Origin of the sequence: Streptomyces sp. NPDC048295 (assembly GCF_040652135.1) — a bacterium.
GTDB lineage: Bacteria > Actinomycetota > Actinomycetes > Streptomycetales > Streptomycetaceae > Streptomyces.
The window spans coordinates 1-56475 of record NZ_JBEZLL010000014.1; the positions used below are offsets into that span (position 1 = coordinate 1).

Annotated in this window: 50 protein-coding genes and 8 pseudogenes (1 of these 58 only partly in view); 23 read left to right on the plus strand and 35 right to left on the minus strand. The window is 68.2% G+C overall.

Annotated features, from left to right (window positions below; translation table 11 throughout):
• The first annotated feature begins 130 nt into the window (after window positions 1-130).
• Window positions 131-679, plus strand: a complete 549-nt coding sequence (locus tag AB0D53_RS21180) for an alpha/beta hydrolase (protein ID WP_362449174.1) — start codon at window positions 131-133, stop codon at window positions 677-679.
• A gap of 90 nt (window positions 680-769) precedes the next feature.
• On the opposite strand, the pseudogene AB0D53_RS21185 reads toward AB0D53_RS21180, so the two are convergent.
• From AB0D53_RS21185 to AB0D53_RS21245, 13 genes and pseudogenes are all read right to left on the minus strand, one after another.
• Window positions 770-1516 (minus strand): annotated as a pseudogene (locus tag AB0D53_RS21185) (IS3 family transposase); the annotation flags it as partial.
• A gap of 5 nt (window positions 1517-1521) precedes the next feature.
• Complete coding sequence (locus AB0D53_RS21190; RefSeq protein WP_362448809.1) at window positions 1522-1848, minus strand: transposase; 327 nt, start codon at window positions 1846-1848, stop codon at window positions 1522-1524.
• 51 nt (window positions 1849-1899) lie between these two features.
• The gene (locus AB0D53_RS21195) at window positions 1900-2970 is read right to left on the minus strand and encodes a terpene synthase (RefSeq protein ID WP_362448812.1); all 1071 of its coding nucleotides are present in this window, start codon (window positions 2968-2970) and stop codon (window positions 1900-1902) included.
• A 210-nt stretch (window positions 2971-3180) separates the two neighbouring features.
• Entirely contained in the window at window positions 3181-3951 is a 771-nt protein-coding gene (locus AB0D53_RS21200) for an ABC transporter permease (RefSeq protein WP_362448816.1), read from the minus strand.
• The gene (locus AB0D53_RS21205; RefSeq protein WP_362448819.1) at window positions 3938-4954 is read right to left on the minus strand and encodes an ATP-binding cassette domain-containing protein; all 1017 of its coding nucleotides are present in this window, start codon (window positions 4952-4954) and stop codon (window positions 3938-3940) included. Before AB0D53_RS21205 ends, AB0D53_RS21200 begins: the two co-directional genes overlap by 14 nt.
• 67 nt (window positions 4955-5021) lie before the next feature.
• Window positions 5022-5942 (minus strand): DUF2332 domain-containing protein, encoded by a 921-nt coding sequence (locus AB0D53_RS21210; protein WP_362448821.1) that lies wholly within the window; start codon window positions 5940-5942, stop codon window positions 5022-5024.
• Between the two features lie 32 nt (window positions 5943-5974).
• Window positions 5975-6964 (minus strand): polyprenyl synthetase family protein, encoded by a 990-nt coding sequence (locus AB0D53_RS21215; RefSeq protein ID WP_362448823.1) that lies wholly within the window; start codon window positions 6962-6964, stop codon window positions 5975-5977.
• A gap of 51 nt (window positions 6965-7015) precedes the next feature.
• Complete coding sequence (locus AB0D53_RS21220; protein WP_362448825.1) at window positions 7016-7369, minus strand: polyprenyl synthetase family protein; 354 nt, start codon at window positions 7367-7369, stop codon at window positions 7016-7018.
• Window positions 7370-7765: 396 nt separating this feature from the next.
• The gene (locus tag AB0D53_RS21225) at window positions 7766-7903 is read right to left on the minus strand and encodes a hypothetical protein (RefSeq protein WP_362448827.1); all 138 of its coding nucleotides are present in this window, start codon (window positions 7901-7903) and stop codon (window positions 7766-7768) included.
• A gap of 562 nt (window positions 7904-8465) precedes the next feature.
• The gene (locus AB0D53_RS21230) at window positions 8466-11369 is read right to left on the minus strand and encodes an AAA family ATPase (protein ID WP_362448829.1); all 2904 of its coding nucleotides are present in this window, start codon (window positions 11367-11369) and stop codon (window positions 8466-8468) included.
• Window positions 11370-11514: 145 nt separating this feature from the next.
• Window positions 11515-11958: pseudogene (locus tag AB0D53_RS21235) on the minus strand (molybdopterin-dependent oxidoreductase); the annotation flags it as partial.
• Window positions 11959-11983: 25 nt separating this feature from the next.
• Window positions 11984-12403: a PaaI family thioesterase gene (locus AB0D53_RS21240; protein ID WP_362448831.1), complete on the minus strand. Its 420-nt coding sequence runs from the start codon at window positions 12401-12403 to the stop codon at window positions 11984-11986.
• Window positions 12404-12477: 74 nt separating this feature from the next.
• Window positions 12478-13104 (minus strand): TetR family transcriptional regulator C-terminal domain-containing protein, encoded by a 627-nt coding sequence (locus tag AB0D53_RS21245; protein ID WP_362448833.1) that lies wholly within the window; start codon window positions 13102-13104, stop codon window positions 12478-12480.
• A gap of 304 nt (window positions 13105-13408) precedes the next feature.
• Here AB0D53_RS21245 and AB0D53_RS21250 point away from each other — a divergent pair, with 304 nt between their 5' ends.
• The 3 genes and pseudogenes from AB0D53_RS21250 to AB0D53_RS21260 all read left to right on the plus strand — a co-directional run.
• Window positions 13409-13837 (plus strand): OsmC family peroxiredoxin, encoded by a 429-nt coding sequence (locus AB0D53_RS21250; protein WP_362448835.1) that lies wholly within the window; start codon window positions 13409-13411, stop codon window positions 13835-13837.
• 444 nt (window positions 13838-14281) lie between these two features.
• Window positions 14282-14704 carry a hypothetical protein gene (locus tag AB0D53_RS21255; RefSeq protein ID WP_362448837.1) on the plus strand — a complete coding sequence of 141 codons (423 nt, stop codon included), beginning with the start codon at window positions 14282-14284 and terminating at the stop codon, window positions 14702-14704.
• Between the two features lie 248 nt (window positions 14705-14952).
• Window positions 14953-15117: pseudogene (locus AB0D53_RS21260) on the plus strand (ISL3 family transposase); the annotation flags it as partial.
• A 414-nt stretch (window positions 15118-15531) separates the two neighbouring features.
• Here the strand turns inward: AB0D53_RS21260 and AB0D53_RS21265 are convergent.
• Together AB0D53_RS21265 and AB0D53_RS21270 are read right to left on the minus strand one after the other, a co-directional pair.
• Window positions 15532-15693 (minus strand): annotated as a pseudogene (locus AB0D53_RS21265) (AraC family transcriptional regulator); the annotation flags it as partial.
• A gap of 40 nt (window positions 15694-15733) precedes the next feature.
• Window positions 15734-16771 (minus strand): alcohol dehydrogenase catalytic domain-containing protein, encoded by a 1038-nt coding sequence (locus AB0D53_RS21270; protein WP_362448839.1) that lies wholly within the window; start codon window positions 16769-16771, stop codon window positions 15734-15736.
• A 394-nt stretch (window positions 16772-17165) separates the two neighbouring features.
• Between AB0D53_RS21270 and AB0D53_RS21275 the strand changes: the two are divergent.
• The 5 genes and pseudogenes from AB0D53_RS21275 to AB0D53_RS21295 all read left to right on the plus strand — a co-directional run bounded on the left by AB0D53_RS21275 (window position 17166) and on the right by AB0D53_RS21295 (window position 21795).
• Window positions 17166-18604, plus strand: a pseudogene (locus AB0D53_RS21275) (NAD(P)/FAD-dependent oxidoreductase).
• A 79-nt stretch (window positions 18605-18683) separates the two neighbouring features.
• Complete coding sequence (locus AB0D53_RS21280; protein ID WP_362448841.1) at window positions 18684-19289, plus strand: VOC family protein; 606 nt, start codon at window positions 18684-18686, stop codon at window positions 19287-19289.
• 328 nt (window positions 19290-19617) lie between these two features.
• Complete coding sequence (locus tag AB0D53_RS21285; RefSeq protein WP_362448843.1) at window positions 19618-20148, plus strand: hypothetical protein; 531 nt, start codon at window positions 19618-19620, stop codon at window positions 20146-20148.
• A 95-nt stretch (window positions 20149-20243) separates the two neighbouring features.
• Window positions 20244-20843 (plus strand): Rieske (2Fe-2S) protein, encoded by a 600-nt coding sequence (locus tag AB0D53_RS21290; protein ID WP_362448845.1) that lies wholly within the window; start codon window positions 20244-20246, stop codon window positions 20841-20843.
• Window positions 20844-21648: 805 nt separating this feature from the next.
• Window positions 21649-21795, plus strand: a complete 147-nt coding sequence (locus AB0D53_RS21295) for a hypothetical protein (protein ID WP_362448847.1) — start codon at window positions 21649-21651, stop codon at window positions 21793-21795.
• 435 nt (window positions 21796-22230) lie between these two features.
• Here the strand turns inward: AB0D53_RS21295 and AB0D53_RS21300 are convergent, their stop codons facing one another.
• The gene (locus tag AB0D53_RS21300; protein WP_362448849.1) at window positions 22231-23160 is read right to left on the minus strand and encodes a hypothetical protein; all 930 of its coding nucleotides are present in this window, start codon (window positions 23158-23160) and stop codon (window positions 22231-22233) included.
• Window positions 23161-23673: 513 nt separating this feature from the next.
• On the opposite strand from AB0D53_RS21300, the gene AB0D53_RS21305 reads away from it, so the two are divergent.
• The 3 genes from AB0D53_RS21305 to AB0D53_RS21315 all read left to right on the plus strand — a co-directional run bounded on the left by AB0D53_RS21305 (window position 23674) and on the right by AB0D53_RS21315 (window position 26776).
• Complete coding sequence (locus AB0D53_RS21305; protein ID WP_362448851.1) at window positions 23674-24510, plus strand: alpha/beta hydrolase; 837 nt, start codon at window positions 23674-23676, stop codon at window positions 24508-24510.
• A gap of 72 nt (window positions 24511-24582) precedes the next feature.
• Window positions 24583-25398 (plus strand): alpha/beta hydrolase, encoded by an 816-nt coding sequence (locus AB0D53_RS21310; protein ID WP_362448853.1) that lies wholly within the window; start codon window positions 24583-24585, stop codon window positions 25396-25398.
• A 124-nt stretch (window positions 25399-25522) separates the two neighbouring features.
• Window positions 25523-26776 carry a cysteine desulfurase gene (locus AB0D53_RS21315; RefSeq protein ID WP_362449176.1) on the plus strand — a complete coding sequence of 418 codons (1254 nt, stop codon included), beginning with the start codon at window positions 25523-25525 and terminating at the stop codon, window positions 26774-26776.
• A 300-nt stretch (window positions 26777-27076) separates the two neighbouring features.
• On the opposite strand, the gene AB0D53_RS21320 is transcribed toward AB0D53_RS21315, so the two are convergent.
• Together AB0D53_RS21320 and AB0D53_RS21325 are read right to left on the minus strand one after the other, a co-directional pair.
• Complete coding sequence (locus tag AB0D53_RS21320; protein WP_362448855.1) at window positions 27077-27658, minus strand: TetR family transcriptional regulator C-terminal domain-containing protein; 582 nt, start codon at window positions 27656-27658, stop codon at window positions 27077-27079.
• A 202-nt stretch (window positions 27659-27860) separates the two neighbouring features.
• On the minus strand, window positions 27861-28412 hold the full coding sequence (locus AB0D53_RS21325) for a hypothetical protein (RefSeq protein ID WP_362448857.1): 552 nt from the start codon (window positions 28410-28412) through the stop codon (window positions 27861-27863).
• A 147-nt stretch (window positions 28413-28559) separates the two neighbouring features.
• Between AB0D53_RS21325 and AB0D53_RS21330 the strand changes: the two genes are divergently transcribed.
• From AB0D53_RS21330 to AB0D53_RS21340, 3 genes are all read left to right on the plus strand, one after another.
• The gene (locus tag AB0D53_RS21330) at window positions 28560-29279 is read left to right on the plus strand and encodes a hypothetical protein (RefSeq protein WP_362448859.1); all 720 of its coding nucleotides are present in this window, start codon (window positions 28560-28562) and stop codon (window positions 29277-29279) included.
• 22 nt (window positions 29280-29301) lie between these two features.
• Window positions 29302-30081 (plus strand): alpha/beta hydrolase, encoded by a 780-nt coding sequence (locus tag AB0D53_RS21335; RefSeq protein WP_362448861.1) that lies wholly within the window; start codon window positions 29302-29304, stop codon window positions 30079-30081.
• A 78-nt stretch (window positions 30082-30159) separates the two neighbouring features.
• Entirely contained in the window at window positions 30160-31068 is a 909-nt protein-coding gene (locus tag AB0D53_RS21340; RefSeq protein WP_362448863.1) for an alpha/beta fold hydrolase, read from the plus strand.
• Between the two features lie 652 nt (window positions 31069-31720).
• Here AB0D53_RS21340 and AB0D53_RS21345 read toward each other — a convergent pair.
• The 4 genes from AB0D53_RS21345 to AB0D53_RS21360 all read right to left on the minus strand — a co-directional run bounded on the left by AB0D53_RS21345 (window position 31721) and on the right by AB0D53_RS21360 (window position 35698).
• Window positions 31721-33058: an aldehyde dehydrogenase family protein gene (locus AB0D53_RS21345; protein WP_362448865.1), complete on the minus strand. Its 1338-nt coding sequence runs from the start codon at window positions 33056-33058 to the stop codon at window positions 31721-31723.
• A 212-nt stretch (window positions 33059-33270) separates the two neighbouring features.
• Entirely contained in the window at window positions 33271-33912 is a 642-nt protein-coding gene (locus tag AB0D53_RS21350; RefSeq protein WP_362448867.1) for a CGNR zinc finger domain-containing protein, read from the minus strand.
• 159 nt (window positions 33913-34071) lie between these two features.
• Complete coding sequence (locus tag AB0D53_RS21355; protein ID WP_362448869.1) at window positions 34072-34782, minus strand: flavin reductase family protein; 711 nt, start codon at window positions 34780-34782, stop codon at window positions 34072-34074.
• A gap of 73 nt (window positions 34783-34855) precedes the next feature.
• Window positions 34856-35698 (minus strand): MBL fold metallo-hydrolase, encoded by an 843-nt coding sequence (locus tag AB0D53_RS21360; RefSeq protein WP_362448871.1) that lies wholly within the window; start codon window positions 35696-35698, stop codon window positions 34856-34858.
• 192 nt (window positions 35699-35890) lie between these two features.
• On the opposite strand from AB0D53_RS21360, the gene AB0D53_RS21365 reads away from it, so the two are divergent.
• The 4 genes and pseudogenes from AB0D53_RS21365 (at window position 35891) to AB0D53_RS21380 (ending at window position 38179) form a co-directional block, all read left to right on the plus strand.
• Entirely contained in the window at window positions 35891-36343 is a 453-nt protein-coding gene (locus AB0D53_RS21365) for a nuclear transport factor 2 family protein (protein ID WP_362448873.1), read from the plus strand.
• A gap of 241 nt (window positions 36344-36584) precedes the next feature.
• A pseudogene (locus AB0D53_RS21370) lies at window positions 36585-36674 on the plus strand (MBL fold metallo-hydrolase); the annotation flags it as partial.
• Between the two features lie 228 nt (window positions 36675-36902).
• Window positions 36903-37154: pseudogene (locus AB0D53_RS21375) on the plus strand (S-adenosylmethionine-dependent methyltransferase); the annotation flags it as partial.
• Window positions 37133-38179 carry an IS630 family transposase gene (locus tag AB0D53_RS21380; protein ID WP_362449178.1) on the plus strand — a complete coding sequence of 349 codons (1047 nt, stop codon included), beginning with the start codon at window positions 37133-37135 and terminating at the stop codon, window positions 38177-38179. The pseudogene AB0D53_RS21375 and the gene AB0D53_RS21380, both read left to right, overlap by 22 nt.
• Window positions 38180-38397: 218 nt before the next feature.
• Here the strand turns inward: AB0D53_RS21380 and AB0D53_RS21385 are convergent, their stop codons facing one another.
• The 3 genes from AB0D53_RS21385 to AB0D53_RS21395 are packed head-to-tail and all read right to left on the minus strand — an operon-like array spanning window position 38398 to window position 40473.
• On the minus strand, window positions 38398-38622 hold the full coding sequence (locus AB0D53_RS21385; protein ID WP_362448875.1) for a hypothetical protein: 225 nt from the start codon (window positions 38620-38622) through the stop codon (window positions 38398-38400).
• A 38-nt stretch (window positions 38623-38660) separates the two neighbouring features.
• A complete protein-coding gene (locus AB0D53_RS21390) occupies window positions 38661-39584 on the minus strand; it encodes an SDR family NAD(P)-dependent oxidoreductase (RefSeq protein ID WP_362448877.1) in 924 nt (307 codons plus the stop codon).
• Between the two features lie 31 nt (window positions 39585-39615).
• Entirely contained in the window at window positions 39616-40473 is an 858-nt protein-coding gene (locus AB0D53_RS21395) for an oxidoreductase (RefSeq protein WP_362448879.1), read from the minus strand.
• Between the two features lie 127 nt (window positions 40474-40600).
• Here AB0D53_RS21395 and AB0D53_RS21400 point away from each other — a divergent pair, with 127 nt between their 5' ends.
• The 4 genes from AB0D53_RS21400 (at window position 40601) to AB0D53_RS21415 (ending at window position 42410) form a co-directional block, all read left to right on the plus strand.
• Window positions 40601-41155 carry a TetR/AcrR family transcriptional regulator gene (locus tag AB0D53_RS21400; RefSeq protein ID WP_362448881.1) on the plus strand — a complete coding sequence of 185 codons (555 nt, stop codon included), beginning with the start codon at window positions 40601-40603 and terminating at the stop codon, window positions 41153-41155.
• A 397-nt stretch (window positions 41156-41552) separates the two neighbouring features.
• The gene (locus AB0D53_RS21405; protein ID WP_362448883.1) at window positions 41553-41894 is read left to right on the plus strand and encodes a hypothetical protein; all 342 of its coding nucleotides are present in this window, start codon (window positions 41553-41555) and stop codon (window positions 41892-41894) included.
• Between the two features lie 53 nt (window positions 41895-41947).
• A complete protein-coding gene (locus AB0D53_RS21410) occupies window positions 41948-42091 on the plus strand; it encodes a hypothetical protein (RefSeq protein ID WP_362448885.1) in 144 nt (47 codons plus the stop codon).
• 1 nt (window position 42092) lies between these two features.
• On the plus strand, window positions 42093-42410 hold the full coding sequence (locus AB0D53_RS21415) for an adenylyltransferase/cytidyltransferase family protein (protein ID WP_362448887.1): 318 nt from the start codon (window positions 42093-42095) through the stop codon (window positions 42408-42410).
• Window positions 42411-42610: 200 nt separating this feature from the next.
• Here AB0D53_RS21415 and AB0D53_RS21420 read toward each other — a convergent pair whose 3' ends face one another.
• The 10 genes and pseudogenes from AB0D53_RS21420 to AB0D53_RS21465 form a co-directional block, all read right to left on the minus strand.
• A complete protein-coding gene (locus tag AB0D53_RS21420; protein WP_362448889.1) occupies window positions 42611-43534 on the minus strand; it encodes a transposase family protein in 924 nt (307 codons plus the stop codon).
• 156 nt (window positions 43535-43690) lie between these two features.
• Window positions 43691-44849: pseudogene (locus AB0D53_RS21425) on the minus strand (IS701 family transposase).
• 124 nt (window positions 44850-44973) lie between these two features.
• Window positions 44974-46497: an aldehyde dehydrogenase family protein gene (locus AB0D53_RS21430; protein ID WP_362448891.1), complete on the minus strand. Its 1524-nt coding sequence runs from the start codon at window positions 46495-46497 to the stop codon at window positions 44974-44976.
• Complete coding sequence (locus AB0D53_RS21435; RefSeq protein ID WP_362448893.1) at window positions 46494-47846, minus strand: GAF domain-containing protein; 1353 nt, start codon at window positions 47844-47846, stop codon at window positions 46494-46496. The genes AB0D53_RS21430 and AB0D53_RS21435 overlap by 4 nt, the downstream gene beginning before the upstream one ends.
• Window positions 47847-47952: 106 nt before the next feature.
• A complete protein-coding gene (locus AB0D53_RS21440) occupies window positions 47953-48546 on the minus strand; it encodes a peptidoglycan recognition family protein (protein WP_362448895.1) in 594 nt (197 codons plus the stop codon).
• 41 nt (window positions 48547-48587) lie between these two features.
• The gene (locus tag AB0D53_RS21445; protein ID WP_362448897.1) at window positions 48588-49604 is read right to left on the minus strand and encodes an acetamidase/formamidase family protein; all 1017 of its coding nucleotides are present in this window, start codon (window positions 49602-49604) and stop codon (window positions 48588-48590) included.
• On the minus strand, window positions 49601-51088 hold the full coding sequence (locus tag AB0D53_RS21450; RefSeq protein ID WP_362448899.1) for an APC family permease: 1488 nt from the start codon (window positions 51086-51088) through the stop codon (window positions 49601-49603). Before AB0D53_RS21450 ends, AB0D53_RS21445 begins: the two co-directional genes overlap by 4 nt.
• Window positions 51089-51306: 218 nt before the next feature.
• Window positions 51307-52656 carry an esterase-like activity of phytase family protein gene (locus AB0D53_RS21455; protein ID WP_362448901.1) on the minus strand — a complete coding sequence of 450 codons (1350 nt, stop codon included), beginning with the start codon at window positions 52654-52656 and terminating at the stop codon, window positions 51307-51309.
• A gap of 164 nt (window positions 52657-52820) precedes the next feature.
• Complete coding sequence (locus AB0D53_RS21460) at window positions 52821-54176, minus strand: SWF or SNF family helicase (RefSeq protein ID WP_362448903.1); 1356 nt, start codon at window positions 54174-54176, stop codon at window positions 52821-52823.
• On the minus strand, window positions 54173-56475 hold the 3' portion of the coding sequence (locus tag AB0D53_RS21465) for a DEAD/DEAH box helicase (RefSeq protein ID WP_362448905.1). Its footprint extends 592 nt past the window's final position; only the last 2303 of its 2895 coding nucleotides appear in the window; its start codon lies off the right edge, out of view — the gene reads right to left on this strand; its stop codon occupies window positions 54173-54175. The genes AB0D53_RS21460 and AB0D53_RS21465 overlap by 4 nt, the downstream gene beginning before the upstream one ends.

Sequence of the window (56475 nt, forward strand, 5' to 3'; positions counted from 1 at the left end):
GGGGTCGCCCGCGTGGGGGGGCTGGGGGTGCGGGCGCCTGCGGCGGGCGGTCTAAAGGCCGGCTCGGCCCCCAAATCCGCTGCGCGGGCTGGCCGGCGACGCGGCCTACCTCCGCAGCTTCCTCGACACCATTCACGGGCCGGTCGTGCTCGCCGGCCACTCCTACGGCGGCGCCGTGATGACCGAGGCCGCCGTCGGCGACCCGCAGGTCAAGGCGCTGGTCTGCATCGCCGCGTTCGCCCTCGCCAAGGGTGAGAGCGTGAACTCGCTGGGCGCCAAGTTCCCGGCGACCGCGCTCAGTACGGCGCTGACGCCGGCCTCATACCCGCTGGCCGACGGCGGCACCGGTGTGGAGCTGTACGTCCAGCCCGCCAAGTTCCACGAGGTGGTCGCCGCCGACGCGCCGACGGCGATCACCGATGTGGCGGCGGCCGCCCAGCGTCCCGTGGCGGCGAGCGTCTTCGCCGAGAAGACCACCGCGGCAGCCTGGAAGGCCATCCCTTCCTGGGATCTGACCACTACCCAGGACCAGGCCATCGACCCTGCCGAGCAGGAGTTCATGGCCAAGCGCGCCCATGCGCACATCGAGAAGGTCGCGTCCTCCCACGCGGTTCCGCAGACGCACCCGGATGCGGTGACCGACATCATCGAGCAGGCGGCCAGAGCCATCTCGCGCTGAGGAGAGAACGGAGTGCGGTCCACCCGGACCGACGTACTCGGCGGTGGCGAGCTCGACGTCGGACAGCGTCTTCCACGGCCGTCGGGGCTTGATCAGCTCGGTCTTGAACAGGCCGATCGTGCTTTCCATCAGGGCATTGTCGTAGGCGTCGCCGACCGATCCGATCGAGGCGGCGATGCCGGCAGCGTCCAGGTGCTCGGCGAGCCGGAAACTCGTGTACTGCGACCCAGCGTCCGAATGGTGGATCAACTCGCCTGGCTGTACAGGGCGTTGGTCATGGTCGCGTTGCCAGAGCGCCATCTCCAGGGCGTCCAGCACGAAGACCGTTTCCTTCACGGTGGCTGCGGACCCGCCGACGATCCGGCGGGAGAAGGTGTCCACGACGAAGGCGACGTAGACGACACCTGCCCAGGTTTTCACGTGGGTGAAGTCCGCGACCCAGCAGCGGTTCGGGGCGCCGGCAACGAAGTCGCGGTCCAGTAGGTCAGGGGCCCGCTCGACCTGCCCGCCGGGCAGCGTGGTGATCACGCGTTTGCCGCGGACCGCTCCGGCGATGCCCAGCTCGCGCATCAGACGTTCGACGGTGCAGCGGGCCACACGGTGGCCCTGCCGGTTCAGCTCACGCCAGATCTTCCTCGTCCCGTAGACACGGTAGTTGGCCTCGAAGGCCTCGCTGATCCGCTCCTTCAACTCGGCGTCCCGCACGGTCCTGGCCGATGGCGCCATCCGGCGTTTGTGGTGGGCGTAGTACGTGGACAGGGCGATCTTGCAGTCGTGTGCGGTCAGCACGCGGCAGATCGGCTCGACACCGCCGAAGCGGCCCTTGTGCTCGTCGATGAAGGCTACGAGCGCGTGTGTGGCCGGTCGAGCTCGGCCGGGAAGAAAGACGCCGCGGCTTTGAGGATCTCGTTCGCCCGCTTCAGCTCGGCGTTCTCCTTCTTCAGCCGCTTCAGCTCGGCAGATTCCTCCGTCGTGGTGCCCGGACGGGTACCAGCGTCGATCTGGTCCTGCCGGACCCACTTTCGCAGGGTCTCGGTCGTGCTGATGCCCAGCTTCTGGGCGACCGCTTTCATCGCGGCCCACTCGGTGTCGTACTCCGGCCGCACCTCGGCGACCATCCGCACCGCACGACGGCGCAGCTCAAGCGGGTACTGGGAAGGACGTGCCATGACTCGATCCTCTCAAATGATCGAGTCCCTACCGAACCCGGAACGGTTCAGTCAGGGGTTGAGCTGCTGCCACCACCAGGCGACTGCGGGGACATCGATGGGGGTGTCGCTGCCGCGCGTGGGTGCGGTGGCCCATGTGTTCGGCAGACGGGCGGGGTTGTCGGGGTTGAGATAGCGCTCGGAGGTCGTGGCCCACTCGACGTTCGCGCGGATCCAGTGACCGAGCGATGTCACGTAGCGATGGAGCTCAGCCGAGGCTGTGGCGTACACCTGCGTGCTCAGCTCGTTGAAGAGGACCATGATGCGGTCGCGCAGGAACATCGCCTCCGGAACCATGCTCTGCACGGGTTTGTCCGTGGCGTTGGCGAGGACATCGAGCAGGTTCTGGTGGTCGCCGTCGCGTATGTGTTCCTTGTGGTAGGAGAGGATGTCGTTGTCCCATCCGACCAGTAGGCACGTCGCCTCAGTGAGGGCCCGCACATCGGGGCGGTCGAGGTCCATGGGCGAGACCTCGTAGCCGTCGGCGATGTCCAGCAGCATCACGCTGACCTTCATGGCCCCGTTGTGAATGCGCAGCAGCGCGTAGTCCTCGAGGTCGGGTGTGATCGCCTCGACGCGGTTCGCCGCCTCCCAGACCTGGCACAGGAAGTACATGCGCATCGCGTCGGTCCAGCGCTCGATCTGGACGGGCGACGCGACCTCGCCCAGACGCAGCCGCAGGTCGCGGAAGGCTGCCTCGTAGGCGAAGCATGAGCTGTCCGGTGACGGCATCGTCTCGGGTGCTTCGAGGATGCGTAGCAGTCGTGTCAGTACGCGGCTGAGTTCGCCGGGGCGGTGTCCCAGGTGGCCCTCGTCGCAGTGGGCGTCGTCGAAGGCGAACAGCCACATGAGTGCGTCCGAGGAGATCTGCGTTGCTTCCGGATTACCGTTGGGCGACGTGAGAGCGGCGAGCCTGCCCACACCGACGCGTTCCAGGCGCATCCGCTGGGACTCGTCGTCGTAGAGACCGAACCTGCGTACCCACTCGGTGGTGGAACGGTCGAAGGATGCCGCCATGGGGTGCTGGGCCGGTGGGATGGGGCAGTAGAAGGGTGCCAGGTCGAGAGCAGCCGCAGTGGTCATGTGGTGTGCTCCAAATACTTGCATTGTCACGTTGGGCAGGCGCAGCGGGCATCGGGACGACACCCTCGCGCCCTGGGCTCGTGCAGGGGGCTTGAGCATGGTCGGAGGGCGAGGAATGACTCCGCCTGGCCGGCGTTGAGTCGCGGATTCTCTTCCTGGGCGAGCTTCTGGCTGCCTGCAGGCAGGCGTGGCGCTCGGCTCCCGTTCTCCTCAGGTGTTGTGCCTGCTGAAGGTGTGCAGGGCCCATCCAATGGAGACGAGGGTGAGCGCTGCCAGGGCGAGTGCGCCGGGGAGAAGCGTGTGTGCGGTGTAGTCACCGCGGAAGGCGGCTCGGCTCGCGTCCATGACGTGGGCGACGGGATTGATCCTGGACAGCTCCCACAGCCAGGTGGGGGCGAGTTCCGGGGTGATGGGCAGCAGCGTTCCCGAGAGCAGGAACAGTGGCATGAGCAGGGCGTTGAGGACGGCCGGGAGGGCCTCCTCGCTCCGGATCCGCAGTGCGAGGCCGTAAGAGCAGGACGCGATGGCCGCCGACAGGAGCGCGGCCATGAGCAGGCACAGGGCCAGTCCGGCGACGGGCGGGGTGACGTGGAAAGCGAAGTGGCAGACGAGCACGATGACGCCGGCCTGGATCAGGACGTTGACCGCTACCGTGCAGACTTTGCCGAGCAGCAGGGCGGCGGGACGCATCGGGGTGACCCGGAAGCGGTCCAGGACCCCGGAGCGATACTCGGCGAGGAGACTGAGGCCGCAGAAGGAACTGCCGATGATGACCATTTGGTACATGAGGGCGGGCGCGAAGACGTTCCAGGTACCGCCGGGGGGAAACCCGGGAGTGTAGGCGACGTACTTCTTGAGTAGCGGGCCGAAGAAGAACATGTACAGGACCGGTTGAGCCAGTCCCAGTACCAGCCAGGTCGGCTGGCGGTAGCGGTGGGTCATCTCCCGGGACCACACCAGCCATGTGTCACGCGGCAGCATCAGAGGGTGTTTCCTTGTCAGGGGCCGATGGGGTGGACGGGCTACGCTCGGACTCCCGCAGGGTGCGGCCGGTGAGGATGAAGAACACGTCATCGAGGGTCGGCCGGGTGACCTGGAGCGAGTGCGCCGGGATGTGTGCCGCGTCCAGGGCCCGTAGCAGGTCGGGCAGCATCGTGTGGGCGCGGGGTATCCGGAAGCGCACCAGATCGGCAGTCGTCGAGACGTCCTGGACTCCGGCGATCCTGCGCACGATTGCGGCGGTGCCGGCGATGTGGTCGGCGGTCACGCCGACGCTCACACCGTCACCAGAGACCTGTGCCTTGAGGGCATCCGGTGTCCCCTCGGCGATGATCCGGCCCTGGTCCATCACCAGGATGCGGTCGCACAGGGCGTCCGCCTCGTCGAGGTAGTGGGTGGTGAGGAACAGCGTCATGCCGCTCTCGGCCCGCAGACGGCGGATGTGGTCCCACAGGTTGGCCCGGCTCTGGGGATCCAGGCCGGTGGTGGGCTCGTCGAGGAAGAGCAGGTCGGGGGAGTGGATCAGACCGAGTGCGAGGTCGAGACGGCGCCGTTGGCCACCCGAGAGCGTGCGGGCCGGGCGCCGCTGCAGAGCGGTGAGCTCCAACTGCTCGGCGAGTTCGACGGCGCGGCGACGCACATCGGATCTGGTCAGGCCGTACAGCCTGCCCTGGATGTGCATCTCCTCCGCGACCGAACTCTCGGGGGAGGTGCCGAAGCCCTGCGCGACGGAGCCGATGCGCCGGCGTACCCCTCGCGGGTCCTTGAGCAGGTCGCAGCCGGCCACGGTCGCCGCTCCCGCCGTGGGTACCAGCAGGGTCGTCAGCATCCGCAAAGTCGTTGTCTTCCCCGCGCCGTTCGGTCCGAGAAAGCCGACGAGTTCACCGGCCGCGACGGTGATGTCGACGCCCGCCACCGCCTGGACGGCGGCCCCCCTGCGGCCCTTGGCCCGGAACTGGCGGGCCAGTCCGCGTGCCATGATCATGAGATCCAGGGCACGTCCTTCCACAGTCACCACATCCTTCGGCCGGTGCGCGAGGCGGTCGGAAGTGTCATGAGTAGACCGTCATCTGAAGTCGTGGGACTTCGGCCCAGGCCCTGGGCTCGTAGCAGACCCGGGCCAGCCGGGTACGCCGGGCCGAGGCGGTCATGATGTCCTCGATCTCCGCCTGTGCCGACGGACTCAGGTACGACCAGAAGAGGCTGTGCCAGACCACCGTGCACACCCCGCGGCCGACGGGCTTGGCCAATTCCTTTCTCAGCCACCGAACCGCGTCCGCCTTCTCGACGCGCACGCCTCCGCTCGCTGCGAGCGTGATCGCGTCATCAAGTTCCAGCTGCGCGACCTCCCACTCGGGGGGGACGAAGGATCGCAGGATGTTCGCGTCGTCGTGATCGGCGGGGTCGCGTGGCGCGAGGTCGCATCCCGCCCTCTCCACGATCTCGAAGTCGCCCGGCCAGGGTCCGTCCGCCGCCAGCCGCACGGGCGAAGCGCTGTCGCCCCACTCCCAGCCGACACCGAACCACCGGTAGCGGTCCAGGATGAGGTTCAGACCCGCGCACGCACCGATCTCCAACAGCCGTATCTTCGGCGCTCCCAGCATGCCCAGGCCGCGCAGGAGGACTCCGGCGCGGCTGGGCAGATGCTGCTGTACAGGCCGGTCAAGCGCGGCGAGGATCTCGTCCGGGTGGCCGAGCAACACCTCGCGGAACAGTTCCCGTGTACGTTCCGTGTAGGCGGGGTCGTCGATGTCGGCCGTGAAGCGCTCGAGGTGGGCCGCCAGATCGGGCCCATGTCCGGCCGACAGCAGGAGCTTCACTCCGGCCAGCACGCGCACGCCGAAGAGGGGGACGGCGGCGTCCCGGTGGCTGGCGGCCAGCACTTGGACGGGGCCACCGCTTTCGATGTCGTCCGTCAGCAGCGTCAGCAGGTGCCTCGACATCGGCATCTGCCCTGCCATCGACGCAGCCATCGCCCGCAGGCTGAGAACGCTCTCCTTAGGGATCACGCTGCACCCGCCATCTCGGGCACGCGCGCTTCCAGGGCTGATGCGTTGACCATCCATTGGATCAGATCCCGGTGCTCGCAAGGCTCAGTCAGTTCGGTCAGGAGCTCCGACAGAGTCAGGCGGATCGCGCCGACACGCTGGTTGTAGACCTCGGCGAGGTCCTGTCGGACCAGACGTTCGCGCAGCAGCCGGCGGGCCGAGACGTCTTCCACGGCCCGGGAGTGGAGCATCTGCAGCTCCTCGGATCCCCGGGAGCCGGCCTGCTCCAACGCGAGGGCCAGCAGCAGGGTTCGCGTGCCGTTGGCCAGGTCCTCGTCCCTGGTCGACGTTGCCGAGGCGCGGTCGTTCGCCAACTGCCTCAGGACGCCGAAGAGCCGGCCGAACACCCGCCAACCACGAATCGCATCGTCAGTGGCGTCGGACAGCATGGCAGCCATCGCGGCATCCCGCCCGTAGGGTGCGCCCGTCTTTCCCGCGTAGATCCGCATGACGGTCGCCCAGGAGGATGCTCCCGCGTCGGCGGACACATCGCCGAGCTGACCCTGGGCCGCATCGAATTGACAGGCGGTGAACTCCTGCAGCCATCGCGACCTGAGCACGGCAGGGAGCGCCAGTTGTTCGATGGACGCCTCGGGTATCAAGGTCATGCACGCCACACTGGCGATGCTGGCCTGCGTACCGGACAGCCCGACACTTGCAGGATCGAAGTCACCATCGGCGACATCGTCGAAGACTTCGGCTCCGGTCCACCAGATGCGGGAGAACGCCGTCAACGGCACCGCCAGTTCCTCGTCCGCGCCGAGTGCGCCGAGGATCGGGAAAGGCAGCAGGCGGAAGGTGTTGCCCACGGTGCCGTCGCTGTCGAGCAGGCGGCGGACTGCCGCGATCAACGACTGGTGGCTTCCGGCCAGCAGATCGAGTGCCGACCGTACGGCCGCTGCCACGGAGTCCTGTCTTTCCAGAAGCCGTTCGTAGGTTTGAGTCACGTTTCTCGTAGCCATGGTTTCTCTTACTCGCCGATCGGTTCTTGGGCCCAGTCAGAAGCCCCGGTCAGCCGCGAGCGCCGCGACCTCCCGAAGGACCGCTGCCGCCGTCGTGGAGATGGGGGCCTTGGAGAGGGCCTCGAGGGCTTGCTGGTACCGAGTGGCGATCACGTCCTCGACCAAGGCGCGGGCACCGCTGGAGTCCGTGATCGCTTGGGCGCGGGCCGCGCCGTCCTCATTCAGGTCCGGCTGACCGACCAAGCCCTGCAGAATGCTCCGGGAGTGGGCATCCGCAAGGCGCAGGGCGGCGGCCAGCAGTACGGTGTGCTTGCCCTTGCGAAGGTCATCGACGGCGGTCTTGCCGGTAACCGCCGGATCACCGAAGACGCCGAGGAGGTCGTCGCGCATGTGGAACGCCTCGCCCAGGGGCATGGCGAAGCGTGTCAGCGCCGCCCGAAGGGCGCCCACAGGTGCAAGGGACGCTCGATGGTGTACTTGGCGGCTCCACCTGCCCGAACGCTGGCCCTGGGCCGACGACTTCACCCGGCCCCTCGACCTGGTGCACGCACCGCCACCCACCGCCTGAGAAGTCCTGACCACCCGCCCGCAAGGGCCCGAGAGCACCGAACACGTGGAAGAGCTGGACAGACCAGCAGGTACTCCCTGCCCGAACGGCCAGATCATCCCGCCGACCGCCAGGACAACCCCCGAAACGCTCACTCCGAAAACAAGCCGGTGGATCCGGGTTCAGCAGGGGCGCGGGAACAACCCACGCCCCTGCCAAACACTCAAGGGACGAGCGGGTCAGCAGCCGCCGCCACCGTTGTGGCCAGGGTTGGTCTCGTTCACAACGTCGAGGTTGTCGAACTCACCCTCGGCGTCGGCGTTGGCCGACTCCCACTCACCGGCCAGCAACTGCTCAACTTCGACAACGGTGTTCATCGTTACTCCTGTTCAATACAGTCGGTAAGAAACTCGAAGTGCCTTTCTGACAATTGAAAACCTACGAGCGCCACTCAGGAGAGACATCCCCCACCTGGGGGAGCAATTCGTGATTCCCGACTGCGTGCACGGGCTCACCCAAAGAGGTCGCGTCGCCGGCAGCGCGTCGGGAGCGACGACGACGACCACGATCTCGACACACAAGGTCGGGCCGAGCTGACTCGTTTCCGATGGCTGCCTGCCCAGGTTCCTCAAGTTGCCGACCAACCCGCGGAGTCGCCGCCCGTGCGGTCAGCTGCGCAGTAAGGGGACAGCGGCGCACCCGTTCGTCTGGAAGCCGTTGAACTCAAGGGTTGACCGATGGCCTGTGGCGGGCGCATTCACGCTCAGCCAGACGGGGTTGGCGTTGCTCAGGATGCCAAGGCTGCCGAACCCACCCTCGACACCGGCCCAAACCGCTCCCCCCTCACCAGCAGTCGCGCACCTGCGAGCGCCGCGCAACAGCTGCGATCCCCCCGGTAGCGGGCGCCGCAGAACCTCCGGCGGCTACCTCTCGTGGCGGTCACCGGTCGCGCGCAGTATCCTCAGCGTGCTGCTGCGAGGCAATGACCGCGACCTCGACGCGGGAGTTCAGGCCGAGCTTCGCCAGAATGCTCGAAACATGCGTCTGGACGGTGTGGCGCGACAAGCGCATGCGGCCGGCGATGCCCGGATTGGACAGTCCTTCGGTAACCAGCGCTGCCACCGTGCGTTCGGTCTCGGTCAGCGCCTGCCAGCCCGTCTTGGGCCGCCGGCGGGGACCGGTGACGCCGCGCCGCACCCCGAGTTGACGCAGACGGGAGGTCACCCGGGACAGGTCCCATTGCGCCTCCAGCCCGGTATAGAGCTCCTGAGCTGCTTGCAGTTCGGCACGCGCCTGTGGGTGGTTTCCGGCCGCGGCGAGCAGCACGGCTGTGCACTCATGGGCATAGCCCTGGTGGAGCGGTCGACACGCGCGGCCGTAGGCGTGAGCGGCCTCTTGGGACAGGTGGGGGTCGCCAGCGACTACCGCGCTGCACAATGCGGCACCACCGAGGATGCCCGGCACTCGGGGGTGGTCGTCCGCGATGTGCTTCATCTCATCGGCTACGCCCCCGACGCGGCCTCGATCCTCGAGCAGGTGAGCGAGGCGGGCGATATCCGGTACGAGTTGCAGCCGAAGCGGCTTGGAGCGGCCTTGATCGGGGTACTGCTCCCAGGTCTCGACCAGCAGGTCCAGTGCCAGATCGGGGCGGCCGTCGGCCTCGTGGACGAGCGCCGCAGCCCACGGCAGGATGAGTGTCCCGGACAGTGTGGCACTGTTGGTGTGCGACTGGCCGACGAGTGCAGCCTGCGCCTTTGCGCGGTCGTCGCGGTGGAGGGCGATCAATGCGGCGTGGCCGCGGAGCGCCGGGGCTATCCCAAGAGGGTCGCCGGTGTGCAGGCCAGCCTGAACACTGGCCACAGCGTCGTCCCAGCGGCCACTCAAGTACCGCAACCACGCCTGCACTTGGTAATGCATGGCGAGCAGAGACGGAGCATTGCGTTCACTCTGCCGCAACCCGACCTCGATTTCCTCGTCCGCCTCGTCCAGCCGGTCCAGTTCCATGAGGACGGCGCCGCGGAGCAGGTGGGGGCTCATGGGCTGATCCGGGCGGATGTCGTGGTCGCCCATCGCCGCGAGGGCGCGGTCGACCAAGTCAAGCGCTTCGGGCAGCTCCTGCCGCCGGTAATGGATGTTTGCCTGATTCTTCAGTGCGTAGGAGACACCGTAGAAGTCCTTGGCCCTCCGCCCTGCGGCAAGTGCGCGAGATGTGGCGGCCTGGGCGGCGTCAAGTCGGCCCAGCATCACGGAACAATGAGCACTGGCGTTGTACAGGCGAGCCGCCTCTGCGGGCTGGAGCTCTGGCGACTCCAAGACTCGGCCGGCCTCGATGACGGCCTGAGCCAGCCTGCCCTGCCGAAGGCAGGCTTGGGTGAGCAGCCAGCCCAACATCGTGACGATGTGGGAGTCCGGCTCTTCCGCAAGCACGGCGCGACACACCCGTTCCCCGTCGACCGCACGGCCAGCGCACAGCAGTGCCTGGGCCAGTTGGACACGGAGGGCGAGCCTCTCGGAATTGCTGGTGTAGGTCACCTTCAGGGCTCGTTGCAATAGATCGACCGCCATGTCGGGCGCTCGCGCTGTCAATGCTTCCGGACCGGAAGCGAGCCACGCGACCGCGGGGGCGTCGAGGGAGCCCGCAGCCCGCAGGTGCGTGGCCACCCGCTCCGCCGGTGCCCTCAGGTCCACCAGGGCATGCGCGACCTGCAGATGCAGGGCGGAACGCAGTGCGGGAGTGGTTTCCTCCAGCAGCACCTGATGGATGAGGTCGTGCCGGAACGAGATCAGCCCTTGGCTTTCGAACAGTGCCCCGTGTTCGAAGCCCTCGCGGACGGCCGCGGTCAGCGCCGTGACGGACAGACCGAGGACTGTGGACAGTTCGGTTGCCGAGAAGGTTCGCCCTAGGAGCGCAGCGAACCGCAGAACCTCCCGGCTACCCGCAGACATCGAGGACAAGTGCCGCCCGATCACGTCGTCCAGTGAGGCCACCTCGGCTTTCACGTCGGCCTGGACCACTTCTGCGCGGCCGTCACCCAAGGCCAGACACCCCTCCTCACGGAGCGCGATGAGCAACTCCGTCACGTACAACGGATTGCCCGCGGCACGTGCGACCAACTCGAGCAGGCCTGGCCCTGCGGCCATTCCCACGACGTGCTCCGTCAGCATCGCCGTCTGCGCCTCGTCCAATAGCTTGAGCCGTAAGGTGGACGCGCCGCGGACTTGGAGACTGCGCAACAGCCCGTCAAGCTCCGCGCCGCACGGCATCGGCCTGCGCGTGGCCACAAGCAGCAGTGGGAGCTGAGGGACGACACGGCCCAGCCGGTGCAGCACCAACAGGCTGCACCTGTCGGCCCACTGGAGGTCGTCCAGTAGCAACACCACCGGACCGGCCGAACACCACCGCTCGACCGCCTCCACGACGGCCTGCGCGACCCGTTTGATGTAACAGGCAGCGCCGCCGTGTATGCCGGCACCGTCGCCCAGCAACTGCGCCACCCATATCTCGTCGGCCTGGGCCCTGTCTTCCTGCTTGGGGAAAAGAGCGCCGATCATGGCGAACGGCAGTTGCGCCTCCATCTCTTCGGCCGAAGCGCGCACTACGCGCATGCCCCTGCTGACGCAGTCGGAGGCGAGCGCGTCGAGCAGGGCGGTCTTGCCGATTCCCGGATCGCCGTCGATCACCACAGCTCCGCCACGGCCTGCCCGAGCCCGTTCAGCCAACCGTCGCAGCCGGTGCAATTCATCGTCCCGCCCCACCAGTGGGCTGGAGCTGGATCGCGTATGTCCCGCGCACTTACTGGCCATCATGCCGGCCGAACGCCGTGACCCGACGCGTTGACGCATCGGCTCCGACCCACCGTCAGGCCCGCCTGGAGGATCGCCCACTCGCCGGCTGACTGGTCAGCATTCAGGGCTGTTGACTGGTGTGAACGCACAGGAATCACTCCCACTCGCGTTGCGCGTATCGCTGGAGAAGCCACTCAGGGTCTTGCAGCGCCTTGCCCTCAGGGCGGACACCGGCGGCGGTGAGGAGCTCGGGGGGCCGCACCCCCTCGAAGGGCGTGTCCGGCACGCCCCAGCCGTCCGTGCCCTGCACATCGCGCACGAGGCGGGTTTGGGGCATGGCCTGAAGTTCGGCGAGCCGGGACGAGCGCGGGCGGTCGACCAGCCCGTCCACGGTGAGCGTGTAGGTGGAAGCGTCCTTGCGGGGAACGCTCGAGGTGACCGAGTAGTAGCGAAAACCCCCAGGATTCGGGAGCAGGTTGCTGAGGCCCGTGGGGGCGTGGTCGCTGACGGTGCTGAGAACGTGGTCCCAGTTGCGACGCAGGAAGGGTGCGGCGACCAGGCTTGCCGCGCCGACGGCAAGGGTCGACAAGAACACTCGACGGCCTATCGGTGCGCTTTGACCCCGTTGGCTATGTTCGGAAGCCATCGTGAATCTCCGGTGCTTGGTGGGCTCAGTTCGCGGGCAGGTGGTTGAAGAGACGAACCTGTCCTCGGGCGATCAGCCTGCGGTCGGTGTCGGTGATCTCAGCCGTCCACAGTTGCAGCGTCCTGCCCTGGCGAACTGGACGCGCCAGCACGTCGAGTCGTCCTTCGCGATGCGGCCGCAGGAAGTCGGTCTGGTTGTTCACCCCGACCGCGTACCCGCCGTGTTCGGCGGCGGCGGCGGATGCGCCGAGCGATGTCACGCTTTCGAGGACCGTGGCGTATACGCCGCCGTGAGTGATCCCCCAAGGCGTGTGGTGCTCGCTCGTCACATCCAGGTGGGCGCGAACCTCGTGGGGTGAGACCGTATCCAGGTGCAGGCCGAGTGCCCGCAGGAACGCGCCTGCGGGCACGGAGGTGGGATCCACCTGTAGGGCTTGGTCGTTCATGGTGTACTCCTTCTGTCTGTCGGGTGGGCGAGGCCGGCCGGTGTCCCTCGCGATGGCCGCGGGGGACACCCGAGTCAGTTCGCGGTCGTGGCTGCCGCGTGCTCGCGAACGGCGCTGTGCGTGGCCCCGGCGTCGGCTGCCAGTGATTCGAACACCGCGGTGAAATCGTCCACAGGGGCCCGATTCCTGGAGATCTTCGCCCGAATGGCGGCGCCCTCCCAGGCGTTGACCAGGAACCGCGCGAGTGTGACGCCGTCCACATCACTGGTGAGCGATCCGGTGGTGCGGGCCTCCTCCAGGGCGGAGGCCAGGCGGACCACCCAGCAGTTGAGACTGCTGTCCACCGCGTCGCGGATCGTGGAGTTCTCTGAGGACAGCTCGGCTCCGAGGTTCCCGATCAGGCAACCTCGCGCGTACTCGTAGCGTTCCAACCTCGCGGCCACGTAGGCGAAGTGGGCGCGGATCCGGTCCAAGGGCGCCATCGACCGGTCCATGAGGATCTCGGTGCCCTGGTCCGCGGAGTAGCGGCGCATGACCTCGGTGGCCATGGCTTCCTTGCTGTCGAAGTGGTTGTAGAAGGACCCCTTGGGTACTCCGGCGGCGTAGGTGATGTCCTTGACTGCACTGCCTGCGAACCCGTGTTCGTGGAGGTGGTCGTAGGCGGCGTCGATCAACTGCTCTCGCACGCTGAGCCTGGGCATAGTGCCTCCTTTGCTGCTCCATTCAATATGGCCGGTCGTCTACAAAAAGGCAAGGGGATGGTGGGTGCCGGCGGCGATCATGTGCTATCGCTCACGGCATGGGTGGGCGGTACCTTGCTCGGCTGACAATGCGACCGGTCATATTCAAGCTGGGAGAAGGTTCACCTGGCCGGTTGTCATATGGGGAGGTCCCAGGTCGAACTGAGGCTGCCCGGCGGGGAAGGCTAGGGACGTGCACACCTCCGCCGGGCAGTCGACCCAGTCACCGCGCCTCGCGGCGCGACCAACAGGAGGTGCATCGGCCGTGGCTTTCATCCGTCAAGCGCACACCGTGTGGGAGGGCGACCTGCTCTCTGGGAGCGGCGTGACCGGCTTCGACTCCTCGGGCATTGCGGACCAGGCGGTGACCTGGGCGTCCCGTTCGCAGGAGTCCAATGGCAAGACCAGCCCCGAGGAGCTGATTGCCGCCGCGCACACCAGTTGCTTCTCCATGGCGCTTTCCAGCGGTCTGAGCCAGGCCGGCACCCCGCCGACTCGGCTGCGAACCAGTGCCCAGGTCAGCTTCGTGCCGGGGACCGGGATCACCGCCATCGCGCTGACGGTCGTCGGCACCGTTTCAGGGCTGAACGAGGCCGAGTTCATCAAGGCGGCCGAGGATGCCAAGGCGAACTGTCCCGTGAGCCAGGCTCTCGCAGCTGTTCCGATCACCATCCAGGCGACGCTCAGGGGTTGAGCGCGGGCGGCTTCCAGCGGCGCTGTCGGCTCCTGGGTCTGCATGTTTGCGGCCCAGGGGCCGTCGGCGTTGACAGCTGGTCAAGATCGCTCCATGTCCGCCAGGACCAGCACCCAGTGACCCACTGGAAGGCCAAGATCCACGCGCCGAAGCCTCGTATGGGTGATGTTCACGAGTTTTGGTTCTGGCACATGTTCCGTGAGCGATCTCAAGTCCGGCCTCACCCGACCCAGGTGGCGCGTCGTCCGCGCAGCTCACATGATGCGCGCGCCGCCTGCTGGCGAGAGCAGCAAGACCTTTCACGGAATGCGTGCCAGAACCCGAGTTTTGACGGCGGGTCGGTTCTTGCCAGTGCAGCCCAATGGTGCGGTAGGTAGAGGGACTGGTCATGCTGCGTCGGACGAAGGTCGAGCTGTAAGCGGCGATCCGACGGATACTCGTGCGGTGGAATGGTCTGAGCAGGCACGGGAAGCGGAGGAGCAGGGAGATTGGGACACCGCTATCGCCTTGGTGAGTGCCCACGCCGAGTGCTACTCCACCGACCACTACGCCCACGACAACCATCTGTGGCACATGCGCCTGCTCGCCCGCGCGGATCGTCTCACTGAACTCTCGGAACTGGCCCGCACTGACGTCCATGCACGCCGGAGGCTCAACCGATCGCTTCGCGACCGAGGAATGGAAACCACCCTCCACGAGCGCGCCGAAGACGGCGACCGCGACGCCCTCTACTGTCTCGTCCGGCTGCTCTGCGAGACGAGCCGAACCGAGCAGGCACGCCAAACGGTCGCAGGGCTCGCTCCGGAGAATGAGTACGCCCAGGAGATCATCGCCGCCGCTGAAGCGTCATCGAGCCAGAGCTCATGACGCCCACGCGCGTCTGTGTCTTCTGCGATGCAGACCTGTCCCGGCGCTGGAATGTCGATCCGGACGCCTGAGTCCAGACGCGCTCTGGCTTCGTCCGCCAGTGACTGCCGCCGGCAAGGATCTGATTGTCGGCGTACGGAATTTGATGGCTCTGGCAAGATTTTCGTAGCCGGAGATCATCTCGGTGAGACGGTCGGCCGGTCCGCATAGTGGGCAGCCTGTGGTTGTACCCTACTGAACTGGCAAGTATGTTACCGCAGTTGTCTGATGTCCTGGTGCTCTCGGTCGATGTCTCCGATGCTGCTGTGGCGGTCCGTGCCCGTACGAGATCCGGTGAATCGGCGGAATGTACGGGATGCGGCCAGCTCAGCGCGTGGTGTCACAGCCGCTATGTGCGCCGCCTCGCCGATGTCGCTCTCGGAGGCCGGCCTCTGCGCATCGACTTGTCCGTCCGCCGTCTGTACTGCGAGAACCTGGCCTGTCCGAAGGCGACCTTCGCCGAGCAAGTGGCGGGGCTGACTGTGCGCTACCAGCGGCGCACACCACTGTTGCAGCGCCAGGTGGAAGACGTCGGTGTGGTGCTGGCCGGGCGAGGCGGTTCCCGGATGTTGCGGATACTGAACATCACACTCTCGCGGTGCACCGTCCTGTCCCAGCTGATGCGTGTGCCGCTTCCGCCACTGGTCACGCCTCGGGTGCTGCGGGTGGACGACTTCGCCGCTCTACGGCGACACCTACGGCACCCCTCTGGTCGACGCCGCCACCCGGCTCCCGCTCACACTCTGGGAGGGACGCGATGCGGAACAGCTCAGCCACTGGCTCCGGGCCCTCTGGCCCGACACCTCCACACCGTTCATCGAGGTGACGACCGGCGTCGGCGTCGTGATGAATGCCTCCAGGCCGTCGTTGCGACACCGGTTGATCAACGCCGAGGCGATGAAACTGTCCAGCTCGTTGAATCCGTCGAACGTCACCACTGCTACCTGCATGACAACTCCTGTGCGTCGAGCGTCAGTTGATGAAAGCCCTTCAGCGGCCCGTCGTGACGACCATCTGGAAGCGCGCGAGGCCGGCTGTCATCTTCGCGACAGCCGCCGGGGTCTCTTCCAGGGGCAGCTCTTCGATCCAGGCTCGCACACCGGTCTGAGTGGCGAAGCGCAGCGTGTCCTGGATGTCGACAGCGGTACCCGAGGAGTGTCCGTAGACCTTCCGGTCGCCCCTGATGAGCTGGAGGGCCGTCAGCTGGAACGACTCAAGCCCGACGCCGACCACGACAAGCTCGCCCCGACGGCCGATCCCGTCGATGGTCGCCGACATCGCGTCCGCGTCGGTCGCGGTGGCCAGGACCACCTTCGCGCCCCCGAGTTGCTGCAGCGCTCCGGCGACGTCGCCTTCGGTGCTGTCGATGTAGTGGCTGGCACCGAGCTCGAGGTCCTTCTTCTCCGGTCCGCGGGCGATCGCGATGGTGCGGAAGCCCATCTTCTGGGCGAACTGCACGCCCAGGTGGCCCAGGCCGCCGAGTCCGAGGACGGCGACGGTGTCACCAGGCTGAGCCGCGGAGCGGCGCAGGGCGTTGAAGACGGTGACGGCCGCGCAGGCCAGCGGTGCCGCCTCCGTCGTAGTGAGCTCCTCGGGGACGGCTGCCAGCGCGACGGCGGGGACGACCACGAAGTCGCTGTAGCCGCCCTGGTAGGCGACTCCCGGGATTTGGAGCTGCGGGCAGTGCACGCCGTCGCCCGACCGACAGGCGTCGCACCGTCCACAGCTGCCGCCGTACCAGCCCACGGCGACACTGTCGCCGACCTGCCACCCCTCCACGCCGTCGCCGAGCGCGTCGATCCGGCCCGCGATCTCGTGGCCCGGCGTGATCGGGAAGGTGCTACCGGGCAGACGGCCGCTCGCGATGAGCAGGTCGGAGTGGCACACCCCGCAGGATTCCACGGCGATGCGCACCCTGCCCGCACCGGGCTCGCGCAGGGGGACCTCTGCCAGTAGAGGGGTTGCACCCGGAGCGGTGACATGGGCCGTGCGCGGTGCGCGTGCCCCGATGGTGGAGGAGTTGGTCATGAGCGTGTCCCTTTCGTCGTGCGGCGTTCGGGCGAACAGGGTCGAACGCCCTGTCTTCCCTGCATGCCGTCGGTGGTTCCGGAGCTCTGCTGACGTTCGGTACGGCAGTTGCGGCTGCCCTGCGATGCGCCGGGAGACGTTGCGCAGGGCAGCCGCCCTCCGCCCCGGGGCGTGCACCCAGGCTGCCCGGTGGCCCCTCCAGAGTTGAATATGACCGGTCGTATTATCAAATGCCGCAACGGCCTCCAGCGGCGCGGGTTGACATTTCAAAAATGACCGGTCATCTTGATGTACTGGTGCTTTTGTGCGGCACTGACCTGCTCGTGTACGCGAGCGGCCCGTGCCGTGTCCGTGACAGCCCTCAGAGACCCGATTCCTGAGAGGAGCAGGCGAGATGAGTGAGACTCCCCGTACCTACGACATGATCGTCATCGGAGCGGGGCCGGTAGGTGAGAACGTCGCTGACCGTACCCGAGCCGCGGGGCTCAGCACGGTCATTGTGGAACGCGAACTCCTCGGCGGAGAATGTTCGTTCTGGGCCTGTGAGCCCAGCAAGGCCCTCCTGCGACCGGTGGTGGCCCGCGCCGAGGCGCGTCGCATGCCGGGGGTGGGCCAGGCAGTGCCGGGGCCGTTGGACGTTGAGGCGGTGCTTGCCCACCGCGACAGGATGGCCGCCTACTGGAAGGACGAGGACCAGGTCGACTGGTTGGACTCGGTCTCCGTCGAGCTGTTGCGGGGACATGGTCGGCTCGACGGCCCGCGCCAGGTGGCGGTGCACACTCCGGAGGGCGAGGTTATCGGTCTGACCGCGCGTCACGCCGTGGTCCTGTCGACCGGTACGAGCATTGCGCTGCCCGACCTTCCCGGGATCGACAGCGCGCGCGTGTGGACCAGCCGAGAGGCGACCAGCGCGCAGCGCGTCCCGGCAAGGCTCGTCGTGGTCGGCGGCGGTGTCGTGGCCGTGGAGACGGCAACCGCCTGGCGCGGGCTCGGATCGCAGGTGACCAGGCTCGTCCGCGAGGACGAACTGTTGCAGCGGATGGAGCCGTTCGCTGCCGATCTCGTCACCAGGGGACTGCGTGAAGCCGGTGTCGAAATCCGCTTCGGTGTGGAGGTATCCGCGCTCTCCCAAGACAGGATCAAGGACGACGAGCTGCGGATCACCCTCGCCGGAGGCGGCGAACTGATCGCGGAGGAGATCCTGTTCGCCACCGGCCGCGCGCCGCGCACCGCGGATGTCGGCCTGGAGACCGTGGACCTCGTTCCCGGTGACTGGCTGGCAGTGGACGACACCTTCCGGGTGACCGCGGTCCCCGACGGCTGGCTCTACGCGGTCGGCGACGTCAACCGTCGCGCCCTGCTGACCCATCAGGGCAAGTACCAGGCCCGGATCGCGGGCGCGGTCATCGGTGCACGAGCCCAGGGTGAGCCGGTCGACGACGACTGCTGGGGCGCGCATGTGGCGACCGCCGACCACGTGGCCGTGCGCAGGTCGTCTTCACTGACCCCGAGGTCGCGTCCGTGGGCCTGACCAGCCGGGAGGCTGAGCGGCTCGGACGCAGGGTCGACGTCGTCGACTACGACATCTCGCACGTCGCGGGAGCGCAGCAGTACCTCCCCGGATACCGCGGCCTGGCCCGGATGCTGGTCGATCCGGACCGCGGCACCGTGGTCGGCGCCACCTTCGTGGGCTCTGGTGTGTTGGAACTGCTGCACTCGGCCACGGTTGCCATTGCCGGTGAGGTATCCCTGGCGCGCCTGTGGCACGCCGTTCCCGCGTTCCCGACCATCAGCGAGGTCTGGCTGCGGCTGCTCAAGACCTACCGCGGGTGACGTCAGGCGGCCCCGGGCCGCAATGCATCCGGCAGGGTGAGGGATTCGCCCTCGCCACCGACGAAAGGAAGTGCTCCCCATGGATATGAAGCTCGAAGTTGTCGTGGTGCCGGTCGCCGATGTGGACCGGGCCAAGGCCTTCTACACGGGACTGGGTTGGCGATTGGACGCGGATGTCCGCCCGAACGACGACTTCCGGGTGGTGCAGGTGACCCCGCCGGGGTCGTCGACCTCGGTGATCTTTGGCAAGTCGGTGACGTCCCAGGGGCCGGGCTCGGCTCAGGGCCTGCACCTGATTGTAAGTGACATCGACTCTGCACGCGCCGAGTTGAAGCGCCTGGACGCGGATCCGAGCGAGGTCTTCCACGACGCCGGCGGCGTGTTCCACCACGCCGGAGTAGAAGGCCGGGTGCCGGGGGCCGACCCGGAGCGCCGCAGTTACGGATCGTTCCTGTCGTTCAGCGACCCGGACGGCAACGGTTGGGTGTTGCAGGAGGTCACGACTCGGCTGCCGGGCCGGATCGACCCGTCGGCGACCGTCTTCGCCTCCGTGCAGGACCTCGCGGCCGCGCTGCGTCGCGCCCAGGCCGCCAACCGGGCGCCCAAGGGCGAGCAGGACGCGAACTGGGCGGACCGGTACGCCGACTTCCTGGTGCGCGAACAGGCCGGAGAGTCGTCCAAGTAGCGCCCACAACTGGCCACTTCGGCCACCTCCGGCGCCCGGGTCGGTTCGCGGCCCGGGGCCGCGGGACACGGCAAGGCGCGGACAAGCGGCGCAACCGCGTCGCAGGCCCGAAAGGAGCGGGGTTCATGGCGAGCTTCGACTACGACGTGCTGGTCATCGGCTCGGGGTTCGCGGTAGCGTCGCCGCTCTGCGCGCCGCAGAGAAGGGCTACCGCGTCGGTGTCCTCGAATCCGGCAGGCGCTGGAGGGACGCGGATGTCCCGCGGACCCAGTGGAACCTGCCGGGCTTCCTCTGGTTCCCCGCCGCAGGACTGTACGGGATCCAGCGGATGGAGTACCTCGACGACGTGCTCGTCCTGTCCGGTGCCGGCGTCGGCTCGCGCATCTACGCCAGCACGCTCTACGTCCCGCCGAAGAAGTTCTTCGAGGCGCGGGAGTGGGCGGGCATCACCGACTGGGCCGACGAGTTGGCGCCCTACATCGACCAGGCGAGCCGGATGCTCGGCGTCGTCCGCTACCCGTACATACCCACCGACGTCGACCGCTACATGCACGAGGTCGCGACCGAGATGGGCAGGGGCGAGACCTTCAACAAAGCTCCCGTCGGTGTCTACTTCGGCTGGCCCGGCGTCGAGGCCGACGACCCCTACTTCGGCGGTGGCGGGCCCCGGCGCACCGGATGCATGTCCTGCGGCAACTGCAACAACGGCTGCGGGTACAACGCCAAGAACAAACTGACGACGAATTATCTGTACCTCGCGGAGCGACTCGGTGTCGAGGTCCACGAGCTGAACGAGGCGTACGACCTCAGGCCCCTCGACGGCGGCGGGTTCGAAGTCCTCACCCGTCACCCGGGCTAGGCGCAGCGAGCGGCCCGCCTGCACCAGCGGACGTTCACGGCAGGCCAGGTGTTTGTCGCGGCCACGCCTACGGCTCTGCGAAGCTGCTGCACCACATGCAGCACACGGGCAAGCTGACCGGCATGTCGGGCCAGCTGGGACAGCGCGCCCGGACCAACTCGGAGCAACTGCTGTCCATCACCCGGACTCATGGCGAGTGGACGAGGGACCCGGAGAGGATCCGGCTCACACCGGGATCCGTGTCGATCACCTCCGGAGTCTGGCCCGACCCGGAGACCAGTATCGAGCCGGTCTACTGGGGCAAGGGCAGCAACTTGTTCGCGTACCTGGTCACCTGGCACCGCGACGGGGAGCAGAAGCACCCGACGGCGGCATGGATCAAGGACCTGGTCCACCACCCCGGTCGGGTCCTCTTCTGCCTGCACGACCGCAAGCAGCGGATCTCGGTCGCACGCGTCGGCGGAAACCTCTACGGGTTCGACGATCTGTGCACCTGTGCCGACGAGTCGTGTCCGCTATCCGGAGGCCTGCTCACCGGTACGACGATCACGTGTCAGTGCCACGGCTCGGAGTTCGACATCGCCACCGGCGCGCTGGTCAACGGCCCGGCACAGCGGCAGTTGGTGGTCTACGACGTCGAAGTCGTCGAGGGAGGCATCCGCATCCGGGCGACGCACCGCTGCTCGATCGGATAGCGGTCCACGCGAATGGCCAGACGAGCAGCCGCCAGCTCATCTCGCCCATAAATAGTCGCCTGACCAGCGGGTACAGCAAACCGTCACTGGATCACCGGTGTCCCGAGTGCGCCAGGCAAGTCCAGCTGGACTCCGCGATAAGCGCTTCGGGTCCGCGGCACAAGGTAAGTGAGCGTGGTCGATGATGGCGAGGATCGCCTACAGGGCCGTACTTGAGAGCAGAAAGCCCCTGCCCCACTCCTGCCAGCATGAGCCGGATCAGCTGGGACTCGCCCCGATAGTGACCATAGTCGGTTCCCGACTCCGGGTGCGATGGCGGTAACGCCGTGGTGCTGAGCCGGAGGAGAAGGTGCATGGAAACTGCGGGCCACCGCAGTACACAGACCAGGGAAAGTTCAGAAGGGTGAGACACCGCGAACCCTCGTTTGCACGGCCTGTAACGCGTACATCGCAGTGGCAAGAAGTCGGCGACGACAAGGCCGGACGCTGAGAGGCGTCACGTGCTCCAGATATTCGTAAGTCCGGAGGAGGTCACCACGGCCTCGGGCTATAGAGGGCACCCTACCTGGACGGGACTTGAGGAAGTGGAACATGGAAACCCCGTGGCGGTCCGGAGACGGTAGGCCGACGGTAACGAAGGCCCAACTCCGCTGCGGGAACAGGATGACCCGAGAAGCGAAGGCCGCTGGAGCGAAAGCTCATGGGAGACGCCAGATACCGGCACTCTCCGCTGCTGGCCATAACCATGCGGATACCAGGCTGATGCCCGGACCCGAAAGGGAGCCCACGCGGGTCAGGTGGGCCTGTGCGTGCCCGCGACCTCTGCCAGGCCCTCGACCTGCCGATCCTCCCGAAGAACACCGAAGGCATCCGCTGCAAACTGAAACGCCTGGTCATCCGGGGCATCCTCATCGAACCCGAACCCGGCTTGTTCGCCCGCCCAGACGCCTGAGGCTCCCCCCACCCGCGACCAGCGGTCCTTCCCCAACCTCAACCACGAAACGGACAAGAGCTCACGTTCCGCACCCTCAAATCGGGGACATCGCTGTCCCCAGGTCCCTTGTGAGCGGGCGGGGCTGGTCAGCTTGTCCAGGGTGGGCCGACGGCAACGATATGGTCGCCACTTTTGCGCGGGGGTGACGGTGCTTCCGCCGCCTCTCGTGCCGCTTGAACTCCCGTCACTTTGCACCGCGAGTGCTCCGGATTCGACGGTGGCACCCACGGCCCGCAAGCCGAGTAACTCCGTGCGCATGGAGGAAGGGCAGAAGGCTCAACAGGGCAAATCGAGGGACTGCCCGCACGATCAAGAAATATGTCTACGCAGGTTAGATCTTACCAGGATTGAAGGAGGGTGCCCGCTCCTGCATCCTCCCCCAGGGTCCTAGCGCTACGCGTTCCGGCTCCTGGCCGTGCTCAGCGCGGAGCGCGCCCAGACCAGGAAGGCCGGGCAGACGGCCCACGCGGTAAGGGTGAGCAGCGCGACGCCGGCGTGTGCCCCGTTGAAGTAGCTCAGGTCCGTGATCGCTCGGACCGCGGCCCCCGGCGGCAGGATGTCGGAGAGCACCCGTGCGGCGCTGGGGAGCAGGTCCTGGCCTATCGACGCCCCGCTGGTCGAGTTGCCGACGGTGAGCAGCAGCAAGGTGGAGATGGGTACGCCCACCGAGCCGAAGAATGTGCCCAGGAGCTTGGTGGTGAAGGCTGCGGCAGCCGCCAGCAGGGCCAGGGTGGCAGCCAGGGGGATGAAGGGGGCGGGGACTGCTCCCAGTATCGGGCCCGCGAGAGTGGCGCCGATGAGGCCGGCGATGACCGAGACGCCGGCCATCAGCGTGAAGCGATGCCGCAGGTGCAGGCCCTTGGACAGTCCAAGGATGTTCTGCGCCAGTACGAAGCCGGACATGGTCACGCCGAATGCGACGTAGAAGCCCGCAAGTCCGCGGCTGTCGTAGTGGGAGAGCGGCACGCCGTCGGTCAAAGTCACGGTCTTGTCCGCGCCATGGGCGTAGGCGGAGACCAGGTTCTCCACGGCTGTGGTGGTGGACAGGCCGTTGGCTCCGGCGACGGTCAGGGACAGGGCGTGTGCTCCTTGCGGGGTCAGGATCGCGTCGACGTCGCGGTGCTTGAGAGCGTGGTCGGCGGTGACGACGTCCGGCTCGGGATACACGGCGATGGTGTCGCCGAGGGCTGATTGGATCTGTGCAGAGAGCTGGCTGCCGACGACGGCGACGGGGAGTTGGTGGGGCTTCGCGGCCCGGGCGAGACCCACGTAGCAGCTGATGAAGGCCGCCACGACGACCAGCGCGATCAGCGGTGGTTGCAACCAGGCCCGGATGGACGACTGCTGCGTCGACGGGGTCGGTTGGACAGGCGCCGGCTGGGCTAGCGGGGCCGGCGGGCTCGATTGGACCGGCGGGGCCGATTGGGACCGGTGCGCGGTCGTGCCGCGGGTCGGCTTGGCGTGACAGGGTGCGTGCGTGGTGTTCATAGGGGCCTCGGGGTCTCGAGGGAGGCGGCGGAGCGGGTGGGTCCGCCTCGGTGGGGCGCTCGAAGGCTCGCTTCAAACGGCATAGGTGTAAATGAATAGCATCTTTCTCGCGCCAGTTCTTCCCATGGTGGGGATCGTGCGTGGGTCGCCGGTGGCAGCTCGCGACCGGGGTTGACAAATGGAAAATGACCGGTCATCTTGAAGGTGTTCCGGAACGGGACGGACGGCCGCCCGAAGCGACCGTTGCCGTCACCCCGCCGGTGTCAGTGCCTTTCGGACCGCGAGCTCCCGGACGATCCGCTCGGGCTCGAATCGGCTGAACCTGGCCGTCTTTGAAGGAGAGTCTCCATGGTCGCGAAGACCTTCCTGCGTCATCTGCTGAAGTCCGCCGTCGTTGTCGGCGCAGCCGCGACAGCCATCGCGGTCTCTGTCGCCGTTCCGGCAGTGCACGCCTCCGCGCAGCCGTCGGAGCCGAAGCCCACGGTCGTGCTCGTGCACGGGGCCTTCGTTGACGCCTCCGAGTGGGACAGTGTGATCGGGAGCCTGCAGCACGTCGGCTACCAGGTGGTGGCGCCGGCCAATCCGCTGCGCGGGCTGGCGAGTGGCGCGGCCTACCTCCGCAGTTTCCTCAACACCATTCAGGGGCCGATCGTGCTGGCCGGTCACTCTTACGGCGGCGCGGTGATGACCGAGGCCGCCGCCGGCGACCCGCAGGTCAAGGCGCTGGTCTACATCGCCGCTTTCGCCCTCGCCAAGGGGGAGAACGTGAACTCGCTGGGCGCCAAGTTCCCGGCGACCGCGCTCAGCACCGCGCTGACGCCGACTCCCTATCCGCTGCCCGACGGCGGCACCGGCGTGGAGCTGTACGTCCAGCCCGCCAAGTTCCACGAGGTGGCCGCCGCCGACGCGCCGGCGGCGATCGCGGCTGCGGCAGCAGCCGCTCAGCGCCCCGTGGCCGCGAGCGTCTTCGCCGAGAAGACCACCGCGGCGGCCTGGAAGACCATCCCCTCCTGGGATCTGATCACCACCCAGGATCAGGCCATCAACCCTGCCGAGCAGGAGTTCATGGCCAAGCGTGCGCATGCGCACATCGAGAAGATCGTCTCCTCCCACGCGGTGACGCTGACCCATGCGGACGCGGTGACGGAAATCATCGAGCAGGCCGCCGGGGCCGTCTCGCGCTGAGGGGAGAACGGTGCGCAGTCCACCCGGACTGCCCCGTGTCCAGTCGAAACACCCACAGGAAAGGACAAGACGATGAGTGAGATCAACCCCAGGTTCCGCACGATCGACGGGCTGTCGGTCCGGTACGCAGAGAGCGACGGGCCGCGCGAGCACGAGGCGCTGCTGCTGAGCCCCTGGCCGGAGAGCCTTTACTCCTACGACGCGACCTGGTCGAAGCTGGCCCGGCACGCGCGCCTGATCGCGGTCGACCTGCCCGGATTCGGGCACTCCGAGATGCGCGAGGACCTGCTGTCGCCCTCCGCGATGGGGGAGTTCATCGTCCGCATCGCCGACGCGTTCGGGCTGGAGAGCCCGCACGTCGTGGGCCCGGACATCGGCACCGCGGCTTCCCTGTTCGCTGCCGCCAAGCACCCCGGCCGGTTCCGCAGCCTGGTCGTGGGCACCGGCGGGACGGCCGTCCCGCTGAACCTGGGGGAGCCGCTGAAGGGTTGGGTGCTCAGCGAGGACCTGGCCCCGTACCGGGCGCTGGGCCCGAAGGTGGCCGTCACCGTCGCGATCGGGACCATCGAGGGCTACGAGCTTCCGGACGTGGTGCGCGAGGACTACCTGGCCGCCTACAGCGGACAGCGTTTCGTCGACCAGCTGCCCTACGTCCGCGCCTACCCGGCCGAGCTGCCGGTCCTGCGTGACCTGTTGCCCACCGTGGAGACGCCGGTCCAGATCCTGGCCGGTCGCAACGACCCGGTCGTGCCCCCGGAGAACGCCGAGTACCTGCACAAGTACCTGCCGAACAGCAAGCTCGACATCATCGACGCCGGCCACTTCGCGTGGGAGGACAGCGCCGACGACTACGCCGACGTCATCACCCGTTGGTGGCAGGCGAACTGACCGCTGATCCCGGGCGGCTGTCCACGAAGCCTCCGTGGACCGCCGCCCGGATCCCACCGAGAACCTACGAGCAGTACGTGAAGGGCGGTGCAGCCGAGTGACCTCCACCTCCACCTCTACGTCTATCCTTACCTCTCGCACGCTGGACGTCGACGCGATCCGCAAGGACTTCCCGGTCCTCGGAAGGATCCTGCCGAACGGCAAGCCCCTGGTCTACCTGGACAACGCGGCCACCTCGCAGAAGCCCAAGCAGGTCCTCGACGCCGTGCAGCGCTACTACGAGCTGCACAACGCCAACGTCCACCGCGGCGTGCACACGCTCGCGGAGGAGGCCACGGCGCTGTACGAGGGCGCGCGTGACGCGGTCGCGTCGTTCATCAACGCGCCGAGCCGTGACGAGGTCGTGTTCACCAAGAACGCGTCCGAGTCGCTCAACCTCGTTGCCAACGTGCTGAGCTGGGCGGACAGGCGATACCGGGTCGACGCCGACTCCGAGATCGTGATCACGGAGATGGAGCACCACTCCAACATCGTCCCGTGGCAGCTGCTGGCGCAGCGCACCGGCGCGAGGCTGAAGTGGTTCGGCCTGACCGACGACGGCCGTCTTGACCTGTCCAACATCGACGAGATCATCACCGAGAAGACCAAGGTCGTCTCGTTCGTGCTGGTCTCCAACATCCTGGGCACGGTCAACCCGGTCGAGGCGATCGTCCGCCGGGCGCAGGCCGTCGGCGCGCTGGTCGTCATCGACGCCTCGCAGGCCGCTCCGCACATGCCGCTGGACGTGCGGGCGCTGGACGTCGACTTCGTCGCCTTCTCCGGTCACAAGATGCTGGCGCCCACGGGCATCGGCGTCCTGTGGGGCAGGCGGGAGCTGCTGGAGGACCTGCCGCCGTTCCTGGGCGGTGGCGAGATGATCGAGACGGTCTCCATGCAGTCCTCGACCTACGCTCCCGCGCCGCACAAGTTCGAGGCGGGCACGCCGCCGATCGCGCAGGCGGTCGGTCTGGGCGCGGCCATCGAGTACCTGAACGGCGTCGGCATGGACGCGATCTGGGCCCACGAGCACGCGATCACCGAGTACGCGGTGAACCGGCTCCAGGAGGTTCCGGACCTGCGGATCATCGGCCCGACCACGGCCGAGGGCCGCGGCGCGGCGATCTCCTTCACGCTGGGCGACATCCACCCGCACGACGTGGGCCAGGTGCTGGACGAGCAGGGCGTCGCCGTGCGCGTCGGCCACCACTGCGCGCGTCCGGTCTGCCTCCGCTACGGAATTCCGGCGACCACGCGGGCGTCGTTCTATCTGTACTGCACCGAGGCGGAGGTGGACGCCCTGATCGACGGGCTGCACCACGTCCGCGCCTTCTTCGGATAGTGCCTCAGGTGAGGGTGACCTCGATGGATCCCATGCGCGAACTCGTGTCCATGCTGGCCGCCATGTCCGCCGGTCTGGGCATGTTGTTCGCGCCCGAGCTCAACCCGCCGACTCGGCCCTCTGCAGACCACCGCGCGTCCGGTGGGCAGAGCCAGTCGGGCGCCGACGAGCCTCGCCGCCGGGCGTTCACCCTTCCGGAACAGCCCAGAGGTTCAGCACTCTCCTGACGGCTGTGCGCGCAGGAACGGGCTCTGGTCCACACGAAGTGGACCAGAGCCCGTTCTCACGTATCCCCGACCGCTACCGCTTCTTCGTCCGGCGACGGTCCTGGGTGGCGATCGAATCGAACATGGCGAAGAAGTCGTCGATCGGTGCACGGCTGCGGGTGACCTTGGCCAGCATCGCCACGCCCTCCCAGGAGCTCACCAGGAACCGGGCCAGCAGCGGGTCGTCCATGTCGCTCTTCAGGGACCCTGCCGCTCGGGCCTCCTTCAGCACTGGCGCGAGCAACGAGGCCCACCGCGCGAGCTTGGTGTCCACCTCGTCGCGAATCACCGAGCTCTGCGTGGACAGCTCGGCTCCGAAGTTCCCGAACATGCAACCCCGCGCGTAGTCGAACCGCTCCAAGTCTGCTGCCAGGTAATCGAAGTGCTTACGCATGCGCTCGACGGGAGGAACCGACTCGTCGGCCAGCATGCCCATTTGACGGCTGTCGGCATAGCGGTTCATGACCTCGACCGCCATGGCCTCTTTGCTGTCGAAGTGGTTGTAAAACGAACCCTTCGGTGTGCCGGCCGCGTCGGTGATGTCCTTGATGCCGCTGCCGTTGAAGCCGTGCTCGTGGAAATAGTCGACGGCAGCTTCGATCAGCTGTTCACGCATGCTGGGCCTAGGCATAATACACACTCCTTCTGCTACTATCAATATGTCCGGTCGTCTTTTGAAAGTCAAGCGACTCCCGAAGATGCAGGCAGGGCCGCAGGGTCGTCTGCCGGATTCTCTGCCGGTGGACGACTCCGCGGCCCTGCCTGCGGTCGAGGATGGCGATGGCTGGGCGGGCGCCGTGCAGCCCGCGAAGGTGCGGTCAGCGCGCCTGGAGGGTGGCGCGCTCCACGCTCGCTGCGTAGCTCGGAGCCTCGAGTGCGTTGTGGCCCTCCACCGCCCGCCTGCGTTGCTGCGCGAACTGCTCGAAGGGGATCCCCTGCGCTTCGACGTAAGCAACGAAGGTGCGCGTGGGCCGGCTGGTGACCTTGTTCGTGAACGTCGAGCGGTCGCCGTCCAGCTTGGTGACGCTGAGGTCCCAGACGACCTGCAGCTGCTGCCAGCCGTCCGGGGTCTGCGTCTCCGAAAGTGACACCATGCGGCAGTGGTGCGGCTCGAGGATCTCTGCCACGTAGTGCTGGACGATCAGTGCTCCACCCACCACCTCGACGTTGATGCTCACCAGATCACCCGCGGCGTTCTTGCTCCAGCCGGCGGCCCGGTGGTCGGGCACCGCACAGGCCTGGTACTCCGCATCCGTGAGTCGGGTAAGCCACTTGCCCAGGTCGACGCTTTCGAGTGGGACGTTGATCACCACGCTCTGCGTGGATTCGCCCAGGAAGTACTCCTCGGCGATCTCGTGCGTAGGAGACATGTGATGGCCTCATTCCGGTTGGCGTGCTGGCGTTTGAGTCCGCTGTGCGGCCTTCTTCGGACAGTAGTCAGGTGGGTTGACATAGTCAAGACGACCGGTCATATTTGAGGAGTCCCCGGCCCTGCTGACCGATACAAGGAGATGTACATGAGCGCGCTACTCAAGGAGGTTCTCGACGCCCACGGCGGTCTGGACCGCTGGCGTCGGTTCAGTTCCGTCCGCGCGACGATCGTCAGCGGCGGCGACCTGTTCGCCATCAAGGGAATTCCGCAGGATCCCGCGCCTCGGGAGATGACGGTCCGGCTGCACGAGGAACACGCCTCGGTGACCCCCTTCGGAGCCCCCGACCAGAAGACCGAGTTCACGGCGGACCACATCGCCATCCAGAAGACCGACGGCACGGTGGTCACTGAGCGCGCACAGCCGCGCAAGTCCTTTGACGGGCACGCCCTGGAGACCCCGTGGGACGCGCTGGACCGGGCCTACTTCAACGGCTACGCACTGTGGACCTACCTGACCACCCCGTTCCTGCTCGCCATGCCCGAGGTCGGCGTCGAGGAGATCCAGCCCTGGCCCGAGGGCGGCGAGGAGTGGCGAGGCCTGCGCGCGACGTTCCCCGACGTGATCGCCAGTCACAGTACCGTCCAGGACTTCTACTTCGGCCCGGACCGGCTGCTGCGCCGCCACGACTACCACGTCGACATCGCCGGTGGATTCGCGGCCACCCAGTACGTCCACGACATCGTCGAGGCCGACGGCATCCTGCTGCCTGCCCGGCGTCGTGCCTACAAGCGCGACGACACGCTGCGGGCGAACCTGGACCAGGTCATGGTCGCCATCGACCTCAGCGACATCCACTTCACCTGATCTCCGGACGGCGAGGACGACCATGAAGACCGAACGTGCCGGGACGACAGATGCCCGTTACCGCCGAGGCGGTGAGGGGGACCGGGCCGTGGTGTTCGTCCACGGCTTCCTGGACGACCAGCACATCTGGGATCCCTTGATCGCCGAACTCACCATACCGGGCGTCGAGCATGTCACGGTCGACCTGGCCGGTAGCGGGGACCGTACCGCAGCGGGCGGACCGTTCACCTACGACCGTTTCGCGGCCGAGGCCGGCGCCGTGGTCGATGCCCTAAACAAGCCCTTTGTGATCGTCGGCCAGAGCATGGGTGCGCCGGTCGCCGAGCTGGTCGCCGCCCGGCGGGCCGACCGGGCCCTCGGCCTGGTCCTGGTGACACCGGTCCCACTGGCCGGCACCCAGCTGCCCCACGACGCGATCGGCCCGTTCCGCACGTTGGGCGGCGACGGCGCCGGACAGCGCGCGGCCAGACTGCAACTCGCAGCGGCCCTTCCGGACGGCGAACTCGATCGCCTGGTGGCGGTGGGGGAGCGCCTACGCCCGGAGGTCGTGCGGGACTACGCGGACTGCTGGAACAACGGCCACCCGTCAGGCGAGCAACCGAGCCACTACGCGGGCCCGGTGCTGATCGTCCGCGGCGCGGAGGACGGATTCGTCACCGAGGGACTCATCAACACAGCCGTCGCGCCGAGGTTCTGCACCGTCCAGGCGGTGGTGGTCGGCTCGGGCGGGCACTGGGTCCACGTGGAACAGCCGTCCGCCGTCGCATCCCACGTGGACCGCTTCCTGGCCGGTCTCGTCTAGGCCGCGCCAAAACCGCGCTCGACGCGGCCCCTTCCACCAGGGCCGGTTCCCGGCCAGTCACCAAGGAGGCGACTTCCCATGGTCGAACGCATGGATGTCGAGTTCAAAGCCGATGCGGGCGTGCTGCTGCGCGGCTGGCTCTATCTGCCGGACAGCCCGGGGCCCCACCCGGCGATCACCGTGGCCCATGGCTACGCGGGGGTCAAGGACCACGGCCTGGACCCGTTCGCGCGCAAGTTCGCCGAGAACGGCTTCGTCGTGCTGCTCCACGACCACCGTGGCTTCGGGGCCAGCGAAGGGACGCCGCGTCAGGACGTCGACCCCTGGCAGCAGATCGCCGACTGGCGGCGGGCGGTCTCCTATCTGGAGAGCCGGTCCGAGGTCGATGCCGACCGCATCGGTCTGTGGGGTACGAGCTACGCCGGCGGCCACGCCATCGTGCTCGGCGCGACCGATCGCCGACTTCGTGCCGTGGTCTCCCAGGTGCCGACGATCAGCGGCTACGAGCAGGGCCTGCGCCGCATCGCTCCGGAGGCCGTCGCCGCCCTGGAGGAGGCCTTCAACGAGGACGAGCGGGCCCAGGCCCGTGGTGAGGCGCCCCGCTCCCAGACCATTGTCAGCGCCGACCCGACCGTGGCGGCGTCGTACCGCACGCAGGAGGCCATCGACTTCTACCTCCAGCCCGTGCCTGACGGTGTGTGGGAGAACCAGGTCACGGTCCGCTCCACCCGCGCGGCCCGGATGTACGAGCCCGGCACCTGGATCACCCGCGTCTCCCCGACGCCGCTGCTGATGGTGGTCGCACTCAGTGACACGGTCACCGTGACCGACCTCGCTCTCGGGGCCTACGAGCGCGCACTGGAGCCCAAGCGGTTGCAGCTGATCCGCGGCGGCCACTTCGCGCCCTACATCTCCGAGTTCGAGCAGTCGAGCAGTGCCGCGGTGGCCTGGTTCCAGGAGCACCTCACGGATTCGGTGAGGAGCTGAGCAACCGCTGAACCGGACTACAACGAATGAATTCGGCCTCATGGTCGTCGGTAGCGGGCCTGCCGGCGGCGCGGATGGGCGATAGGTAGAAGTTCTGCCCTCTTGGGGTGTCCCGCTTTGGCGGGGCACCCCATTTTACGTAGGCGGCGGTCCGCCGGGCGCGGCAGCGTCTCCGTAAGGAGCCGCATGCGGCGAGATCTATGGTGCCGTGGCGTGCGACGATGCCCTGCGGTCGCGGCACCTCGTGGACGACGAGCAGGTCAATCTCCATGGATGCCAGGTGGAGCTAGCGGAGGTCGAGCAGGTACGGCCTCTCACCGATGGGATCAGCGAAGCCGCGGTCGTCGCCTGCTGAGGATCAGGAGGGCGCGTTCACCCCCTTTTATGTCACATCCGCGGCCGACCGCCCTGCCGCCACGGGAGCGTAGCGGTGGTAACCCCGGGCTCGTGGCTCAGTGACGGCCCCGACCTCGCCCGTGCCCCTGTACGCCATCAGGGTCCCTACCGGCGGTGATGCACCGGTAGAGACCCTGGCAACCACGTCCGGCATCGGCGCGTCCACCGAATGCCAGGCAGGTCATGACGATCGGAGGTTGTTGAGCTTCGGGGTCTCGATGGTGTCCCTGCAACTTGCCTGGGACAGTGGGTTCGGTCAGCTCAGCGGGACGTCGAAGACCGTCTTGCGGTGGCTGAACGCCTCCAGCGAGTAGCGGCCGTGGTAGTTGCCCATGCCGCTCTCGCCGACGCCACCGAACGGGAGGGTCGGTACGGTCAGGTGGTAGATCGGCAGGCCGAAGTTGATGGCGCCGGAGGAGGTTTCGGCGATGAGCCGGGACCTCGTGTCCTCGTTCTCGGTGAAGGCGTACAGGGCCAGGGGCTTGTCACGGTCGTTGATGAAGTCGATGGCCTCGGTGAGGTTGGCGACCGTGAGGATCGGCAGGATCGGCCCGAAGATCTCCTCCTGCATCACCGGTTCGTCCGCCTGGACATCGAGCAGGACGGTCGGGGCGATGTACTTCTCGGCGCGGTCGCTCTGCCCGCCTATCGCCGTGCGACCGGAGCCGAGCAGCTTCCCCAGCCGGTCGAAGTGCCGCTCGTTGATGATGCGCCCGTAGGTGCCGGAGCCCTGGGGGTCGTCGCCATACAGTTCCTTGACGGCCTGGCCGAGGGCGGTCGTCAGCGCCTGCGCGGTCTCGGCGTCGGTGAGGACGTAGTCGGGGGCGACGCAGGTCTGCCCGGCGTTGGTGAACTTGGTGGCCGCGATGCGCTCGGCGACGGTGGCGATGTCGGCGCCGCGATCGACGAAGACCGGGGACTTTCCGCCCAGTTCGAGGGTGACGGGCGTCAGGTGTTCGGCGGCCGCGCGCATCACGATCCGGCCCACGGTGCCGTTGCCGGTGTAGAAGACGTGGTCGAAGTTCTGGGCGAGCAGCGAGGTCGTCTGCGCGACACCGCCTTCGACCAGGGCGACGGCGTCGGGGTCGAGATAGTCCGGGACGAGCCGGGCCAGCAGGGCGGAGGTCTGCTCGGCGAGCTCGGAGGGCTTGACGACCACCGCGTTGCCGGCCGCGAGTGCCCCCGCGACGGGGGTCAGCAGCAGGTAGATCGGGTAGTTCCAGGCGGACAGGACCAGAGCCACGCCGAGGGGGTCGAACTCGGTGTGGGCCACCGTTCCCTCGGGCAGATGGGTGACCGCGACCTCGGCCGGCTGCGGCGCGAGCCAGTCCTTCAGGTTCTCCAGGTAGTCGTCGATCTCCAGGATCGTCAGGTCGATCTCCGCGCGGTCGACCTCGTCCGCGTTCTTGCGCATGTCGGCCCAGAGGGCTTCGGCGATCGCCTTCCGGTTGTCGGTGAGCAGCGCGCGCAGTCGGGTCAGCTGCTTGAGGCGCCAGTCGAGAGGCTTGGTCCGGCCGCTGCGGTGGGTCGCGCGCAGTCTTGCGACCAGGGCGGCTGCCTCGGTCTCGGTCAGCGTGGGGTACGTCGCGGTCACGAGAGTCTCCAGTTGCGTGACGGGCCCGGTCCCGGGCCGTGGATGGTGATGGGGTCGGCGGCGGAGTTCCGCACGCCGCATCCTCGATATTCAATATGACCGGTCGTCTTGAATGTGTCAAGAGTCGCGCGGCTCAGTTGCTTCTGCATCTCTGCCGCCGTCCCGCTGCCTTTAATGCTGCGGCAACGGGACGGCGCAAGCGGACGGGCTGATCAGGGCTGCGACGCCGCAGTGTCCCGTTGGCGCGCGCGGTGGGCGCGCAGGTTCGCGGCATTGCCGCACGTACGAACGTCATGCCAGACGCCGCTGTTGTTGCGGGAACGGTCGTAGAAGGCGACCGCGCACCGGGGGTTGCGACACAGCTTGAGTCGCTGTCGGTCGCCGCTGTTCTGTGCCTGCCACAACGTCAACAGCAGTGTGGCGATGAGAAACCCAGCGCCGCCGCCGCGTGGCGCGAGATGCACGGCGCCAGCGGCGTCGAGCCCCAGCGAGGCATGCGCGGACTCCACCACGGGGGTTCCGACCGGCTCCTGCGGCGTCGGGTCCCCGTCGTGCGGCACGGGCTCGCCGTCCTCCGGCGGCGTCACGGAGTCGCGCAGCGCTCTCCGTAGGTCACGGAGGCGGACGAGATCCTCCTCGTCGAGCCGGATCCTCGGGACCGGTTGATGTGCAGTGTCCGCCCAGGCTGCCAACGCCGAGTCCACCCACTTCTGAGCAGTCCCGGTGTCCGCCAGCAGGTCCGCGGTCCGAGGCCGCCCGGCTGGGACTGTGTTGAGCAGGTCATGGATGAGGCCCAGCGTGCCGGGAGCCGACGCGATGCTGTATCGCCCTGTCGCCTGCCATGTGGCGCCCATGGAATGCATCGCCTTCCTGTGTCGGAGGTGGGCGGTGGTGACCGCTCGCCTCCCGATGGAACAACTGATCCTAGAGGGTCTTCCCGAGAGCTGTGTCGACCTGGCCTGGACGGGAACACCGTGCCGGCCCCGCCCCTCCGCGGGACCGGCACGGTGGGCTCACTCTGCGACGGCCCCGGAGGCGGACCAGTTCGGATTGTCCACGGCCGAGTAGTCCTCGCCGTTGCGGTCGATCCGCCGCATCCGGCGTCCGGCCATCTCGGCCATGACGTCGTCGGTAAGCGGGGGAACGAACGCGTTGTCGACCACGGTGTACTCGGCCGCCAGACGGCCCACCGGCGCGAGGGCACCGAAGTCGATCCGCCCGTTGATGTAGATGTCGTCGCGCACGTGGAAGTTCACGACCTCGCCCCACACCACGTGGTGCAGTCCGTCCGGTGCGGCGAAGATCTTGTCCACCTTGCACTCCAGGGCGACCGGCGCGCCCTTGATGCGGGGCGGGGCGACCAGGGTCGACGGCTCCTTCTCCACGCCCACCGCGTCGAACTCGTCCACGTCGGGCTCGAACTCGATGGCGCTGCGGTGCATCGGCACGATCTGCGGAAGAGTCGCGAGGTTCGTGACGAACTCACCGGTGTCACGGATGTTCAGGAAGCTGTCCTTGAGCGTCAGTCCGTCCGATTTGGGCTGGATGGACAGCGAGACCTTCGGGGGCTTGCGTCCCACGGCGGTGAAGAACGAGACGGGGGCCAGGTTCCCGACCCCGTCCGTCGACTGGGTGCTGATCCATGCGATGGGCCGTGGGATGATGCTGCCGATCAGCAGCTTGTACGCCTCTTTTGCGTTCAGGGTGCTCGAGTCGATATCCATCGTGCCATCCACTACTTTCTCGGTACTTCTCGACCTTCTCGACCTTCTCGGTATCTGTTCTCTCGGCTTCTGCTCAGGCGCCCAGCAGGCCGACGGCGCCGTACCAGACCGGCCCCGGATTGAGGCGGTCGGGGTGGAGCCGCAGCAACTCCTCGTAGAACTCGCTTGCCTTCGGCTTCTCCTCCAGCAGGCGGATCACGTCGAGGAGGTACTCGCGGGTGCTCGCGATCGTCGCCGGGTCGTCGGGCAGGGCCGCGTTCTTGTGGCCGGCGACCACGAAGCGCGGCTTGAGCCCCTCGATCACGTCGAGTGCGCCCAGCCAGGCCTCCAGCCCGCCGTTCCCGCCCTCGAGGAAGTACTGGTGGACGCCGTTGTAGACGCAGTCGCCGGCGACGACCAGGCCGAGTGAGGGCACGTGCAGTACCGAGGTCTGGTCGGTGTCCGTGTGGCCGACTTCGATGGACTGCAGCAGCTCCCCTTCCAGTCGGAAGCCCTCGGCGGGCACCGGCTCGGCGACGACGGGAGAGGGCGGAACCTGGCCGGGGAAGTCGACATCCCACATCGCCGCGCGTCCCTCGGTGGCCTGCTGGTGCATGACCTCGATCGTCCCCGGCGTGGCGTAGACCCGGGCGTTGGGGAAGTCGCGGAGAAGGGAGTCGGTGCCGAACCAGTGGTCACCGTGACCGTGGGTGGCGAAGACGTACCGCACTCGCTTGCCGGAGGAGGCAATCCAGGCGCGCACCTGCTCGATCTGGGAGTCCAGGAAGGGCGGGTCGACCAGAACCGCCTCCTCCTCGCCGTGCACCAGGACGGTGGAGACGGGCGAGGAGGTGATCGGGTCGCCGTTCGGCAGGACCTTTCCGGCGCGTTCCGCTCCGGGGGTGACCAGGACGTCGTATCTCAGGTGGGAAGCCATGGGGCTGTTCCTCCATCCAGGATGCAGGGAAGGTTGCGATCTGAAGCAACCATACACATGTTGCCTATGTCGCGCATGGTCAGTTGATGACCTATAGTCGACTGTACTTAAGATGCATGTGACCTTTGCTTGGTACTCGCCCCAGTGGAGCCTCGTGCGAGGCCGGGCGACGGAGCAGTCAGGAGGCCGGACATGAGTGATCGGACAGCGCAGCCAGGCGGCAACACGGCACCCTGGGTGGAGGGCGGCGCGTGGACGCAGGCCTTTGCCGCCCGCGAGGAGGACGCGTTCGCCGGCGCCTTCGCCCAGGACGTCGTCCTGGAGGCGCCGACACTGAACCGACCGGTCAAGGGGCGCGAGATTGTCGCGCTGATCATGGGAGCGGCGAGCCGGATCTACGAGTCGCTGGTCTTCACGCACGAGGCCCACAACCGCGACCGCTCGTACGTCGAGTGGGAGGCGGCGGCCTTCGGCGGAACCCAGCTGCTGGGCTCGACCATCCTCGTGCGCAACGAGAACGGGGAGATCGCCAAGGCGGTCGTCCAGCACCGACCTCTGTCCGGGGTGCTCGCCTTCTCCGCCGAGATGGGGCGACAGCTGAAGGGCCAGGTCGACGACGACCTGTTCCACCAGTCCGGGGAATGAAGCCTGCCGCAGAGTGAAACCCGCAGTGCCTCGCCGCCGTCACCGCCCCAGCAGGGCCCGGTGACGGCGGACGTCTTTCCGAGCGCGCGCCCGGGCGCAGCGCTCCGCCGTGCCTGCCTGCCACTTGAGCACTACAGAGAACGGACCGGTCATGCCGAAGACACCGCTCACCTACGAGGTTTACGTCTCCGCCGAGTTGGAGTCCACGGTCGCGGACACCCCTCCGGAACTGGACCGCAGGATGTGGTCCCCCACATCGGCCACCCTCATCCAGGGAGAGCGGGACGCTGTCCTGGTCGACCCCCTCATGACCACCGATCAAGTGGCGGATCTGCTCGACTGGGTGGAGCGGCGAGGCAAGCGCCTCGTCGCCGTCTACGTCACCCACGGGTACGCATCCAGAGCGACCTCTCGCCCGTCCGGCAACGTGGAGGCCGACATGTCACCGAGTTGGACCGCCGGGCACGCGGCCTGCTCCGGGCCATGATCGCGACGCGCGCGCACGGCGCCCCACGGCAACCCGCAGAGCAGCATCGCCCGAGGAGAGGAACCAGCACCGGTGACGACGTACGAGGTCGAATCGATCGCAACGGTCGTCGGCGGCCACACCATCGTCCAGGACGACTACCAGGGCGGGGTCCAGTCGGTGATCCGGCTCAACGGGGCATACCCCCTCGAAACCCTGCAGCGAATCGAGGAGTTCTCCCAGTTGACGGTGACGTGGCGTTTCCACCTGGCACAGCCCGAGAACGTGCAGCTCCACGCCCGCAGCCCCAGGGGCAACGCGCAGTGGCCGGCGACCGGAACCTGGACACGGTCCGTACCTGGCGGGGCCGGTTCGCCGGGGGCGGCCTGCCGGAACTGTCCGACCGTAAACGGTCCGGCCGCCCGCCGTCGTTCACCGCTCTGCAGATCGCCGAGGTCAAAGCCCTGGCCTGCCAGCTGCCGGCCGAGACCGGCACGCCGTTGTCGCGCTGGTCATGTCCGGAACTGGCCCGCGAGGTGGCCGCCCGGATCATCGTCGGGTCGGTCTCCGTCTCCACCGTGCGCCGCTGGCTGGCCGACGATGCGCTCAAGCCCTGGCAGTACCGGCCCTGGATCTTCATCCGCGACCCGGACTTCCGTGCCAAGGCCGCCCGCGTGATGGACCTGTACGCCCGCACCTGGCAGGGCAAGCCGCCTGACGACGACGAGTATGTGATCTCCGCGGACGAGAAGACCTCCATCCAGGCCCGCTGCCGCTGCCACCCGACCCTGGCACCCGGACAGGCCCGGGCGATGCGCGTCAACCACGAGTACAAGCGCGGCAGCGCCCTAGCCTGCCTGGCGGCCTACGACGTCCACCGAGCCTGCGTCTTCGGCCGCTGTGAACCCACCACCGGCATCGTTCCGTTCATGAACCTGGTCACCCAGGTCATGACGCAAGAGCCCTACGCCAGCGCCAGACGCGTCTTCTGGATCGTCGACAACGGCTCCTCCCACCGGGGGAAGAAGGCCATCGACCGCCTGACCCTCAGGTTTCCGAACGCAGTCATGGTTCACACCCCCGTACACGCCTCATGGACGAACCAAATCGAGATTTTCTTCTCGATCGTCCAGCGCAAGGTCGCCTTCCCCCAACGACTTCACCGACCTCACCCAGGTCAGGGACCGGCTCCGAGCATTCGAAGACCGCTACAACGCCACAGCAAAGCCGTTCCAGTGGAAGTTCACCACCGCCGACCTGGACGATCTACTGGCCAGGCTCGACCGGCACACCGCCGATCACAAACAAGAATCCTCCGCCGCCCTGGCAACATGATCAACCCCCGAAGGACTTCGAGCGTCGACCACTAAGCTCGACGGGCTCGTCCCGCAGGACGACGGGCTGCAGGTCGTATGGGACGACCCGCTGTGCGATCTTCCCGTACAGGCGGCGCCGTGCCGGAGCGGGGCGGGAGGCGGGTACTTCCCGCGGACCGGCCGCGGGCGAGGGACTGTCGGAGAACTCCGGCGCGCCAGCAGGAGCGGTCGACGGGCGTTCGGCAGTATCCGGGGCGTCGGTTGCCGGGGCTTCAGATTTCGATGAAGCGGTACCCGCTGTCGTCCCCGACCACTTGAACGAACGCCGGGGGAGTCGAGGTGGGCTCCAGCAATGTAGACATCCTGGTGTGCTCGTCGCCGTGGACGACGAGGAACGCATTGACTGACAGCCGGAGCTTGCCGTCGACGGTCGGGATCTGGGTCGGAAGTTCAGTGAAGGGCCTGTCGCCGGGCTGGCGCAGCCGGGAGGTCGGCATGCGCGGTTTCTGCCGAGTCGACGGGCATGTTTGAACCGTCAGGCTCGGAAGTCGAACGTGATCCCGGTGGCCTTCTCCGCTTGACGCCAGAACTCCTGCCCGAACTCCTCGCTCGCGCTGGCGGCCGTGGCCTCGACCCGGACCGCTCGGCCGGCGACACGGCGTCGCGGGCCGTAGTACTCACCGCCCTTGGTATTCGGGTCGGTTGCGGCGCGGACCGCGGGCCACGCTCCACGTTCCTTGCCTTGGGCGTAGAGAGCCGTGAGGTAGTCGGACGGGCGGCCCCTGTCGATGATGCCGGGTCGGCGAGGTGACTTCAGGTCGATCGCGATTCCCGGGTGCGCGAGAAGCGACTCCACCCTGCTGTCCGCCGCGGTCAGCCGTCGCTGCAGCTCGAATGCGAATGCGAGCACGGCGTGTTTGGAGTACCCGTAGGCGCGGAAAAAGTTGAACTTTCCGTGTTCGCTTTGCAGGTTCGCGGGATCGAGTTTGACCACCTGGGTGGCCTGGCTGGTCTGGCTGATGATCCGGCCGTTCGGTGCGAGGGCTGGCAGGGTGAGCGCGGTCAGTGCGAACGGGCCGAACGCGTTCGAGCCGACGACGAGTTCCAGCCCGTCCTTGGTGACTTTCCGCTCGCGTCCGCCGGTGGTGATGCCCGCGTTGTTGATGAGCCCGTCGATCGGGCCGTGCCGTCGGATCGCGTCGGCGGCTTCCCGGATCGACGTCAGGGACGTGAGGTCCAGGCGCACGAACTCGACGGCCGCTCCCGGCGCGTGCCTGCGGATCGATGCTGCGGCGGTCTCGGCCTTCTGCTCGGAGCGTGAGGCGAGGACGATCCGTGCCCCGGCTCCTGCGAGCTGCTCGCTGATGAAGTAGCCGATTCCGGCGTTGCCGCCGGTCACGACGAAGGTCTTGCCTTCCTGGGTCGGCAGGTTCTCTGGGTTCCAGTGCTCGCTGGTCATGGGTGGTCCTCTCGGTCGGGATGTCTTGTGGTCACGCCGGTCGCGGTGGTGCGGTCAGCCGGTGTACCCCGAAGGCGCGGCGAACCAGGGAGTCGAATGCCCGGTCGGGGAGCAGCCAGCGCAGAAACACCATGGGTGTGGCACCGAGCCCGACGCGATAGCGAGTGCGCGGACGTCTCGTCTGCGCGATGCGTGCGATCGCCCGGCCAACGACATCCGGATCGGACGCGGTCCGTGTGGTCGGCTCGGCACTGGTGGCCAGGTTCTTGGCCACCTGCTCGGCCATGTCCTCGTACGGAGTAGAGCGAGTGGAACCCCGCACGTGCTCCGCGGCGATCGTGCCCCACTGGGTGCGGATCGACCCCGGCTCGACGATCACGACACGGATCCCGAACGGTGCCGTCTCCATGCGCAGAGCGTCGCTGAACGCCTCGACCCCGTACTTGCTCGCGTGATACCAGCCGCCCAACGGCGCGACGAGCTTGCCGCCCATCGAGCTCACATTGATGACGGTGCCGCCGCCCTGTTCGCGCATCACCGGCAGGACGAGCTGCGTGAGCCGGGCCAGACCGAACAGGTTGACCTCGAACTGGTTGCGGCCCTCCCCGAGCGGCGTGGTCTCGATCACGCCGTAGGACCCGTAGCCGGCGTTGTTGACGAGGACGTCGAGGCGAGCGGACCGATCGACAATCGTCTTCACCGCGGTCGAGACTGACGTCTCGTCGGTCACGTCGAGGCACAGCACCTCGATGCCCGCGTCCTTGAGTGACGACATCTGCTCCACGCGGCGTGCGGCGGCGTAGACCACGAAGCCCGCATCCTTCAACCGCCGGGCGGCTGCTGCTCCGATGCCGGAGGAGGCCCCGGTCACGAGCGCGACTCTCTGCATGTCGTCATCTCCTGTCTAACCTGTCACTGAATGCCAAAGTTAACAGCTACCGCCAAACATGCGCAACGGCTACCCTGGACGCATGACTGATCGCAGCCCTGGCCTTCGAGAGCGGACGCGCAACGCCGTGCAGTGGGAGATCGCAGAGTCCGCCGGTTCCCTCTTCGTGGAGCAGGGGTACGACGAGACGACGATCGACGACGTCGCGGCCGCCGTCGGCATGTCGAAGCGGAGCGTGTTCCGCTACTTCGAGACCAAGGAGGATCTCGTCCTCGGGAAGTTCGATGCACTCGCCAACGCGATGCTGGCCGGGCTGCGGGTGCGACCAGCCGACGAGTCGACGTGGGAGTCACTGCGCGCGATGCTCGCCTTCCTCGTGCCGCACATCGATTCGCAGGGGAGGGACTCCGTGACCGCACCCTTGCAGCGACTGATCTTCGAGACACCTGTCCTTCTCGCGGGGTACCTGGAGCGTCAGCATCAGGTGCAGAAGTCCGTTGTCTCGATTCTTCGAGAGCGTGCCGTGGATTCCGGCCGACCCTTTGCAGCCAACGATCCCGCGCCACGCGTGCTGACAGCCGCCGCGTTCGGATGCCTGATGGTTGCGCAGCAGGTGTGGCTGGAGAACGACGAAGACTCGTTCGCAAGGGTGCTGGACCGAGCCCTGTCGATCCTCGACTGATCCCGTCGCACACGCGTGCAGATCAACGCTCAGCAACCGAATGTCCGGCACTGAACTTGTGCCGGGCATTCGGCGTGCAGGGGGGAGGGGAGGGCCTGCAAAGCGCCCCAAATCAGCGATCGCGTGTTCGATTTTGGGCCGGAATCACGCGCATATGTCCCATAAACGAGCACTTTCACACCTGCGTTCGCCCCAAACCGGGTCGGTGCCCATGTGGTGCAGGCTCGCATTGTCGTGGGCCTTGCGCTCTGACAGAGGGCTGTTGTGCCTGCGGGCGGCACCACGGACGAGGCGGAGTGATCTTCCGATCTCACGGATTCGCCGGTCCCAGCGTCTACAGGGCACAGGCCGCCGGACGTGGCGGCGGCTCAGATCCCAGCCCTGGAAGGAATCCATCGTGCTCGACGGCATAGACGTCATCGCCGGGACGCTCTCGACGATCGTGTTCATCGCGTCCACGCTGCCCATGGTCGCGAAAGCCGTGCGCACGCGCGACCTTTCGTCGTATAGCGGCGGCAACCTCGTCCTCAGCAACACGGGGAATCTGCTCTACGGGGTCTACGTCGCGAGCCTCCCGGTCGGCCCGGCGTGGGCTCTGTACGCGTTCAATCTGGCGGTGAGCGCGACCATGCTCGTGCTCTGGCTCAGCTACCGCGCACGCCGCGGGCGCGCTGTCCGGCCTGCTGAATTCGTCCTGGCGGATCTCACGCCCGTGCTCTCCGAAGGGTCTTCCCGATGAGCCAGCACGCGGGCTCACTTCCTGGACGAAAGAGACGAAAGGCGGGGATCCCCATGGACACGGCGGTTCTGGACCGGCAGGTGCAGCGGGAGCTGTGGCTGCACTTTCGCTGGGGCGGCCGGCTCTTCTTCGAGGAGCTGAGGATTCCCAATGGCACGCTGGTGCTGCAGGAGCTGTGGCTGATCCCCAGTGTCTGAGTTGCAGACTCCTGGGCTTCTGGTCGGTTACACGGCGGGGGTGTTCGGCATGCTCCACGTCGGCCACCTGCGGCTGCTGGAGCAGGCCCGCAGGATGTGCGACCGGCTCGTTGTCGGTGTGACGACGGACGAGCTGTCCCTGCAGCGCAAGCACAGGACGCCGATGTTCCCGCTGGCGGACCGGATGGCGATGCTGCGCGCTCTGCGCTGCGTCGATGAGGTCGTCCCACAAGAACGGATGGACCGGCTCGCGGCCTGGGAGGAACACCGTTTCGGTGTGACGTTCGTCGGTGACGACTGGCACGGTTCGCCCAGCTGACGTGCGTACGAGCAGGAATTCACAGCGCGCGGCGTCACGGTCGTCTACTTCCCGTACACGATGCACGTCTCATCGGCAGTGCTGCGGGAGCGGCTGCTGAGCCGGGTCGCCGCCTGATCTCACGTTCACCCGTCACTACGCGTCTTACGAGTTGGTGCGTGATAGCGGGTGAGGCGTGTTTCTCCTGGTCGCGGCCGATTTCAGGCTGCAGTAGCTCGGTCGGAGACGAGGCCGGCGATGGCCTGGTAGGTGGCGGGCAGCGTCTCACGTCGGTGAGTCCAGCGGATCAGTTGTTTCCAGCGTTTGTGGTCGGCGAGGGCGTGCTCGACGCTGATGCGTTTCGAGGAGTGCCGGTGGCGGGCTCGCTGACGGGCTTCAAGGACCTCGGGCGGGCTGATCTTGTTGCCCTTCCTCGGAGGAGTGACGGCCCGGCCGGGGTGATCGCGGCGGAGCCCGAGACAGCCGTCGTCCAGGAGAACCTCGACATCGCGAAAGTGCTGGAAGCAGGTACCGATGCCTTCGTTGCGCGCGGCGGTCGCATCATGCATCCGACCAGGCCGCAGAGCATCGGTCCATAAGGTGCGGCCCTGTTGGTCGGTGATGACGGTGGCCTTCATCGTGTTCATTCTCTTCTTGCCGGAGACGAACGCTCGTCGTCCGCCGCGGCCGGCAGGCGGCCGGCGGACCTGGATCTCGGTGGCGTCCAGACGCAGCTCGACGCCCTCGGCCTGGGCATGGGCGAAGACATCAGTCAGTGTCCGAAGACGCAGGCCAGGGCGGTCGGGAACCGCGCACCCCCGCTCGGCAAGGAGGGTGCGTATCTCCCCGATCGCGCGGGTGATGGTGGAGCGGTCCACACCGTAGAGCAGTCCGAGGACAGCGTGCGGCAGATCGTGCCGCAGATGAATGAGGGTCGCCGTCAACCGGTCGATGAACACCAGTTGATGCCGGGCGCCCGCACCAGCTGCCCGCCGCCGGGATCCGCCACGTGCCGCGTGACGGCGGCCTTCGACACCGGCCAGCCATGGTTCGGCCAACTCCGCTACCAGGCAGGCGAGATGACGCCGAGAGATCCCCGTGAACACTCGACGCGAGAGAACCGACCGCTTGACCGCGATCGCCACACCCGGATCATGCCACCAGTCAGCAGCGACGCCTCACCCGCTATCACGCACCAACTCGTTAGTACTCCAGTCAGAATTCGTGTCCTGAGCTGGCTCTTTTCATGTGGTGGCATCGTTGGGCGATGGCTTGGTGGCGTCTGCGCCAGTGGGACCATCTCAGGGCATGCTGACGCTGGTTGAGTTCGGGTCTGGGGTGGGGCAGGGGAGCGTCCAGGAGCCGTCGGATTTCCGCCACGGTGAGGGAGACGAGGCTGGTCGGTTCGTTTCTGCGGTTTCCCGGTGGGCGGCTTGGGCGGCCAGGGCGGTGAGGAAGGCATGGGCGAGCATGGCCAGGGTGATGTGCCGGTACCAGCCCGGATAGCGGCGGACCTCGTACTCGCCCAGGCCGCACTCGTTCTTTGCGGCCTGGAAGCATTCCTCGACCGCCCACCGACTGCCGGCGATCCGGGCGAGTTCGTCGATCTCGATGCCGACGGGTGCGTGGGCGAGGTAGTAGGCGATCTCGGTGGGATCGGACAGACTGCGGCGGGCCGGCACCCAGCGATGATGGGTTGGCGGATCCGGGTCGAAGATGATGTTGGCGGGCAGTTTCGCCGCGGCCCAGTCATAGACGCGTGGGCCCTTCGCTCCGTTGCCGCAGGACAGCTGCTGCCAGGCATCGGCGGGGGCTTCGTCAATGAGCTGGTCGATGCGCCAGCAGCCGGCCAGGGACTTGACCTGCTGGGACTTGGGCACCGCAACCACGTAGCCGATGCCGAGTTGCTCGAGCAGGCGTCGGAAGTTCCAGTCCTGCCCGTAAGCCTCGTCCGCGGTCACCCAGGCGGCCGGCAGGCCTGCGGCCAGGCAGCGGCGCACGATGTCCCAGGCCAGCTCCCCCTTGGTGGCAAAGCCGCGTTCATCAGGGATTTTCGCTGCCCGGCACCGATCACGGTCGCAGGTCCAGGATTTCGGCAGGTAGAGCTCCCGGTCCACCAGAGCCCGGCCCGAGCTGGTGGCGTAGGCGGCGAACACGCCGATCTGGCAAATCGATGATCAGCACCCCGCCCGGACCGAGCCGCTCGGCGGCGTAGTCCCGCACGTCGTCGCGAACGGCATCGGCGTCCCAGCGGGCACCGTTCAGCAGGTGTTGCAGGCCCGCCGGATCACGGTGGCCAGCCCATTCGGCCAGCTGCCAGCCGTTCTTCCGTCCGACCGGAGCCAGCAGACCCCGCACGTAGTCACGCATCCGCCACCGCAGATCCGCCCGCCCGAACCGGCCCGCCACCCGAGCGAAGGCCGACTCCAACTCGGCCTTCCAGCAATCGACTTCAGGCATCACATTCATACCCGAACAACGACAACCAGCAGCTCAGGACACGAAATCCGACTGGAGTATTAGTCGTGCGCTGCGAAGGGCGCCTGACGGGCATCTTGCCTGGTCAGGCGCCCTTTTTCTGCGCCTAGAAGAAGCCCAGCTTCTTCGGCGAGTACGACACCAGAAGATTCTTCGTCTGCTGGTAGTGCTCCAGCATCATCTTGTGGTTCTCGCGGCCGATCCCGGACTGCTTGTACCCGCCGAAGGCCGCGTGTGCCGGGTACGCGTGGTAGCAGTTCGTCCAGACCCGGCCCGCCTGGATGGCGCGGCCGGCCCGGTACGCGGTGTTGATGTCGCGCGTCCACACCCCGGCCCCGAGACCGTACAGGGTGTCGTTCGCGGTCCTGATCGCGTCGTCGAAGTCGGAGAAGGATGTGACCGCCACGACCGGGCCGAAGATCTCCTCCTGGAAGACCCGCATCCGGTTGTCGCCCTCGAAGACGGTGGGCTGGACGTAGTAGCCGCCGGCCAGCTCCCCGTCGTACTCGATCCGCTGACCGCCCGTGAGGATCTTCGCGCCCTCCTGCTGGCCGATGTCCAGGTACGAGAGGATCTTCTGCAGCTGGTCGTTGGAGGCCTGTGCGCCGATCATCGTGTCCGTGTCCAGCGGGTGTCCGGGCACGATCCGTTCGGTGCGGGCGACGCCCGCTTCCAGGAACTCGCCGTACAGCCCGCGCTGGATCAGCGCACGCGACGGACAGGTACAGACCTCGCCCTGGTTGAGGGCGAACATGGTGAACCCTTCGAGCGCCTTGTCGCGGAAGTCGTCGTCCGCGTCCCACACGTCGTCGAAGAAGATGTTGGGCGACTTGCCGCCGAGCTCCAGCGTCACCGGCTTGATGTTCTCGGAGGCGTACTGCATGATCAGCCGCCCCGTCGTCGTCTCACCGGTGAAGGCGATCTTCGCGACGCGCGGACTGGAGGCGAGAGGCTTGCCGGCCTCCGCTCCGAAGCCGTTCACGATATTGACGACGCCCGGCGGCAGCAGGTCGGCCACCAGTTTCAGCCACACATGGATGGAGGCCGGGGTCTGCTCGGCCGGCTTGAGGACCACCGCGTTGCCGGCCGCGAGTGCCGGGGCCAGCTTCCATGTCGCCATCAGGATCGGGAAGTTCCACGGGATGATCTGCGCGACGACGCCGAGCGGCTCATGGAAGTGGTACGCGACCGTGTCGTCGTCGATCTCGCTGAGTGAGCCCTCCTGGGCGCGCAGCGCACCGGCGAAGTAGCGGAAATGGTCGATGGCCAGCGGAATGTCGGCGGCCAGGGTCTCCCGTACAGGCTTGCCGTTGTCCCAGCTCTCGGCGACCGCGAGCTCCTCCAGATGCGCCTCCATCCGGTCGGCGATCCTGTTGAGGAGACCCGCACGGTCACCTGCCGACGTGGCTCCCCAGCCGGGCGCCGCGGCATGTGCCGCATCCAGGGCGAGCTCGACGTCCTCGGACGTACCGCGGGCGATCTCGGTGAAGGGGCGGCCGTTGACGGGGCTGGGGTTCTCGAAGTACTGACCGCGGACGGGCGGCACGTACGCGCCGCCGATCCAGTGGTCGTAGCGGGACTCGTACGAGACGATGGCGCCCTCGGCACCCGGCGCGGCGTAACGGGTCATCTCTGTGGCCTCCCGGATCCGGTGCCGCCCGCCATTGGACGGCCCTCGGCGCGAGTGTAGGCAGCGATACGTTGCAACCCCGTTGCAAGGGACAGGGGCTGTCCCTGCTCGGCGTCGAGGGTCCGGGCCCTGGCGAGGAGGGCCGGGCGCTGCCCGGCGGGAACGGCCGCGGCGAGTGCCCGCCAGACCCGGAGGTCTTCCTCGCCCCAGGGGCTGTAGGCCCAGTCGGCCAGCAGCCCCGGGTCACCGCGCGCGATCAGTGCCGCGCGCAACTGTTCCTCGAGCCGGCGCCGCAGACGGATGACGGACGGCGCCTGCGAGGCCGGCAGCAGCGGCCCCGCGTAGGCACCCAGTGCCGCGGCGACGGCGCCCGACGCCAGTCTGCGCGCCACCGTGTCGAAGTCCGCGTCGACCGGAGCGGCGAGGCGGTAGGGGCGGGAGAGCAGGAGCTCCGGGCCGAGCAGCCGCCGCAGCCTGGAGAGTTCTGCCCGCAGGGTCACCGGGGTCACCGACTCGTCCTCGTACAGTTCGACGAGGAGTTCCTCGCCGCCGAGGCCTTCGGGATGGCGGGCCAGCGTCGCCAGGATCTCGCTGTGCCGCCTGCTGAGCCGGATCCTGCGGCCCCCCGCCACCAGGAGCGCCTCGTCCCGGCCGAGCGCGCTGAGCCGCACCGTGCCGACGGCCGGCGCGGGGGCGAGCAGCGCGAGCTGCGTCTCGGCGGCGCGGGCCACCGCCTGCACGAACGCCAGGCTGTGCGGATGCGCGAGCCGGTCCCCGCCGGTGATGTCCACGGCGCCCAGGACCCGTCCCGTGTGCGGGTCGTGCAGCGGCGCGGCCGCGCAGGTCCATTGCTGGACCGGCCGCAGGAAGTGCTCGGCGGCGAAGACCTGCACGGGGCGGTCCACGGCGATGGCCGTCCCCGGCGCGTTCGTCCCGGCCGCCGACTCGGCCCAGCGGGCGCCCTCCACGAAGTTCATCCGGCCGGCGGCCCGCAGCGTCACCGCGGGGCCCTCGACCCACAGCAGTCTGCCGTGCGCGTCGCACACCGCGAGCAGATGCTCCCCGTCCGTCGCATAGGCGCCCATCAGCTCACGGATCACCGGCATGACGGGGGCCAGGGGGTGCCCTTCCCGGTACGGTCCGAGGTCGTCAGGACCCAGCTCGACCAGGGCCGCACCGTCCGGGCTGACCCTGGCCCGCGCCGAGCGCCGCCACGACTCGCCGACGACCGGCCGGACCGGCCGCTCCAGCCGACCCGCCGTGGTGAACACCTCGTGTGCGTGCCGCAGTTGGCCGATCCGTTCACCAGGGTCCGTATCGGCTGCCAGCGCCACCCAGGGGTCCTTCAACTCACCCTCCCGTCCAGGGGCGTCGTGAACACCCCATGGTCGTCGCAGCCGGCCGCTGCGACAACCGCGGCGCACAGGGCGGATCGCCCCGGGCGGCGAAGGCCTGTCAGGCCGCCGAGTACAGATTGACGAGGCGGATGTATCGCACCCAGTCCCACTGCGGGCCGGGATCGGTGTGGTCGGTCCCGGGCACCTGGGCATGGGCCAGGATGTGCGAGCGGTCCTTCGGGATGTTGTAGCGGTCGCAGACCGAAGCGGTCAGCAGCGCCGACTTCTCGTACATGGCGTTGGTGAAGTACGAGGGCTGATCCACCCAGCCCTCGTGCTCGATGCCGATGCTGCGCGTGTTGTAGTCCCAGTTGCCCGCGTGCCAGGCGATGTTCTGCTCCCGGACGCACTGGGCGACATAGCCGTCCGCCGAGCGCACCACATAGTGCGCCGAGACCTGCTTCGCCGGATTCTGGAAGATCCCGATCGTGTTCGGATACGTCTCCTGGGTGACATGGATGATCACGTACTGAACCGGATAGGCCGAAGGGCGGCTCGATACCGTGTAGTTGGAGGTGGAGGCGGGCGTCCAGTGGGCGAGCGGATAGTCCGTGTCGCCCGCGGTCGTGGCGGCCACGGCACGGGTGGAGGCCGGGAGCAGTGCGGCGGCCGCCGTCGCGGCGGCGCCCTGGAGAATCCTTCTGCGATGCATGAACACTCCTGTGGGGGGAGAGGGGTTGAGGTTCGTACGGGTCAGTGGCTGGACAGCAGTGTGGCAGTCTCCCGCAGATGGCGGTGGAGCCCGCGATGGGGGTCGCCAGAGGGCAGCCACTGCTTGCGGATCTTCGCCACGCAGGTGTAGTTGGTGTCGCACACATTGGCCAGCGGAGCCTCACCGGCCTGGCTGACCAGCTGGTAGGCGTCCAGTTCGGACAGGCCGTAGTCGCGCGCCAGCCACTGCACCAGGTCCAACTGGGAGATCCGGAAGGCGTCTTCGAGAGGTCGTGCCGAGCCGGTCGACATCAGATGGGTGTCGGACTCGATGCGCGGCCACGGAGTGCGGACACCCTTCAGCAGCTCCACGAGCACCACCGTGTTCATCGCGCACTCCACGGCGACCCCGCAGGTCTCGCCCTCGCCCTGGCGGGCATGGCCGTCCCCCAGGCTCAGCAGCGCACCTTCGACATTGACGCCCAGATAGCAGGTGACACCCGCCCGCATCTCGGGCGTGTCCATGTTCCCGCCGTGCGCGTCGGGCACCAGCGCGGACCGTACCTCCAGATTCGCGGGCGCCACCCCGACCGTGCCGTGCATCGGGTCCATCGGCAGTTCCACCTGGATGTCGCTGTCCCGGGCGCTGAACAGACAGGTGCGGCGGGCCCGGTCGAGCTGCCACATCCACACCACTTCGGGCAGCGGAGCCTGCAGCGAGGCCGTGGTGTGGGTGGAGGTGAGCGCCCCGAAGAGCGGCACGGTCGTCGAGGCGGCCCAGTCCCTGGCCGGCTCGATGGACACGAAGTGCACCGCGACGGTGTCGCCGGGCTCCGCACCCACCACATGGAAGGGGCCGGTCTGCGGGTTGAGGAAGGGGAATTCGCAGACCTCGGAGACCAGGTCCTTCTCGGAGCGGACCCGCCCGGCGAAGCAGTCCTCCGTGTACACGTCGAGGAACGTCCCCGGCTCGATCCGGGCGACCGGGGCCGCCCCGCCGAAGGTCCAGGCGTACTCGCCCTCCTCGGGGCGGACGGTCAGGATGCGGGGGTCGTTCATGGCTGGACTGCTCCTGTCTCTGTCTTCCCGGCCGGTGCCGGGGTGTCGTCACGATGGATCCGTCCGGTCTGCGCCACCCGCTCAGGGTGTCTGCGCACCAGCACCACCAGCACAACGACCCCGATCAGCATCCAGACACCGACGACCGGACCGGCGTACGAGACGGGAGGCGTGAGTTCGGAGACGAAGTCGAAGGCCGGGATTCCGGCGGCCGTCAGCAGCGCGGGGACGAACGCCACGATCCCCAGCACCGGGAACAGGAGATGGAGCACGGGGTTGAAGGCGTCGCGGCGCCTGCGCAGGAAGTAACCCGCGCAGGACAGGTTCACGATGATGTAGACACCGATGATCACCGTGACGATCACGGTGGCCAGCAGCACGAATGCGGTCACCGGGTCATAGGCGAATCCCAGCCCGAGCGACGCGCCGACCGCGATCACGAACTGCACGGCCACGCCCGTGACGGGGGAGCGGCGCCGTGGGTGCAGCCTCGCGAACGCCTGCGGGAAGACGCCGATGCGGCCGAGGGCGAACGCCGTACGGGTCGACACATTGGCACACGCGTTGGCGTTGGCCACGGTCGAGTTGACCACGGCGAGAAAGAGCAGCACCCAGAACAGTCCGAACGAGGCGCGGGCCACTCCCTCCCACGATGCGGCCCCCGAGCCGCCGAATCCGGCGAACCTGTCGGGCCCGAAGTACACCGACATCGCATAGGTGGTCAGGACGTACACCAGGCCGATGGAGAGCGCCGCGCCGAGCACCGCACGCCGCATGGTGCGCCGGGGGTTCTTCGTCTCCTCCGCGAGTGGCGCCGCGGCCTCGAAGCCCGCGAAGGCGAGCACGGTGTAGACCGAGCCGGCGAAGATCCCGCTGATGCCGTCGTATCCGTCGGCGGTGTGCGAAGTGCCGAACACCGAAAGGGTGTTGTCCCCGCCGGCCTGCCCGATGAGGAGCACGGCGAAGACGACGAAGACGAGCACCTCGAAGATGCCGAGCACGGTGCCGAACCGGGCGGAGGCCCGTACGCCGAAATACCCGGCGAGTGCGATGACCGCCGCGCCCAGCAGCGACCACGGCCACCACAGGCCTGCCGGGTAGGACGACCACTCCTGGTGCAGTGTGCCCGCCGTCGTGAATCCGAGCTGGAGCAGCAGCAGCGCGGGCACCAGGGCCTCGACGAAGACGTAGCCCCAGCCGACGAGGAACCCGATGGCCGGATGGAGTCCCTGTGCGGAGTAAGTGGCGACGGAACCGGCGGCCGGCAGCCGACGGGCCAGCTCGGCGACGCACGACGCGGTGAACAGGCAGGCGACCAGGGCCACCACCACGGACAGCGGCAGACTGCCGCCGGCGAACGCGGCTCCGGCCGGAATCGAGGCGGCGACGGCCGCGGCGGGCGCCATCGCCGTGATGCTCTGGAAGAGGACCTCGCGCAGCCCGATGGCGTCGCGTAACAGTCCGCTGCTGGAATCCCCCGACATCCCGCGGCTCCCTGTGTGTCCGATGACCGGAAGGTGTTGTCCGGTGTGCGGCCGAGCATCTCGCGCGCCCTACCGTACGGGCGCCGCGCGGGTGGCGGAAGACGGCGGGGACCGAATTCGACCCCATGGGGAAGGGAGTACGCAGGTATGTACGGCCAGGCCCGGTCCTCGGTGGATACTCGCCGCCGAGGACCGGGACGCGGGACGGCGCCCGCGGATCAGCCGCGCAGCGGGCGCGGCAGCTTCAGCTGCGTCACCGAGGTCTCGATGCCGCTGTCGACCAGGCGGCCGTCCGCGTCGAAGGCCTCGGCACCGTCGGTCATCCCGAAGTCGTTGTCGTTGATCAGCGCGAGCGTGTCCCGGCCCGTCACCGCCACTCCTTCGATCTTCCCGGGAACTCCCGCGACCTTGCCCAGGTCGACGACCAGACTCTTGCGGAGCACCGGCACGCCCGAGACCGAGGGATCGGTGAGTTCCTCGTACGAGGGAGACGTCGCCGGGTCGTCCCAGGCGGAGCCCAGGATGCCGGAGCCGTGCGGGAGCGACACCCGGTGCAGCCTGGCCACGCGGTCAGTTCGCTCCTCGACCAGCAGATCGTTCCGGCCGATCGCGACGACCGAGGAGATCTTCAGTTCGGAGGTGTCGTCCTCGCCCGGATCCACGACGTCCACCGCGTCGAACCGGTAGGCGTACTCCGCGGTCACCGCGCGCTTCTTCGTCGAGAAACGCAGCAGCCGCGCATTGCGCGAGGACTCTCCCGCGTCCTGGTCGGGCAGCGAGAGCGGGCTCTGCACGGCAAGCACCAGATCGCCGCCCGGAAGGAGGGCCAGACCCTCGAAGCCGCGGTTGATCTTGCGGTGCAGCAGCACGCCGGGCAGCGCCTCCACCACCGGATAGTCGGCGCCCGCCAGCCCGAGGCCCTGCGGCACGTACCGGGTCAGCACCCGGCCGCGGGCGGAGACATGCACCAGGGAGGGGCCGTACTCGTCGACCAGCCAGAAGCTGCCGTCGGAGGCGCGGACGATGCCCTCGGTGTCCAGACCGTTCGGGTCGTACCCCAGCGGTGTCCTCGCGTCATAGGTGTACGGGGCCTCGTCGTGGTCGCGCTGGTTCGGCAGACCGGTGACCGCAGCGCCGGACCGGGTCGTGATCGCAATGGCCTTCAGCACCTTGATGTGCTTCCCGCTGACCCGCACCTTGACGATTGCCGGGTCGAATCCGGGGACGGGGAAGGTGCGACGCTTCTTCCCGTCGATCTTGATCTGCCCATTGGGGCCGCGGTCGGTGACGGTCCAGAACTCGCCTCGGCGGCCCGCGGGGTAGATGTCGCTGCCGATGCCGCCGAGCCGCACCCCGCGGTCGTCCGCGACCGACCCCGGCAGCAGCCCGTTGCTGAAGCCCGCCAGCGCAATGTCACCCAGCACGGCCGTCCCGGTGACCCGGGCCGTGGGCTCGGGACGCTCGTGCCGGTCCGGTGCGCCGGTCGCCGTACCGGCCACACACACCGTGCCGAGCAGGGCGAGCGGCAGCCCGACGGCAAGGGAACGACGGACGACACGCGCGGACATGGGACCTCCTGAGGCACGAACACTTCGGACGGCCGTCAGGTTCCGTTCCCGCCCTCAACGCACGGTGACATCCAGTTGAACGCACGGACAGGACGCGACGTCGGGCGGGGGCGCCGGCAGCCGCCGCCCGACGTCGATCGCCCGAAGGCCGTACGGACGGGTCCTCAGTCCTCCGGCCCGCCCGAGCCGCCCAGCGCGGCCGCCGGATCGTCGTCCGCCGGACCTGCCGGGACCCAGCGTCCGCCCTCCTTGCGGTACGGCCACCAGCGCCCGTCCCGCCCGTACCGGAGCTGCACGCCACCGTCCACGTCGGTCCAGCGGTTGCCCGACGACCGCAGCCGGGGCCGCTCGCCCTCCTCCCATGCCTCGGCGAGCAGGGCCCGCGCGCCGGCCAGCGCCTCCGGGCCGGGTGTCCACTCCTCGTCGAGCACCGCGAGCGCGGCCACCCCGCCGTACCGCCACGCCCGTACCGCCACATCGAGCTCGGCCCGCCGCCGTCCCGAAGCGGCGATGAGCCGCTTCGTGATCCAGGGCTCGGGCCGGGCCTCCGCGACCAGCCGCACGGCATCCTGCTGCGGCGTCAGCACGGCCGGTAGCGGCTGCTGTTCATGGCCGGGGGCGAGAGCCTCGGCCAGCATCCGGTGGGCGCGCGCCGCACCGTCCGTCGCCAGCATCTCCAGCGCCGCCGGATCGACGCCGTCCTGCGGCTCGGTCTCCGTGTCCAGCGACGGTGCCGCGCCGGGCTCCGCCGGCAGCGGCGGAGGATCGGGCAACGGAGGCAGGATGTCCCGGGCCGCGAACGCCTCGTCCGCCCGGACACCCCCGTCGTCGGCGCTCGCCGCCGCAGTGGCGGACCCGTCGGCGGGGCCGGCCGGGCCGCGGGCGCCGTGCCCCTCGGCGCGGGCCGCGATGCGTATCTGGAGTTCGTCCAGGAGCCGCCGCTCACCGCGCCCCCGCATCAGCAGCAGCACGAACGGATCCTGGTCCAGCAGCCGCGCCACCTGGTAGCACAGCGCGGCGGTGTGCGGGCAGTGGTCCCACGCGTCGCAGGTGCACTCCGGGTCCAGGTCACCGATCCCGGGCAGCAGTTCCACCCCTGCCGCCGCCGCGTCCTCCACCAGGTGCGGGGGCATCTCCCGGTCCAGCAGCGCCGCGATGTGCCCGGCCCGTTCGACGGCCATGCCGAGGAGCCGCTCCCAGTCCGCCTCGCTCAGCTCCTGGAGCAGCACATCGCTGCGGTGCGTGGACGAGTCCCCGTCCCGGACGACCGCGGTGATCCGGCCCGGCCGGACGGAGACCGCTCCGACCCGGCCCTCGCGGGCGAACCTGCGTCCCTTCTTCAGCTGTTGGCCGTCCAGCGCGGTGTCCTCCAGGGCCTTGAGCCAGGCCCGGCCCCACCAGGACTCGGCGAAGCCGCGGCCGTGTGCGGGCGGCAGCGCGCCGAAGGTACGTTCCTGACCCGGGACAGGCGTGTCCCTGTCGCCGCTCTCGTAGTCGCCGCCGTCGTGTCCGTCTCTCATCGTGCGCCCCCTCGCAACTCCACCAGATCGGCGAGTTCCGCATCGGTCAGTTCGGTCAGCGCCGCCTCGCCGGAGCCGAGCACCGCGTCCGCCAGGCCCTGCTTGCGGGCCAGCATGTCGGCGATCCGGTCCTCGATGGTGCCCTCGGCGATCAGCCGGTGCACCTGCACCGGCTGGGTCTGCCCGATGCGGTACGCGCGGTCGGTGGCCTGTGCCTCGACCGCCGGGTTCCACCAACGGTCGAAGTGCACGACATGGCCGGCCCGGGTGAGGTTGAGGCCGGTGCCTGCCGCCTTCAACGACAGCAGGAAGACCGGGGCCTCGCCCGCCTGGAAGCGGTTGACCATCGCCTCGCGCTCGGCGACGGGCGTGCCGCCGTGCAGGAACTGCGTGCGTACCCCGCGTGCCGCCAGATGCTGTTCGAGCAGCCGGGCCATCTGCACGTACTGGGTGAACACGAGCACGCTCGCCTCCTCCGCCAGGATCGTGTCGAGCAGCTCGTCCAGCAACTCCACCTTTCCCGAACGGTCGGCGATCCGCGGCTCCTTCTCCTTGAGGTACTGCGCCGGATGGTTGCAGATCTGCTTCAGCGCCGTCAGCAGTTTGACGACGAGGCCCCGCCGGGCGAAGCCGTCGGCGTCGGAGATCGCGGCCAGCGTCTCGCGCACCACCGCTTCGTACAGACCCGTCTGTTCCGCCGTCAGTGACACCGCGCGGTCCGTCTCGGTCTTCGGCGGCAGTTCCGGTGCGATGCCCGGGTCGGACTTGCGCCGCCGCAGCAGGAACGGCCGCACCAGCGCGGCGAGCCGCTCGGCGGCAGCCGGGTCACCGCCCTCCGCGGTCCGCGCGTACCGGGTACGGAAGGTGCCGAGCCGGCCGAGCAGCCCCGGCGTCGTCCAGTCGAGGATCGCCCACAGCTCGGAGAGGTTGTTCTCCACCGGGGTGCCGGTGAGAGCCACCCGGGCCTGGGCGCCGATCGTCCGCAACTGCTTGGCCGTCGCCGAGTACGGGTTCTTCACGTGCTGTGCCTCGTCGGCGACCACCATGCCCCAGCGGATCTCCGCGAGCCTTGCCGTGTCGAGCCGCATGGTGCCGTACGTGGTGAGGACGAACTCGCCTTTCGTCAGGCCGGCCAGGCTGCGCGATCCGCCATGGAAGCGGCGTACCGGCGTGCCCGGCGCGAACTTCTCGATCTCCCGCTGCCAGTTCCCCATGAGCGAGGTCGGGCAGACCACCAGCGTCGGACCGGCGGCCGCTTCGATGCTTTGGCGGTGCAGATGCAGAGCGATGAGCGTGATGGTCTTGCCGAGTCCCATGTCGTCGGCGAGGCAGCCGCCGAGACCGAGCGAGGTCATGGTGTGCAGCCAGTTCAGACCGCGAAGCTGGTAGTCGCGCAATGTGGCGGCGAGGGCCTCTGGCGGGCCGACCGGCTGCGGCTCACCCTGCTGCCCGGCCGCCTCGGGGTCGGCCAGCCGGCGGCGCAGCAGCTCCAGCCAGCCGGTTGCCCGGACTTCGACCCGGTGGCCTTCGACCTCGGTGGAACCGGTCAGGACCGCACCCAGCGCGTCGATCGGCGTGACCTTGCGGTCCTGGGTCTCGCGGGCTCGCCGGGCTTCTTCGGGGTCGATCAGCACCCACTGGTCGCGCAGCCGCACCACCGGCCGGTTGGCCTCGGCGAGACGGTCCAGCTCGGCGCGGCTGAGTTTCTGATCACCCAGCGCGAACCACCAGTCGAATGCCAGCAGCGCGTCCGCGGACAGGAGCGGCGGCGCTTCGGAACCGGTGCGTGCCACCCCGTCGTGTTCGTCGCTCTCCGCGTCGCCGGGAGGCCCGATCACGGCGCGTGCGGTGAGCTTGCGGGCCAGATCCTTGGGCCAGTGCACCTGGACGCCGGTCGCGGCCAGTGCCCGTCCGGCGGGGCCGAGGAGTTCGGCGAGCTCGTCGTCGGCCGGCTCGACCGAGTCGGGGACCGCGGCGGAGAGTAGCGGGGACAGAGGCGGCCAGGCCCGGGCGGCCCGCCGGAGCGCCAGCAGGGCGTCCATCCGGGTACGAGGTCCGAAGGCCGCAGCGGTACGAGCGTCGCCCGCCCAGACATCGGCGGCGTCGGCGACCAGCGTCGGATCGCTGACGCTGTGGATCTGCACGACGGCCCGGAACGATGGTCCGGCGGACCGCCCGTCGTCCTCGTCCGGCGCGGTGAGCCCGGACACCTCCACCCGGAGCGACAGCCGGACGCCCGCGTCGTGCCCGGCCGCGACGTCGGTGGCCCAGGCCCGATGTCCGGGCAGCTGTTGCGGCT

What these genes read in the sequence shown, in the direction of transcription:
- AB0D53_RS21190 (WP_362448809.1), bottom strand. Translation starts at nt 1,848, where the DNA reads ATGGCACGTCCTTCCCAGTACCCGCTTGAGCTGCGCCGTCGTGCGGTG.
- AB0D53_RS21195 (WP_362448812.1), bottom strand. Translation starts at nt 2,970, where the DNA reads ATGACCACTGCGGCTGCTCTCGACCTGGCACCCTTCTACTGCCCCATC.
- AB0D53_RS21200 (WP_362448816.1), bottom strand. Translation starts at nt 3,951, where the DNA reads ATGCTGCCGCGTGACACATGGCTGGTGTGGTCCCGGGAGATGACCCAC.
- AB0D53_RS21205 (WP_362448819.1), bottom strand. Translation starts at nt 4,954, where the DNA reads ATGATCATGGCACGCGGACTGGCCCGCCAGTTCCGGGCCAAGGGCCGC.
- AB0D53_RS21210 (WP_362448821.1), bottom strand. Translation starts at nt 5,942, where the DNA reads ATGGCTGCGTCGATGGCAGGGCAGATGCCGATGTCGAGGCACCTGCTG.
- AB0D53_RS21220 (WP_362448825.1), bottom strand. Translation starts at nt 7,369, where the DNA reads ATGCGCGACGACCTCCTCGGCGTCTTCGGTGATCCGGCGGTTACCGGC.
- AB0D53_RS21225 (WP_362448827.1), bottom strand. Translation starts at nt 7,903, where the DNA reads ATGAACACCGTTGTCGAAGTTGAGCAGTTGCTGGCCGGTGAGTGGGAG.
- AB0D53_RS21230 (WP_362448829.1), bottom strand. Translation starts at nt 11,369, where the DNA reads ATGCGTCAACGCGTCGGGTCACGGCGTTCGGCCGGCATGATGGCCAGT.
- AB0D53_RS21240 (WP_362448831.1), bottom strand. Translation starts at nt 12,403, where the DNA reads ATGAACGACCAAGCCCTACAGGTGGATCCCACCTCCGTGCCCGCAGGC.
- AB0D53_RS21245 (WP_362448833.1), bottom strand. Translation starts at nt 13,104, where the DNA reads ATGCCCAGGCTCAGCGTGCGAGAGCAGTTGATCGACGCCGCCTACGAC.
- AB0D53_RS21270 (WP_362448839.1), bottom strand. Translation starts at nt 16,771, where the DNA reads ATGACCAACTCCTCCACCATCGGGGCACGCGCACCGCGCACGGCCCAT.
- AB0D53_RS21280 (WP_362448841.1), top strand. Translation starts at nt 18,684, where the DNA reads ATGGATATGAAGCTCGAAGTTGTCGTGGTGCCGGTCGCCGATGTGGAC.
- AB0D53_RS21285 (WP_362448843.1), top strand. Translation starts at nt 19,618, where the DNA reads ATGGAGTACCTCGACGACGTGCTCGTCCTGTCCGGTGCCGGCGTCGGC.
- AB0D53_RS21290 (WP_362448845.1), top strand. Translation starts at nt 20,244, where the DNA reads ATGCAGCACACGGGCAAGCTGACCGGCATGTCGGGCCAGCTGGGACAG.
- AB0D53_RS21305 (WP_362448851.1), top strand. Translation starts at nt 23,674, where the DNA reads ATGGTCGCGAAGACCTTCCTGCGTCATCTGCTGAAGTCCGCCGTCGTT.
- AB0D53_RS21310 (WP_362448853.1), top strand. Translation starts at nt 24,583, where the DNA reads ATGAGTGAGATCAACCCCAGGTTCCGCACGATCGACGGGCTGTCGGTC.
- AB0D53_RS21320 (WP_362448855.1), bottom strand. Translation starts at nt 27,658, where the DNA reads ATGCGTGAACAGCTGATCGAAGCTGCCGTCGACTATTTCCACGAGCAC.
- AB0D53_RS21325 (WP_362448857.1), bottom strand. Translation starts at nt 28,412, where the DNA reads ATGTCTCCTACGCACGAGATCGCCGAGGAGTACTTCCTGGGCGAATCC.
- AB0D53_RS21330 (WP_362448859.1), top strand. Translation starts at nt 28,560, where the DNA reads ATGAGCGCGCTACTCAAGGAGGTTCTCGACGCCCACGGCGGTCTGGAC.
- AB0D53_RS21335 (WP_362448861.1), top strand. Translation starts at nt 29,302, where the DNA reads ATGAAGACCGAACGTGCCGGGACGACAGATGCCCGTTACCGCCGAGGC.
- AB0D53_RS21340 (WP_362448863.1), top strand. Translation starts at nt 30,160, where the DNA reads ATGGTCGAACGCATGGATGTCGAGTTCAAAGCCGATGCGGGCGTGCTG.
- AB0D53_RS21350 (WP_362448867.1), bottom strand. Translation starts at nt 33,912, where the DNA reads ATGGGCGCCACATGGCAGGCGACAGGGCGATACAGCATCGCGTCGGCT.
- AB0D53_RS21355 (WP_362448869.1), bottom strand. Translation starts at nt 34,782, where the DNA reads ATGGATATCGACTCGAGCACCCTGAACGCAAAAGAGGCGTACAAGCTG.
- AB0D53_RS21360 (WP_362448871.1), bottom strand. Translation starts at nt 35,698, where the DNA reads ATGGCTTCCCACCTGAGATACGACGTCCTGGTCACCCCCGGAGCGGAA.
- AB0D53_RS21365 (WP_362448873.1), top strand. Translation starts at nt 35,891, where the DNA reads ATGAGTGATCGGACAGCGCAGCCAGGCGGCAACACGGCACCCTGGGTG.
- AB0D53_RS21385 (WP_362448875.1), bottom strand. Translation starts at nt 38,622, where the DNA reads ATGCCGACCTCCCGGCTGCGCCAGCCCGGCGACAGGCCCTTCACTGAA.
- AB0D53_RS21390 (WP_362448877.1), bottom strand. Translation starts at nt 39,584, where the DNA reads ATGACCAGCGAGCACTGGAACCCAGAGAACCTGCCGACCCAGGAAGGC.
- AB0D53_RS21395 (WP_362448879.1), bottom strand. Translation starts at nt 40,473, where the DNA reads ATGCAGAGAGTCGCGCTCGTGACCGGGGCCTCCTCCGGCATCGGAGCA.
- AB0D53_RS21410 (WP_362448885.1), top strand. Translation starts at nt 41,948, where the DNA reads ATGGACACGGCGGTTCTGGACCGGCAGGTGCAGCGGGAGCTGTGGCTG.
- AB0D53_RS21430 (WP_362448891.1), bottom strand. Translation starts at nt 46,497, where the DNA reads ATGACCCGTTACGCCGCGCCGGGTGCCGAGGGCGCCATCGTCTCGTAC.
- AB0D53_RS21440 (WP_362448895.1), bottom strand. Translation starts at nt 48,546, where the DNA reads ATGCATCGCAGAAGGATTCTCCAGGGCGCCGCCGCGACGGCGGCCGCC.
- AB0D53_RS21445 (WP_362448897.1), bottom strand. Translation starts at nt 49,604, where the DNA reads ATGAACGACCCCCGCATCCTGACCGTCCGCCCCGAGGAGGGCGAGTAC.
- AB0D53_RS21450 (WP_362448899.1), bottom strand. Translation starts at nt 51,088, where the DNA reads ATGTCGGGGGATTCCAGCAGCGGACTGTTACGCGACGCCATCGGGCTG.
- AB0D53_RS21455 (WP_362448901.1), bottom strand. Translation starts at nt 52,656, where the DNA reads ATGTCCGCGCGTGTCGTCCGTCGTTCCCTTGCCGTCGGGCTGCCGCTC.
- AB0D53_RS21460 (WP_362448903.1), bottom strand. Translation starts at nt 54,176, where the DNA reads ATGAGAGACGGACACGACGGCGGCGACTACGAGAGCGGCGACAGGGAC.